Raw genomic sequence first — 57,671 nt, 5'->3', positions numbered from 1 at the left:
GGCAAACTCAGGACGTAATCGATAATGGGCTTGAACAGATGTTGCTCGTGGATCACCGCCACAATGGCAAAGAACACCACTAACAACGAAGTGAACGGCAGGGATTCCTGAAAGGCTTTACCGATTTTGTGTTCATCGATCACCCCGGTAAAGGAGGTAATCAGAATGATCACCAAGAGGCCGATCAGCCCCACTTCTGCAATGTGGAGCGCGAGCCCCAACACCAGAACCACAGCGGCGGCTGCCTGAACCCAAAGTGCGGCTTTATCGGAAGCCGTGCGGCTGGTGCGCTCATTTTCGGCAAACTCTTCCAGCACGCGACGTACCGGTTTCGGCAGCCGGCCGCCGTAGCCAAACCAACGCAGCTTTTCCAGCGCCCAGCAGGTGCACAAACCGGCAACCAGCACCGGCAAACTGACCGGAGCCATGTGTAAAAAGAAGCCTGCGAAGTCCCAGCCCACCACTTTAGCAATCAACAGGTTTTGAGGCTCACCCACCATGGTCGCCACGCCGCCAAGCGCGGTACCGATGGCACCGTGCATCAACAAGCTACGCAGAAAGGCACGGAAGTTTTCGAGGTCTTCCCGGTGCAGTTCGACCACTTCGGCATCGCTGTTGGCGTTGTGATCTTTCTGCTGATAGCCCTTACCGGATGCGACCTTGTGATACACCGAGTAGAAGCCTACCGCCACGCTGATGATCACCGCAGTGACGGTAAGCGCATCCAAAAACGCGGACAAAATCGCGGCGGCAACGCAGAAGAGCAATGAGAGTGCCGATTTTGAACGCACGCCCACCAGAATTTGGGTGAAGGTAACTAGCAACAGCTCCTTCATGAAGTAAATGCCCGCCACCATGAACATCAGTAGCAGAATAACCGGGAAGTTGGTGAGCACTTCGTTGTAGACCGCATCGGCGGTGGTTAGGCCAATCAACAAGGATTCCACCGCCAACAACCCGCCCGGCAGCAACGGGTAACACTTGAGCGCCATTGCCAGCGTGAAGATGAATTCACCAATCAACAACCAGCCCGCAACGCCTGGCCCGAATACGTACATCACAATTGGATTGGCGATCAAAAACAACAGGATGACTTGCTTGTACCAGGTAGGCGCGTTGCCGAGGAAGTTTCTTGTAAAGCCGGAGATCACGGTTGTGGGCATCGCGAGACTCTTCTCAGAAAAATGTGGCTGACAAGTCTAGCAAGTCTTGGACATAAAACCGTTATCTTCCTCGATATTTATGATGCGAAGGTATAGTTTGCCAATTGATCCATACCTCTAAGTTGTATGCCGGTAGCTAACCGCCGTTGGCGAACAACATTGCCATCGCCACACAGCGGAGCTACTAATTCCAATTCACACCTTTCACTGAGCAGTAAGCTCTGCACGCTCTTCTTTCCTCGCTACCCAGTAGCGATGCACTGCAAATATCAGAGACGCCACCGTAAGCATGATGAAGACCCAAGTAATCGGACCTCTGTAGAAGATCGACGGATCGCCTTTACTAATCAGGATAGTTCGCCGCAGATTATCCTCGAACATAGGCCCCAGAATAAACCCAATCAGAAAGGGCGCCGCGGCAATGCCGGTGCGATTGAACACGAAGCCCATGAGTCCGAACGCCAGCATCAGACCGATATCGAACGTATTGTTATTGACTGCGTACGCTCCGTAAATGCAAAACATCAAAACAATGGGTAACAGTATGGTTTTCGGTATGTCCGCAATCAGCGAGAAATAACGGATCGCGGCGTTCCCCACAAAAACCAGCACAAAAGAGCTAACCATGATGCCGCAAAACAAAGCGTAAACCAGAGTCAGGTTTTCCTGGAACAAGACTGGGCCCGGCGTCAGACCGTGGATCATGAAGGCTCCGAGGATAATCGCGGTGATCACGTCACCCGGAATCCCAAGTGACAACAGTGGAATCAGGGTGGCACCTGCTACACCGTTATTGCCCGCCTCGGCTGCCGCAACACCCTCCACTTCACCCTTTCCGAAATTGGCCTTGCGTGGTGATGTCCGCTTGGCTTCACTGTAAGAGATGAACGCCGCAGATGTGGCGCCCGTGCCCGGAATCGCACCGATAATGACACCGATAATGCTGCCCCGAACCACTGTTTTCAGAGAGCCCTTGAATTCTTTCCACGTCAAGGAGGCACCGGTCACAGCCGTGCGTATGTGCGGCGCCACCTTGGATGTATAAAAATCGATAACTTCAGGAATAGCGAACAGGCCGATCAGCAGTGGTATGAACGAGACCCGGTCCATCAGATTGTAGTTATCAAAGGTCAGCCGCTGAGTACCGTACACCGCATCGAGCCCAACGGTCGAAACAATGATACCGAGGCCGGCGGCGATAAGCCCTTTGACAACCGAGGTTCCGGACACCGACACGATGATGGTCAGCGAAAAACAGATCAGCCAGAAATACTCCGGAGGCCCGAAGTTGAGGGCAATCTTGGCCAGATACGCGGCGAAAAAGATCAACGCCACGTTCGAGATCATATCCGCGACCACGGATGAATACAGCGCAGTCTTCAACGCCTTTTTGGCCTGCCCCTGCTGTGCCATCGGATAACCGTCCAACAACGTGCAGGCTGCGGCCGGCGACCCCGGGGTACGGATCAGAATGGCAGTTATAGAGCCGCCGTACATTCCACCTTTATAGATGCCCACCAGCAGAAGAATGGCGGTTACCGGTTCCATCGAAAAAGTGAAGGGTAGAGCCAGCGCTACCGCCATTGTGGCGGTCAGGCCTGGAATAGCGCCTACCACGACCCCGATCAAAACGCCGGCCGCGATAGCAAGAAAGTTATCGACGCTCAGAAAGAGCGTTAAGACTTCTGAAATATTTTCCATTGTGTTTAATCCGAAACGTTCTGTCTGATACCAGACGGATGCCTTTGCTCTGCTTTGAGCCCCAGTTCATGTCGGCCGGGATACCTCAGATCTGGAAGAGCATTTCCCAAAGTGTTCCAACCGGAAGTGGAACATTCAGCACATAGATAAATAGCAGCGTCACGATCACCGGAAAGACCAAGGCCAAGGCATAAACCCCAAGCCCCCGCAGACCACTGGCGAGGAACAAAAAGGCGCTGGCCAGAATGCCGCTTCCCATGGCACCCAGTTCTTCAAAAAAAATCGCGTAAACCACCCCGGCTGCAAGCATCAAGGCTTGACGGGCCAGCGGCACACCCCGGCGGAGTTCATCGGTTTCGGTCCGCTTGGGCGGCTTCGTCATTCCGTCAATCATCAGAAGAAACGACAGGATAAAAACCAGCCATCCTGCCACCTGAGGTAGGAATCGTGGCGAGAGCAAAGGATGCTGCATGTAGGGGGGCATATTGATGTGGGTGGGAACCACATAGAACAGGAAGATTGCCGCCAAGATGCAGAAAGCCCCACCAAGCAGTGAATTAGGGTTCCACCGACCATGATGGTTGCCCATCGTCGCAACGGTATGAATCTCAGATTTTTCCATGAATGACCTCTGTATACTGATCAGCCTCAAAGAAAGAGGCGGGATGGCCCTAGGACTCAATCCCGCCTCTATAGCAGTTCCTATCAGCGTTTCAGGTTTGCCTGCTCGGAAACTTCAGACCATTTCGTCAACTCATGCTGAACAAACTGTTGGAAATCATCACCCACTTCTGTGCCAGCGACCGCACCAAACTGCGGCAGAAACTTTTGAAAACCTTCTCCTGACATCATCTTATCCAGCGCTTTCTGAAGCGTCGCCAATCCTTCTTCCGGGAACGACTTGTGAGCAATCAGACCAAACCAAGCCGACGTTTCGTAATTCTCCAGACCATAGCTTTTACCCGCCTGCTGCATCGCTGGGACACCCGGCAGGAATTCAGATTCGTTCGGTGTTGTGACCGCCAGCGCCTTGAGCTTGCCAGACTGAATATGAGGATAAACCGTCGGCATATTTTCGAAGGCAACATCCACGTCACCCGCCAGCAGGGCTGGCAAAGCTTCACCCGATCCACGGAAGGGCACGTGCACAAGGTTGGATTTGGTCAGGTTTTTAAACAGCTCACCGGACATATGAACGGAGCTACCGATACCAGGGGAGCTGAACGACAACTCCTGTTCACGGGCAGCTTCAACAAATTCGGCAACGGTGTTGTAGGGGCTGTTGCCCGGAACCACCATGACGTTCGGGATATTAATGACGTTGCGGATAAATACGAAGTCTGCGATGGGGTCGTATCTCAGGTTTGGATAAATCGCCGCGCCAATCGTGTGGCCCGGCGAGGCCATCAGCAACATGTGATCGGAATCGCGTCCACCGCGAGCTAGCTGGCCTGTGGCTACGGTAGAACCCGCTCCTGGGCGATTTTCCACCACAACCGTCGTCAATTCACGCTGCAGGAGATCCGCTACTTTACGGGAGAGTAGGTCGGTTGTGCCGCCAGCAGAGTAAGGGACCACTAGGCGAATGTTATCGTCAGGCCACTCATCTGCTTGGGCTGTGCTACCCAGAGCCACGCAAGCCGCACCCACAGCGCACAGAACTGAGCGCGTTAAACGAAGTTTCATTGCTTTGATCATTTTTATGATTGTCCTCATAAGACCCTAATATGTTCGAATATCGAACTTATGTTCGCTTATTGTTCGCGCAGGTAATTTCACACATTCAATAAAGAGGTGCAAGATATTTTTGCCACACCAGACAGCAGCATTTACGTTTCATGAAAACCGGAATTCGCCCACAGCTATATCGCGGCAACGCTTAAACGCGCCGCAATCGAAAGATTCAGACTATCTGGAGTTCGCCCTAAGCCGACGATCAGTGAGAACGGTTCGGTTTAGCTCTCTGCCCAAGGTCGAGCCAGAGAGCGGGAACTTGAAAACAAGAAAGGCCTGGGGTTGGTTACGGTAGGACTTCGGCGATTTTCCGGGCGGCATGTTGCATGATCGGGACATATTCTTCGACAATCCGATCCAGAGAAACGGTGCTGACATGACTACTCGAGTTCAGCGCAAACCGTGCCTGGCCGCGTCGATCAAGCACGGGCACAGCCAGCGCGCGCATGCCTAGCTCCAGCTCCTGATCCACGATGGCGTAGCCGTTGGTGCGGATTTTCTCCAGTTCCTGCCGGAGCTCGTCTGGGCCCTTGGTATAAGCTGTTAGTTTTTCAAAGTGGGTCTTTTGAAGTAAATCTTCCAACTCCTGATTCGCTAATGCCGACATCAGTACGCGTCCACCGGACGTTGCATACGCCGGCAACCTGGCGCCGATCTGCAGGTTAAGGGGGATCAAGCCACGCCGAGGGATTCGAGCGACGTAAACAATATCAAGGCCGTCCAGCACCAGTGCGGAGCAGGATTCACCCAACTGGTAGGTGACCTCCTCCATAAAGGGCGTGATGGTATCGGAAAAATCTAGCGACGCGAGATAGGAGTAGCCAAGTTCCAGCACCTTGGCGGTCAAACGAAACTTTTTGTCCTCCAGCGAAACATAACCTAGCTTTTGCAAGGTCAGCAAAAACCGTCGGGCCGCCGCTCGCGACAACTGGTTTTTTTCTGCAACCGCTGACAATGTCATGGAGGGCGTGTCAGTGCCAAAAGACCGAATTAGTTGAAGTCCTCGGGCAAATGTCGACATAAACTCTTTGTCGGCCTTGTTAACATCGATTTCTTTCTGACTCACCCGCAATCATCCCTCTCAACGATAACTGAAACGATCGTTCGACAAGCGATCAATTTCTGAAGATGCGGGATGATGACAGTGAAAAATCAGCTATGCAAGCTGCCCTGATCCACTGGGCTAAGGGGCGGGAGCCCGCCCCCGGGCGCGGCAACTAGGGCTTCAGTTCTTTGTTGTCGCCCAATCATCCAGGCTCTGACCATTCAGGACCAAAGTTTCAAGCAGTAATGCTGGTGCCCAGTGTGCTTCTCCGGTTTGCTTCTGGAGAGCAAGTAGGCGCTCATACACTTCTTTCAAGCCTCTACGAGCTGCGTAAAACATCGGCCCCCCCCGATATGACGGGAAGCCATAGCCACACAGATAAACCACATCGATATCACTCGGGCGCTGGGCAATGCCCTCCTCTAATATCCGGAAACCCTCGTTGACCAAAGCCAGCAAATGCCGGTCGAGAATTTCCTCATCGGTAAAGCTACGACGCACTACACCGTGCTTACGCGCCTGGGCCTCAATCACCGCCAGAACCTCCGGATCAGAAGAACGGGCTCGGGTTTCGGGGTCGTACTTATAATAGCCGGCCCCTGTTTTCTGACCGAGCCGCCCCATTTCCACGAGGGCATCGGCAATGCAGTAGCTGCGAGGGTCGCCTTTCTGGTCATCGGTGAGCGCCTGACGTGCCTTATAACCAATGTCCAAACCCGCCAGATCACCAACGGCCAGTGGCCCCATCGCCATGCCAAACCCCGTCAACGCACCGTCGATCTGCTCAGGCTCAGCACCCTCGATCATGCACAACTGTGCCTCGCGAGCGTATTGTCGAAGCATTCTGTTGCCAATAAATCCATAGCAAACGCCAGCCAGAACAGGCACCTTACTAATGCGCTTGCCCAATGCCATCGCGGTGGCGATTACATCAGCCGCCGTCTGGTCCGTTCGCACCACTTCCAACAAACGCATTACGTTTGCGGGACTAAAAAAGTGCAGGCCCACTACATCCTGTGGACGGGAGGTGAATGCAGCAATCTCGTTGATATCCAGATACGAGGTATTGCTAGCCAGGATCGCGCCCGGCTTACAGACCTCATCCAAACGGCTAAATACCTGCTTTTTGACGTCCATACTTTCGAAAACGGCTTCAATCGCCAGATCAACGGCGGCCAACGCTTGGTAGTCAGTACTGCCGTTAATCAGAGCCTGACGGGCCTCAGCCTCTTCTTGTGACAGCTTGCCCTTACTAACGGTAATGCCATAGTTTCTGGCAACCAGAGCCAGCCCCCGGTCCAGACCTTCTTGATTGAGCTCCAACAATGTCACGGGGATACCCGCGTTGGCGAACGCCATGGCAATACCGCCACCCATGGTGCCAGCGCCAATAATACCGACCCGCTTGATGGCACGAGGACTCACGGTTTTATCAAGGCCTGAAACCTTCGGAGCCTGGCGCTCAGCAAAGAAAACATGACGCAGCGCAGCGGATTGCTCAGATTGAGAGCGCTCAACAAAGCGAGAACGCTCGTAGGCTAATCCTTCGTCAAACGGCTTGGTCATTGCCGCTTCCACGCAATCCACGATACTCTGGGGAGCTTCTTGGCCTCGCTTTCGCTTTTTCAGCATATTGCGGTATGCCTCAAAGTCTTGGGAGCTGAAACTATCCGGCGGAATCTGGTCATCGCGGATACGCCGCAGGGGCGAACCATCCACGATGCAGTCTCTCGCGAAAGCAAATGCGGCCTCAGGGAGCGAACCGTCCAGAACCCGATCGATCAATCCCATAGCCAAAGCATTATCCGCACTGATTTTTTGCCCACTGGTCATCATATCCAGCGCAGGCTTAACACCGATGAGTCGGGGCACCCGCTGAGTACCACCGGCACCAGGAAGCAGACCCAATGTCACTTCTGGCAATCCAACAAAAGCTGAGGGCACGGCGCATCGATAATGACAGCTAAGGGTCAGTTCAAACCCGCCGCCCAGCGCGTTACCGTGAATTGCCGAGATCACCGGCTTGGCTGAGGACTCAATCGCCGCATTGACTTGGGGCAGTGAAGGCTCCTGTATCGGTTTTCCGAATTCGCTGATGTCGGCCCCTGCAACAAACGTCCGCCCCTCGCACAGAATGACCACGGCTTTGGAGTCGTCGTCTTGAGCTTGGGCCACGGCATCAAAAATGCCCTGGCGTACGCCATGAGACAGTGCATTAACCGGCGGGTTATTTATGGTGATTACACCCAGTTCGTCGATACGATGATAACTAACCAACATAGATATGGTTCTCCTGCGTTAAAAAAACCGTGGCCGACCTGTTAAACACGGCACGCCACGGTGGAGAAAAAAGTGCCTTCGAAGTTACAGAACGCCACCGGCGCGTAACGCCTGAAGATCATCCGCAGACTTGCCTAGTATGCGTTGAAGTACTCCATCGGTATCTTCACCCAACAAGGGAGGCGCTTTGGAATAATTCTGTTTCGTTTTAGAGAACTTGATGGGATTAGCAATCCCCGGCACCTTACCCAGCTCAGGATGTTCCAGCTCCAGCTTCATGTTCCGTGCTTTCACTTGCGGATCCTCGAAGACTTCCGCAATGTTCTGAATCGGACCACACGGGACATGAACCTTTGCCAGACGATTCATCCAATCAAGGCTGGTTCGGGTCCGGGTGTATTCGCACAATTTCCCGACCAGTTCCTGACGATGAATGACCCGCTGCGGGTTGGTAGAAAAACGCGAGTCTTCTGCGAGTTCCGGACAACCGGCAGCCTTGCACAACCGCTGAAACTGTCCGTCGTTGCCCACCGCAATAATCACCTGACCGTCCTGGGTCGGGAACGGCTGATACGGTGCTAGGTTCGGATGATATTCACCGGTACGCCCCGGCACATCGCCACTACAAAAATAGTTCAGCGCCTGATTAGCCAACCAGCTCACCTGCACATCCAGTAAGGCCATATCGATATGTTGGCCTTCGCCAGTTTTCGACCGATGGTGGATCGCAGATAGAATGGCGATTACCGCATTCATACCGGTGGTGAGATCCGCCACGGCCATACCCACGCGTTGCGGGCCGGCACCCGGCTGCCCATCCGCGGCACCGGTGATGCTCATCAGTCCAGACTGGGCCTGAATCAGGTAATCGTATCCGGCGTAGTTTGCCATCGGGCCGGTATGGCCAAAACCGGTGACAGAGCAATAGACCAACCCAGGGTTGATTGCTGATAGGTCGCTATAGCCCAGCCCTTTCTTATCCAGGCCGCCTGTTTTGAAGTTCTCCACCAGCACATCGCACTCAGCCGAGAGCTCTTTAATCAGTGCCTGCCCCTCAGGTTTACCGATGTCCACCGTTACCGAGTGCTTACCACGGTTGGCAGACAGATAGTACGCCGATTGCTTCGTCGGGTTACCCTGCTCGTCTTTCAGCCAGGGAGGCCCCCAGTGGCGGGTGTCATCGCCCAGACCAGGCCGTTCGATCTTGATGACCTCTGCTCCCAGATCAGCCAGGATCTGGGTACACCAGGGACCGGCCATTACACGTGACAAATCCAAGACACGAATACCGGATAACGGACCAGACATAACCGACTCCTCGCTCACGATGCACCATTAAGGTCGCGGATCATTTGCTTCGCAATGACCAGCTGTTGAATTTGAGAGGTGCCTTCGTAAAGGCGGAACAGGCGAACGTCGCGATAGAAACGCTCAACACAGTATTCACTGATGTAGCCTGCCCCTCCGTGAACCTGCACCGCTCGGTCAGCAACGCGACCCACCATTTCGGTGCAATAGAGTTTGCAGCTGGCCGCGTTCATCGACACCGGGGCACCCGAATCGTAAGAGCGGGCGGTTTCTTCAACCATGCATTTTCCTGCGTAGTACTCAGTCTGGCTGTCCGCCAGCATGGCCTGAACCAGCTGGAACTGAGCGATCTCCGTTCCGAACTGTTTACGCTGAGTGGCGTAAGCCAGGCTCTCATCGATCAGGCGCTTGGCAGTTCCAACACTCAGAGCACTAATGTGCAATCGGCCCCTGTCCAGAACCTTCATTGCCGTTTTAAAGCCCTGACCTTCCTTACCGCCTATCACCGCGTCTGCCGGAACCCGAACGTTGTCGAAAATGACATCACAGGTATGCGCGCCCTTCTGGCCCATTTTCTTGTCCGGCTTGCCGAGTGAAATCCCTGGCAAGTTCGCGTCTACCAAGAAAGCTGAAACGCCTCGGCCACCTTCCTCTTTAGTGCCTGTTCGGGCCATCACCGTAAAGACGCCTGCCCTCGGAGCGTTCGTTATGTAGCGCTTGCTGCCGTTTATAACGTAGCTGTCTCCGTCACGACGCGCCGTGGTCATCACAGACCCCGCATCGGAACCGGCATCGGCCTCGGTCAGCGCGAAAGAGCCGATCAGCTCACCACTGGCCAGCTTTGGCAGATATTCGGCTTTTTGTTCCTCCGTACCATCAATAATGATGCCCTGCGAGCCTATACCTACGTTGGTTCCAAACATGGAACGAAAAACTGGGGAGGTGTAGCCCATTTCCTGAATGATGGCGACTTCCTCTGACATGCTAAGGCCAAGGCCACCAAACTCTTCCGGAATAGACAGGCCAAAGAGTCCCATCTCCTTCATTTCGTCAATAACTTCTTCTGGGATTCTGTCTTCTTCAGCCACCTGCATTTCCAGCGGCACAAGGCGATCGCGTACATACCTACGAACGCTATCAACAAATTGGTTCAGGGTTTCTTGATCAAGTGCCATCAGGGCCTCCACAGTTCTTAAATGCTTACGAAGTCTGTCCCAGTATGGGAGCAGCAAGGATGAGGACCGCGCAAAGACCGCCACTCAACCCCAAAAAGAGAAATGAATACTTAAGGTTCCAGGCATAGGCAGCTCTACGCGCGCGATACCCTGTGAACCGTTCCAGGAGCAGGGCATTCGCCGAGAACGGGGTGCCCGCAATGGTGATACCCCATCCAGTTACCATGCCTAGACCCAGTGCAACCACACTGGCTTCCGGCCAGATCGGTCCCATCACGCCACCAATCACGGTGGCAGTTACAATCGGATTGACCGCCACCATACCCCCCAGGTAAAACACCCAAGGGATACAGAACGCCGCCAACGAATACGCCCAGTCTGAAAGCGCAAAGTCATCGCCCAGTGAATTCAACGCCGTGACGGCCAACGCTCCCCCTAGAAACGAAGCTCCTCCCATAATGGCGAGCTCATTGACCACATTCGACAGGGTGGGCAGGCGGGCAGAACCAGTGGAGAAGCGCCGGACCAGCAGACACAAGGCCGCTACGGTTAAACAGCTGATAGTCACAGCCTGTGAATATCTCAGGCCGGCCCAGGTATTAAGCGCAAACGCTTCCAATGACACCAACAACGCGAGGCCAATGAATCGGGCCCAGGATCCAAGAGCCTCAGCCGCTTCTTCTGAATCCGGCTCAATCATCTCGATACCGTCTTCGCCCGAAGTTTCCTTCTCACGGAACCAGACGCCAATCATCAGATAGGTCACCGCAAACGGTATACTCCAAGCCAACAACCTCCAGCTTGCCAATCCAGGCAACAATGTAACGGTCATAACCACCGCTACAGACAATGGCGATCCCATCGGCGAGGCCCCGAATCCACGAATCACGGCTCGCGCCGCGTTCCGGGAGGCCGCGTCGTCACCCGATAGCTGTACCCGGGCACCAATCATCGAGGCGACTAAGCCAACGGAACCGAAGTTCAGAGGGATAGCCAAAATACCGGTCCCAAAGCTCAGTCCCATATACCGACTGGAAGACTGACCTTTAAACAAACTGCGGGAAATAACGTCCAAATCTTTAGATGTGCCAAGAACGCCGGATAACACCATGACCGACAGAATAAGCCCGACGATCCCGGCCATACTCTGCATTGCACTGCCCAAGACCGTCGGATCAAAAACCAGCGCCAAAACGGTGACGATCAGAATTAACGCCGCGATGGTTCGGGCAACCGGGCGCAGCAAACCCCAGCCGAGAAAAATAGCGGTGCAGGCCAGAATCACGGTGATGGCTGTACTGCCAGGCAAGAAAACGGAGGCTCCGAAAAACAGAGCTAGGTAGGCAATCCCTGAACGAAACTGCGAAAGGGTGAACGTAGCCCCCATACGATTGTCCGGCTCTGAGTGCATATCTCAGTTAGCCGCCACGCCATCTTCGTGCTCGCCGCCCAGAATGTAACGGAACGAACCTTGGGCAGTGGCAACCAGAATTCCGTTACACGTCACTTGTGCCTCGGCGAAAAAAATCTTCCGGCCACGACTCATCTGACGGGCTTCAACAACCATGACGCCATCCTGAACCGAGTTCATGAACTGAGTATTCAGTGAAATCGTTCCGCAACGGCGAATGTTACCAGGCACCCGACAGTATGTGCCGGCCAACCCTGCAGCACTATCTAGAAGTGAGCTCAACGCCCCTCCATGGACTGATCCATTGCGATTAAGATGAATGTCAGTCACCGGAGCGGAAATAACCGCTCGACCCAACTCCCACTCCACCAATGAAAAACCGAGAGCCGCTCGAAAGCCGCTTAACCCTTCATTTTCTGCGTCTAGGTTCTGGTTATCCATCGTGTCATCTCGCCGATCTTTTTAGGAATGCCGGCACGATAACACTGCGAATAAAATGCCACTATTATATACTTTATATATCTCCCATTTAATTAATGTATATCTTGGTGACCCCTACCCTCCCCGAGCCGCAAGGAAACCGCCATGGCCTTCCAGCTAAAAATTGATCTCCGGCAACTGAATACTTTCCTGACCATTGCCAACACCGGCAGCTTCAGTAGAGCCTCCGAAAAACTGTTTACAGCGCAGCCCGCCTTAAGCCGACAAATCCGGCTGATGGAGGAAGCTCTGAATGTGGAAGTGTTTGTTCGGCACGGTCGGGGCGTCATTCTGACACCCGCGGGTGAGCTGCTCTACGATAAAGCGCTCACCATTTTCCAGGATCTGGAGCGGACTCAGGCATCCGTGTCAGCCATTGCCGGTGAAGTCACCGGACAAGTGGTTCTCGGCATTTTACCGACAGCCGCGCACACGTTTTCCGGAGGGATCATCGAAGAATTCCGTCGTAATTATCCACAGGTTAACCTCGCCGTAAAATCAGCGATGAGTGGCACCTTGCAGCAACTGGTGGCACAACATCGCGTTGACTTGGCAATTACATATAACGACGGCAAACAAAAACACCTGAACTACACCCCACTCATCGACGAGCGCTTTTACCTAATCGCTCCCCCCAAAAGCAAGGTAGCGCAACGTCAGGATATATCACTGAGTGAAGTCCTAGAGCTTCCTTTGGTAATGCCGGAAGAAAAGCACGGGCTTCGGGAGCTTATGGAACGGGAAGCCATGCGCCAGCAACAAAAACTTGAGCTGGCAATTGAGGTCAACGCTTGGCCACTGATGACCGATCTGGTACGACGCGGTCTCGGATACACGGTTCTTTCTTATGCCTCAGTTCACGAAATGGTCGGCCGCGCCGAGGTGGTGGCCATTCCAATTGTTACTCCGGAGTTGTACAGGTCGCTCGCTATTGTGACGCCGAAAGACCTGCCGCCCTCCCTTGCCACCCTGAAGCTGGCAGAAACCGTGCGACATCAAGCTACCCAACAGATCGAACAAGGCATCTGGAAAGGTCGAGCTCTGCTTGCCATAAACCAGCAGGATAATGTGGCTGTTCACAACAACGAGAATCCCAGCCGCTAACAAAGGCTCCATTTATATAATTAATATATACACATTATCTAAATTAGATAATGGTGCGAACTCTATAACACTGATAGCTTGCTGCCGGCTTTAACAACGGCGCCTGAGTCCCTAGGGTCCGGCGCTCTAAAAACAGAAAAAATAACACTTTGAAAGGCAGCAACGATGACAAAAAACAAACTATCTCTGTCAGTAAAACTTTTTTCAGGCGCATTGCTTCTTGGCACGGCGAACGTCGCCAGCGCCTTCGAAATCCAGACCGACGACGCCAATGTAAACATCTACGGCTACGCCCGTCTTAATGCCTCCTACGATATCAATGAAGACATCAGCAAAAGCACAGGTACTCGTTCAGGCGATTTCAGCCAAGTAAATACCGGATCGGCGGAAGACGGCGAGGCGAACGGCTATTTTGGCGCAGATGCAGTTCAGTCCCGCCTTGGTGTAACCACCACGTTGAACAACGGTGTGAAAATTAATGTGGAAGGCGATTTCCGAGGCGGCACCAGCGGTGGCCAGTTGCGTCTGAGACATGCGTATGGCCAATACAAAAACTGGATAGTAGGCCGCACTTGGTCAAACTATAACAGTTTTGTAGGCAACACCTCCGTACTAGAAATGGACGGCGTTGCGGGCAATGCTGGTCTCTATAACCGTACAGCTCAGGTTCGTTACACCACTGGAGGCTTGTCTCTGGCCGTAGAGGATCCGAAATCCAAGATTCAGGGCCAGCAATCCAAAACCGGCTTCCCAACACTGACAGCACGTTATGAGAGCAAGAGTGGCCGTCTGAGTTATTCCACCTCAGCGTTGTTGCAGGAAGTTGGTTACGACACCGGCAGCGAAGACGACTCCGCCATTGGTTTTGCAGTGTTTACAGCAGCCAAATTTCAGGTGACAGACACGGTCACGATCCAGGGTAATGTGAATTACACCGATGGAGCTAACGGCTATCTCTGGCGTTCAGGCACAAACTACTACGGCGAAGATGCCTACCTGAATGGTGATCGTGTTGAAACCATTGTTGGCTATAGCGCCAATCTGGGCACCACGATCAAGGTCGGGCCGGGAAGCCTTAGCGCTGTCTACGGCATGACTACGATGGATTGGGACGATGCAGTTGACGATGGCCTTGACGTCAACGACAAACACGAACGTAACAGCAATGCCTTCCTGACATATAAATGGAGTCCGGTAAAATCCGTCACGCTCGGTGTTGAATATGGCCGCTACGAAGTGAAGAAGGTCAGTGGCGAAGAAGGCGACGCAAACCGCTTGATGTTCGCCGCCCAATACAATTTCTAGCCCCCTCAGCCTCTTAAATCGAGGGCTTTGCCTGGACAGGCTATTTTACTCTGTCCAGGCTTTTTTCAAAGCACTGATCATAAGCGAGGCGCCATCGTCTCTTACGCTCAAAGACCTTTTGCCCCCGATCCCGGAACTCCGGCTAGGCATTACCGTGTGGCCAGCTGAACAGATTGTGCTGCTTCCTGTAACCGTGGCAGATAAACGGTCATCAATGTCTCCATATCTACCCGAGCGGCATTGGTGCTGATATTGATCGCGCCAAGAAGCTCCCCGCTACCCGCAAATACCGGCACTGCAACGGAACGGAGACCTGAATCCAGTTCCTCGTCGACGATAGCATAGCCTTGCTCACCCGCTTTATCGATGGCGGTACCCAGCGCCGCTTTGTCAATAATAGATGACTCCGTGAAACGCTCTAGCTGGACCCGGTCTAGAAAAGCAAGCCGTTCCGATTCCGGCAACTGCGCCAACAAAACCCGCCCCATTGACGTGTAGGCGGCTGGCAGTCGCGTACCCACCGACAGGGTAATCGCCATCAAACGGTGCCGCGCTGCAGATCGCACCACGTAGACCACGTCGTTTCCGTCAAGCACGGCCAGAGAAGAGGATTCTCCAAGCTCTGCTGTGATGTCCTCTAAGTACTGCTGGATAACCGTCCGGTACTGATTCGATGCCTGATAGGCATAACCCAACTGTAAAACCCGAGGGGTGAGTTCGAACTGACGACCATTGCGCTTTACAAACCCAAGCGCATGCAGGGTTAATAAAAATCGTCGCGCCTTTGCCCTGTCCATGTTTGTTCGTGCGGCCACCTCTGTCAGGGTCATACGTGGGTACTCCGAGTCGAAAGCCTGAAGTACCTCCAGCCCTGAAGCCAGTGCTCCTACGAAATCCCTATCCCCGGGCTTAAGAATCTGCTCGTCCATTGCCGCTCCTTAAATGGCTTTCGGTGTAAATATCGACTCATGATACCAGATAGTTCGCAATGCGAACATCTGTTGATATTTTCCGATTCGCTGCATTTTACCCTTGACGATGAAAACCAAATCGCGACATTATGTTCGTAATAAAAACTTATGTTCGCAATACGAATGACCACTATAATGCACTGGAGACACTGCAATGGCTGAATTTCTTTCCCTCCGGGAAGCCGTGAGTCGTTATATTCACGACGGCGACGCGGTCTGCCTGGAAGGGTTCACGCACCTGATTCCGTTCGCGGCCGGCCACGAGATCATCCGTCAGGAAAAACGTGAGCTGACCCTCATCCGCATGACCCCAGACCTGATTTATGATCAGATGATCGGTGCAGGCTGTGCAAAAAAACTGATTTTCTCGTGGGGCGGCAATCCCGGTGTAGGCTCGCTGCATCGTATGCGGGATGCCGTGGAAAGAAACTGGCCCAATAAGTTAGAAATTTTTGAACACAGCCACGCTGCCATGGCGTGCGCCTACGAAGCAGGTGCCGCTGGCCTGCCATTCGCAGTTTTACGTGGTTACGTCGGCAGCGACCTGCCAAAAGTAAATGCCCAGATAAAATTCATCGATTGTCCGTTCACTGATGAACGCCTAGCCGCTGTGCCATCTGTTCGCCCAGACGTTGCCGTCATTCACGCCCAGCGCGCTGACCGAAACGGTAACGTGTTGATAGAGGGCATTGTTGGTATTCAAAAAGAAGTCGTTCTGGCAGCCAAGCGCAGCATCGTAACAGTCGAGGAAATCGTCGATGACCTTGGTGCGTCCGTTAACGCATGTGTACTGCCTGCCTGGGCAATAACCGCCATCGCTGAGGCGCCTAAAGGCGCAAGCCCGTCCTATGCATTGGGTTACTACGACAGAGACAACGCCTTCTACAAAAGTTGGGATGGCATCGCCCGTGATCGTGAAACCTTCCTGACCTGGCTTCAACACAATGTCTTCGAGAAAGGAACTGCATTATGAACCTTGAGTTTACCTCCTCGGAAATGATGAGCGTCACTGCAGCCCGAGCATTGACCAATGATATGACGTGCTTCGTCGGTATTGGTCTTCCTAGCGAAGCGGCCAACCTAGCCCGCCTGACCCATGCGCCCGATATCACTCTGATCTATGAATCCGGAACACTGCAAACGAAGCCCGACGTGCTCCCCCTATCCATTGGTGACGGCGAGTTGTGCGAATCGGCTCTGACCACGGTCGCTGTTCCCGAAATGTTTCGTTATTGGCTACAGGGTGGGCACATCAGCGTCGGCTTCTTGGGTACCGCCCAGATCGACCGCTACGCCAACCTAAATACCACCTTGATCGGCGACTATCGAGAACCAAAAATACGTCTCCCCGGTGGCGGAGGCGCTCCAGAAATTGCAACCAACGCGAAAGAAGTCTTCATTACGATGAAACACTCCAAACGCTCGTTCGTAAAAGACGTTGATTTTGTCACTACATTGGGTTTCGGACGAGACGGTAAAGCCCGGGAAAATGTGCCCAATATCGGGCGTGGCCCCACGATCGTCATCACCGACTTGTGCATTCTTAAGCCGGATCCAGAAACCAAAGAGTTGGTGGTCACGTCCCTGCATCCAAACGTGACTCGGGAACAGGTGATCGAGGCCACGGGCTGGGAGATCCAATTTGCGGATCAGCTAGAAACCACCCCCGAACCGACAACCAAAGAACTAAGCGTCCTGCGTGATCTAAAGGCACGTACGAACGCCCACCATGCCAGCCAATTGTGAGGTTTACTATGACTGACGTCTTTCTCTGCCATCCGCGCCGTTCGGCCATCGGCCGCTTTGGCGGCACCCTCGCCAGTGTTCGCCCAGACGACCTTGCGGCCCATATCTTTAAGGCCGTGTTGCAGGAGGCCCCCGAGCTGAACCCAGGCGCTATTGACGAAGTGATGATGGGCTGCGCCAACCAAGCCGGTGAAGATAATCGTAACGTGGCGCGCATGTCAGCTCTGCTAGCGGGCATGCCCAGCTCCGTGCCGGGCACCACCCTCAATCGATTATGCGGCTCCGGCATGGACGCCGTAGGCACAGCTTTCCGTGCCATTCGTGCAGGGGAAATGGAATTGGTTTTGGCTGGTGGCGTGGAATCCATGTCTCGCGCCCCTTATGTGATGGGCAAAGCGAGTTCTGCCTTTTCCCGCGGCCAGATGATCGAAGACACCACTATAGGCTGGCGCTTCGTGAACCCACTGATGAAAAAGCAGTACGGCACCGACTCCATGCCGGAGACCGCAGAGAATGTTGCCGAAAAATTTGGAATATCGCGGGAAGATCAAGACCAGTTCGCTTTCCGGTCTCAGCAGAAAACAGCTCGAGCACAAAGCTTAGGGGTGTTCGCAGAAGAAATTGTGCCAATATCCATTCCGCGCCGTAAACAAGACCCGCTCATATTCAACACCGATGAGCATCCGCGCGAAAGTTCATTGGAAAAACTCGCCGCCCTGCCAACGCCCTTTCGTGAAAACGGTAGCGTCACCGCGGGCAACGCTTCAGGCGTTAACGACGGCGCCGCTGCCATGTTAGTGGCTAGCCAAGAAGCCGTGAATAAACATGGTCTCAAGCCCATGGCTAAGATCTTGGGTATGGCCACCGCGGGTGTAGAACCAAGCATTATGGGTATCGGGCCTGTGCCCGCCGTTAGAAAACTGTTGGAGAAACAGGGGATCAGCATCGATGAAATCGACGTAATCGAACTGAACGAAGCGTTCGCCGCTCAGGGTCTGGCCGTTCTACGTGAGTTGGGCGTCGCCGACGATGACCCAAGGGTTAACCCCAACGGCGGCGCGATAGCACTTGGGCACCCACTGGGCATGTCCGGCGCTCGTTTGCTGATGACCGCAGCCCACCAACTGCAGCGCACCAGTGGCCGCTACGCACTTTGCACGATGTGTGTGGGCGTGGGCCAGGGTATTGCCACACTGATCGAAAGGGTCTAACCAAAAATCCTCTCCGTCATTTCGAGCAGTCGGTCGCATATACTGCGACCGACTGCTCGTCAAAGGCGGCTACCCGGCCAAGTTGAGCATGGGCAACCATCTGAAGTTTATTTCCATAGCTCTGGTCGATTGGGTTAAGAAATAAAGCAAGCAGCGCGAAGCTGATAATCCAAATCATCGGGTTTCAGCGTGTGGCTGATAATTTCAAGCCGTGATTCGTCAGCGGGTTCTGTTTCCAATAGCGTTAATGTGCCTTGCACGGCATTCAACATCCACCATCCATCGGTTGTGTGCACCACCCCTTTAAAGCGCTCAAATTCCTCAGTATTGGCCAGACTTTCCAGCGCGATCGGATCAAACACGGTGTCTTTATGGATGCGCCAGCCCATACTGGAATAGCCATCGCCCATATTGAAATACGACTGCCATGGCTCATCAGTTAGTGACGGCTTTTCGGCCTTTGGTTTGCCATGGTGATGGTGGTGACTTTCAGGATACTGTGGGGGAAGTCGATCAGAATCCCCCGATAACCATGCTAGGGGGAGCTGCCCTCCACTGATCTGTCCAATGCGCCGCTTTGCTGGCTGCCAATCACTCGCCCAAGCGTCGAACCGGGCTAACTGTTCGGGTGTGCATAGATCAGCCTTGCTCGCGACTAACAGCTCCGCTACAGCCACTTGGTCATGGAACTGCCGGCTGGTAAGCACACGCTCGTCTTCCAGCCGGCGCGGATCCACTAGGCAAACGGATGTCGAAAGGTGCAAAACATCGGTGTAAAACTCGCCGGTCAGGGTCTCGATCACCTGTGCCGGATGGCCCAATCCTGTTGGTTCGATAAACAACCGGTCTGGGCGTGAAAAACTGATCAGGCTGTTGAGTCCGATCTGCATGGGCAACCCTGAGACGCAGCACATGCAGCCGCCAGGCACCTCTTTCACTGCCACACCTCGATGAGACAGAAATGCACCATCGATACCCACCTCTCCGAACTCGTTGACCAACACCGCCCAGTTCTCTCCTTCCGGCTTCTGCTTCAACAGGTTGAGGATTGCCGTGGTCTTGCCAGCGCCGAGAAATCCAAGCACTAAGTGAGTGGGAATACGTGTCGGGGCGTCTGTCATGGGTTCGTCGTTCCCTGTTTGAAATCAATGTATGTGGATGAATACAGGGCAACTACTTTCAACACGCCACCCAATACTATGACGTTATAACATAACAATTATGTCATACGAAAATACAAGCTTATATCTTTTACCATTTACCTAGAGCGTTACGGCCGTTAGCCGGCCGTAACTGAAAGGCCTATCAGCGTAGACGGTCAGTTATTCGACCGTCACACTCTTAGCGAGGTTACGAGGCTGGTCTACGTCTGTGCCTTTCAGTACCGCCACATGATACGACAGCAGCTGCAGAGGCACGGTGTAGACAATCGGTGCGGTGATTTCGTGGACCGAAGGTAGCTGCATCACGTGAATACCCGGCTCGGCTTTCACGCCTGCGGCTTTATCGGCAAACACAAACAACTCGCCGCCCCGGGCGCGTACTTCTTCTAGGTTAGATTTGAGCTTCTCAACCAAGTCGTTGTTGGGGGCGACAGTGACAACCGGCATCTCGCTGTCCACCAGTGCCAACGGCCCGTGCTTAAGCTCGCCTGCGGGATAGGCTTCCGCGTGGATGTAGGAGATTTCCTTCAGTTTCAGAGCACCTTCCATCGCCACCGGATACTGGGAACCGCGGCCCAGGAACAAGCTGTGGTTCTTGTCCATGAAGGCTTTGGACAGGTTCTCGATTTCACCGTCCAGCGCCAGTACGTCACTGACTTGGCCGGGCACCAAGTGCAAGGCTTTAACGATCTCGGTTTCTTTCTCTTCGCTCAGGCCGTTATGACGGGCCAAAGCCACAGAGAACAATAGCAGCGCAACCAGCTGAGTGGTGAAGGCCTTGGTGGAGGCCACACCAATTTCCGGGCCGGCCTGGGTCATGATCACCAAGTCGGATTCACGCACCAAGGAGCTACCCGGTACGTTGCAAATCGCCAGCGCCGCACGGAAGCCGGCTTTCTTGGCCTGACGCAAGGCGGCAAGGGTGTCGGCCGTTTCACCGGACTGAGAAATGCACAGGAACAGAGTGTCCTGCTGAATCACGTGCTTGCGGTAACGGAACTCCGACGCGACTTCCACAGAACAAGGTACACCGGCCAGTTCTTCAATCCAGTAACGCGCGACCATACCGGCGTGGTAGGAAGTACCGCAGGCAATGATCTGAACGTGACGGACGTTCTCCAATAGCTTGGCGGCATCGGTGCCCAAGGCCTGTTCCAGAACGCGGCTGTCGGTGATGCGGCCGGTCATGGTGGCTTTGACCACCTTCGGCTGCTCGTAGATTTCTTTCAGCATGTAGTGGCGGTATTCGCCTTTATCAGCGGAGTCTGATGCATGCTCGAAGCGGGTGATGCTGCGTTCAACCACGTTACCGTCGCGGTCTTCGATGGCGATCTTGTCCTTGCGGATGTCGGCGATATCGCCTTCTTCCAGGAACATGAAACGGTCGGTAACCGGCAGTAGGGCCAACTGGTCAGAGGCGATGAAGTTCTCGCCAATACCCACACCCACCACCAGTGGGCTGCCTTCACGAGACACCACCATGTGATCCGGCTCGTCGGCGTGGACAACGGCCAGCGCGTAGGCACCGCGCAGGCGGGTCATCGCCGTTTTCACCGCCTTATACAGGTTGTTGTCGGCCTGATAGTGCTTGTTGATCAGGTGAGCAACCACTTCGGTATCGGTCTGGGAGGTGAACTCGTAGCCTTCGGCTTTCAGCTCATCACGCAGTTCCTGATAGTTTTCGATAATACCGTTGTGAACGATGGCCAAGCGGTCACCGGACATATGCGGGTGTGCGTTCAGCTGAGAAGGTTCGCCGTGAGTAGCCCAACGGGTATGGGCAATCCCCATGTGGCCCGCAACGGGATTGGCTTCGATCGCATCTGCCAATGCAGCAACCTTACCCACTTCCCGGGCGCGCTGTACCTGAGACTCGGAACCCACAACGGCCATGCCCGCAGAGTCGTAACCCCGATACTCGAGTCGGCGCAGACCCTCCAGCAGAATCCCCTGGACATCCCGTTCAGATACCGCTCCTACAATCCCACACATGCTGCTATCACCTGTTCGTTAATCGGTCTTTACGCTTTTTTGGGCCGTTCCCAGCCTGAAATATTTCGCTGCTTACCACGCGCCACCGCTAGGTCGTTCTCGGCGACATCGCGGGTAATCGTGGAGCCCGCGCCAATGGTGGCCCCTTCATCGACTTTCACGGGTGCCACCAAAGACGTGTTGGAGCCAACAAACACACCATCACCCAGTACGGTGCGGAACTTATTGACGCCATCATAGTTGCAGGTGATCGTGCCTGCACCCACATTCACATTACGGCCAAGAGAGGCATCGCCTACGTAACTGAGGTGATTGATCTTACTGCCCTCACCCACGATGGCTTTCTTAGTTTCTACGAAATTACCAACCTTGGTATTGGCCGACAACTCGGTGCCGGGGCGCAATCGTGCAAAGGGGCCTATTTGAGCATTGGCTCCGACCACCGCACCCTCAATCACGCTGTGGGCTTTAATTTCGGCGCCGTCGGCAATGGTCGCATCTTTAATGACACAACCCGGGCCAATGCTGACATTGCTGCCAAGGCTGACTTTGCCTTCAAACACCACGTTAACATCAATCCACAGGTCGTTGCCGATGCTGAGCTCACCGCGTACATCAATACGGGCAGGATCAGCCAGGGTGGCGCCTTCAGTCATCAATCGCTCTGCTTGCTGCAGTTGATACCAACGCTCCAGCTCAGCCAGTTGCAGGCGGTTATTCACGCCCTGTACTTCAAACGCCGTCCGGGGCTGGGAAACCTCTACGCTCAGGCCGTGCTCGACGGACATGGCAATGATGTCAGTCAGGTAGTATTCGCCCTGAGCATTGCTGTTAGACAGCGTTGGTAACCAGCTCTTCAGGTGCTTGGCCGACACGGCCAGAATGCCCGTGTTTACTTCTTTAATCGCCTGCTGTTCTGCAGTGGCGTCTTTCTGCTCAACGATAGCCTGCACCTGACCTTCCGCACTGCGCACAATCCGACCGTAACCCTGCGGGTTGTCCAGATCGACCGTGAGCAATGCCAAACGCTCTTCGTTGAGCTCTTCTACCATGCCTTGCAAAGTATCTTTGCTGGTCAGCGGTACGTCGCCGTACAACACCAGTACCCGGGCGTTATCCGGTAAGTCCGGCAACGCTTGGGCGACCGCATGACCTGTCCCTAGCTGCTCAGTTTGAAGCACCCAGTTGACGCTGTCATCCTCCAGCGAGGCGCGCACTTGATCTGCACCATGACCAATCACCGTGTGTATTTTTTCTGCGCCCAGCTGCTTCGCGGTTTCAACAACGTGATGCAGCATGGCTTTGCCGGCTACCGGGTGTAATACCTTCGGCAGTGCGGATTTCATCCTTGAACCCTGACCGGCGGCCAGAATAACAACGTGTAACGGATTCATGGGGCGATCAACTCCAAATTCGTTGGTCATCTCATAGTAAAAAACCGCACCCCGATGAAGGGCTTATGGCTTCCTTTCGAAAAACCAAAGCCCGCCACCTGCGGATGCGGTTCACTGTCAGGCCTGTCCGGGCACTGACGCAAGCACTGCTTATCGCAGGTTCTTGCGCAGTTTCTGGATGGTGCGCAGCTGAGCAGCGGCTTCTGCCAACTCTGCTGCCGCCCGGGAGTATTCAAACTCACCTGATTTGTTTGCCAGTGCCTTCTCGGCTTCCTTCTGGGCTTCCAGAGCTGCAGCTTCGTCTACATCTTTTGCACGAACTGCAGAGTCGGCCATCAGGGTTACGAGGTTAGGCTGCACTTCGATGTATCCACCGGATACGTACAGAATTTCCTCGGCGCCACCCTGTTTGATGATCCGCACTGCGCCCGGCTTGAGCGCAGACAATAGCGGAGCATGGCCAAACTGAATACCAAGCTCACCCTCGGTGCCGGTGGCGATTAACATCTCCACCAGACCGGAGTAAATTTTCTCTTCGGCACTTACGACGTCACAATGTACGGTCATAGCCATTTCTTACGCCTCTTGCGTCTGAAAGTGAAGAAAGGTGTTACTTACCTTCCTTCGCCTTCATTGCCTTAGCTTTCTCAATTGCTTCTTCGATGCCGCCGCACATGTAGAACGCCTGCTCCGGCATGTCATCGTAGTCGCCGTTAAGAATTCCTTCGAAGCTGGCAATGGTCTCTTTCAGAGACACGTACTTACCGGGGGAACCGGTGAATACTTCAGCAACGTGGAAAGGCTGAGACAGGAAACGCTCAATCTTACGCGCGCGGGATACGATCAGCTTGTCGTCTTCTGACAGCTCGTCCATACCCAGAATGGCGATGATGTCTTTCAGTTCTTTGTAACGCTGAAGAACGTTCTGAACACCACGAGCAACGTTGTAGTGCTGCTCACCAATCACCAGCGGATCCAGCTGACGGGAAGTGGAGTCGAGCGGGTCGATCGCAGGGTAGATACCCTTGGAAGCGATGTCACGGCTCAGTACCACAGTCGCGTCAAGGTGCGAGAAGGTGGTGGCTGGGGATGGGTCAGTCAAGTCATCCGCAGGTACGTATACCGCTTGGATAGAAGTGATGGAGCCATCTTTAGTGGAGGTAATACGCTCCTGAAGCTCACCCATTTCCTGAGCCAGAGTCGGCTGGTAACCTACCGCTGAAGGCATACGGCCCAGCAGTGCAGATACCTCAGTACCGGCCAAGGTGTAACGGTAGATGTTGTCTACGAACAACAGTACGTCACGACCTTCGTCACGGAACTTCTCAGCCATGGTCAGGCCGGTCAGTGCTACACGCAGACGGTTTCCTGGGGGCTCGTTCATCTGGCCGTAGACCATCGCTACTTTATCAAGAACGTTAGAGTCCTTCATTTCGTAGTAGAAGTCGTTACCTTCACGAGTCCGCTCACCAACACCTGCGAATACGGAGAGACCGGAGTGCTCTTTCGCGATGTTGTTGATCAGTTCCATCATGTTAACGGTCTTACCAACACCGGCACCACCGAACAGACCAACTTTACCACCCTTGGCGAACGGGCAGATCAGGTCGATAACCTTGATGCCAGTTTCCAGCAGGTCGGCAGAAGCTGACTGGTCAGCATAACCTGGTGCTTTACGGTGAATGCCCCAACGCTCTTCTTCACCGATCGGTCCCTGTTCGTCGATAGGACGACCCAGAACATCCATAATCCGGCCCAGAGTTTTTGTACCAACAGGTACAGAAATCGGCTTGCCGGTGTTTTCTGCTTTCAGGCCACGTTTCAGGCCTTCGGTGCTGCCCATTGCGATGGTACGTACAATGCCGTCACCCAGCTGCTGCTGGACTTCCAGTGTTGTTTCGCCACCTTCAAGCAGCAGTGCGTCGTAAACGCGTGGCACGGAGTCACGTGGAAATTCCACGTCGATAACCGCGCCAATGATCTGAACGATGTGTCCGCTACTCATGCTCGGTTCCTCGTTATCTAGTAGTCAATAAAACCAGTAGGTTAGTGAGCGCGATCAAACAGATGCTGCGCCGCTCACGATCTCCGAAATCTCTTGTGTGATCGCTGCCTGACGGGCCTTGTTATAGGCCAGCTGGAGTTCATCAATGATGCCACCAGCGTTGTCAGTTGCGCTCTTCATAGCGATCATCCGGGCGGCTTGTTCACAAGCCAGATTCTCTACCACACCCTGATACACCTGGGATTCGATATAACGTGGCATCAACCCGTCAAGAATCGGACGTGAGTCCGGCTCGTAGATGTAATCCCACTGGCGACCGATGTCATCACTGGAACCTTCAGGCAGAGGCAACAATTGCTCCGACTTCGGGCTCTGCGTCATGGTGTTCACGAATTCGTTGCTGATCAGGAACAGGCGGTCAATCTTGCCTTCCTCGAACGCATTCAACATCACCTTAACGCTGCCAATCAGCTGTTCCGCACTAGGGCTGTCGCCTATGTGGGTCAGGGCTGCCACCACATTTCCGCCGTAGCTGCGGAAAAAGGAGGCGGCTTTCTGGCCGATGGCACAGATATCGGTCTCAATACCTTTTTCTTTCCATTCACGCATTTCGCGCACGAGCAGTTTGAACGCGTTCGTGTTCAAGCCACCACACAGGCCACGGTCTGAGGAAACTACAATGTAGCCTACCCGCTTGACCTCACGCTCCTGCATGAACGGATGACGGTAATCTTTATTGGACTTGGCAATATGTCCGATTACCTGACGCATCTTTTCCGCATACGGGCGAGTTGCCTGCATACGGTCTTGAGCTTTGCGCATCTTACTCGCCGCCACCATTTCCATGGCGGAAGTGATCTTCTGCGTGCTCTTGATGCTTCCGATCTGGTTACGTATTTCTTTTCCGACGGCCATAAGTCACTGCCTTTTCAAGTTAGACACTCAAAGGGACCAGCAGGCCCGCTCATCGGCGGGCCCAGTGGATTTACCAGCTCTGAGTGGTCTTGAATTTCTCCAGAGCAGCTTTCAGGCCGGCAGCGATGTCGTCGTTGAACTTACCATCAGGACCGATCTGGTCGAGCAGTTCTTTCTGCTCAGAACGCATCCAGTCCAGAAGCTGTGCTTCAAAGTTCACAACCTTGTCTACGTCAACATCGTCAAGGAAGCCTTCGTTCGCTGCGAACAGTACAGTACCCATTTCAGCCACGGTCATCGGGCTGTACTGGTTCTGCTTCATCAGCTCGGTTACGCGCTGACCATGCTCAAGCTGCTTACGGGTCGCTTCGTCAAGATCAGAAGCAAACTGGGCGAATGCTGCCAGTTCACGGTACTGAGCCAAAGCCAGACGGATGCTACCGCCAAGCTTCTTCATGATCTTGGTCTGAGCTGCACCACCTACCCGCGATACCGAGATACCTGCGTTCATGGCAGGACGGATACCGGAGTTAAACAGGTTGGTTTCCAGGAAGATCTGACCGTCGGTGATGGAGATCACGTTGGTCGGAACGAACGCAGAAACGTCACCAGCCTGGGTTTCGATGATTGGCAGAGCGGTCAAGGAACCGGTCTTACCTTTCACTTCGCCGTTGGTCAGCTTTTCAACTTCTTCAGCGTTGATGCGAGAAGCACGCTCCAGCAGACGGGAGTGCAGGTAGAAAACGTCACCTGGGTATGCTTCACGTCCTGGTGGACGACGCAGCAACAGGGAAATCTGACGGTAAGCAACAGCTTGCTTGGACAGATCATCGTATACGATCAGAGCGTCTTCACCGCGGTCGCGGAAGAATTCACCCATAGAGGTGCCGGAGTATGGAGCCAGGAACTGCATAGCTGCAGGATCGGCGGCGCCAGCGGCAACGATGATGGTGTGGTCCATAGCGCCGTGCTCTTCAAGCTTACGCACAACCGCAGCGATGGATGACTGCTTCTGACCAACCGCAACGTAGATACACTTGATACCAGTGTTCTTCTGGTTGATGATCGCGTCGATCGCAACAGCGGTCTTACCGATCTGACGGTCACCGATGATCAGCTCACGCTGGCCACGGCCGATTGGAACCATGGTGTCGATCGCTTTCAGACCAGTCTGAACCGGCTCATCAACGGACTGACGAGCGATAACGCCCGGTGCAACCTTCTCAACAGGAGACGTCTGAGTGTTGCCCAGCTCGCCCTTACCATCGATTGGGTTACCAAGACCGTCTACTACACGGCCCAGCAGTTCGTTACCAACCGGTACTTCCAGGATACGACCAGTACAACGAACTTTCTGACCTTCGGCCAGATCTTCGTAGTCGCCCAGAACAACCGCACCAACAGAATCACGCTCAAGGTTCAGCGCCATGCCGTATGTGCCGTTGGCAAATTCAATCATCTCGCCGTACATAACGTCGGCCAGACCGTGAATCAGTACGATACCGTCAGAAACGGAAAGGATCGTACCTTCGTTCTTTGCTTCGGAAGAGATATCGAGCTTCTCGATTCTCTTCTTGATGATGTCACTGATCTCGGATGGATTCAGTTGCTGCATGCCTTTGTCCTCAAACCTTGTGCTGAAATCAGGAGCCCAGAGCCTTGGCCATTCTGGCCAGCTTGCCACGGACTGAAGCGTCGATAACCAGGTCGCCTGTGCGTACTACCACGCCGCCGATCAGAGACTGATCCACTGCGGTTTCAAGCTCAACCTTGCGCTCCAGCTTTCTGGACAATGCGTCAATCAGTTTCTGTTGCTCGTCGCCCGACAGTTCGAATGCGGTATCGATTGTCAGCTTAACGGATCGCTCAAGATCTGCACGATACAGGGCGAATAACGCAGAAACTTCTGGCAACAGGGCCAGACGCTTGTTTTCAGCAAGAATCAACAGGAAGTTTCTGAGTGCTTCAGGCAGCGGCTCTTCAAAACAATCTGCGAAGAGTTCCGCCTTGCGTTGCTCAGACAGGCCAGGATTGGCCAGGATTTTCACTACCTCTTGGTCAGCCGCAACCTGAGCTGCGAAAGCCAGAGCCTGATCCCAATGATCAACGGCGTTCTGGTCCTGCGCGGCTTTAAATACGGCTTTCGCGTAGGGTCGGGCTAACGTAGTTAGTTCTGCCATGATGACCCTCTATTAGAGTTCTGCGGCCAGCTTTTCCAGCATCTCGCTGTGAGCTTTGCCGTCGACAGAGGTTTCCAGAATCTTCTCGGCACCGGCAACAGCCAAAGCTGCTACTTCGTTTCTCAGTGCGTCGCGAGCCTGAACACGCTCCTGTTGAATTTCTGCCCTGGCCTGTTCAATAAGCTTTTCGCCTTCTTTACGAGCGTCGTCCTTAGAGGCTTCGACGATCTGGGCGGCACGCTTGTTGGCCTGGTCAATCAGGGCTGCAGCTTCTTCTTTCGCTGTGCGCAGTTCGTTGGCAGCTTTCTCTTGAGCAAGCTCAAGGTCTAGCGATGCACGGTCTGCGGCGGAAAGGCCGTCTGCAATTTTCTTCTGGCGCGCTTCCATGGCTGCCGTGATCGGCGGCCATACATACTTGACGCAGAACCAGACGAAAATAGCGAAGGCAATTGATTGCCCTATCAACGTAAGGTTTATATTCACGGCAATATACCTCTTGCTATTCGTTGCGTCCTGGTTTCCGGAAAAAGGGCGTGGTGATGTGCACCAACGCCCTCAATTCGCGGTCTTATTAACCAGCAACAACGAAGATCAGGTACATCGCGATACCAACACCGATCATGGGAACGGCGTCAAGCAGACCAGCCATGATGAATGCTTTAGTTTGCAGCTGGTTGGCCATTTCTGGCTGACGAGCAGTAGACTCGAGCAGCTTGCCACCCAGCAAACCGAAACCGATACCGGCGCCCAAAGCACCCAGACCGATGATCAACGCAGCTGCGATAAATACCATTTCCATTGAGAACTCCTCAGTTTTTTCAGATAGTTAAGGGTTTGTGTATTTAAGGGTAAATCAGTGATCTTCGTGCGCTGCACTGAGATAAACCACAGTGAGCACGGTAAAAATAAAGGCCTGAAGCGGGATAACCAGAATGTGGAAAATAGCCCAAGGTACGTTCAGCGTCCACTGGACCCACAACGGCAACAAGGCAATCAGGATAAACACAACTTCACCGGCGTACATGTTACCGAACAAACGCAGTGCCAGACTGATTGGCTTGATGATCAGAGCCAAGATCTCGAGCATCAGGTTAACCGGAATCATGGACCAATGGTTGAACGGGTTAAAAGCCAGTTCCTTGCTGAACCCACTTACACCTTTCACCTTGAAGCTGTAGTACAAGATAAGCAGGAACACGCCAAACGACATACCGAAGGTAGCGTTTGGATCGGTGGTCGGAACAATCTTGAAGTATTCCAAGCCCATGGCATGAGCCAGAGACGGGATAAAGTCCACAGGAATGAGCTTCAGGACGTTCATCAGGAAGATCCAGACGAAAATCGTCAGCGCCAGCGGCGCAATCAGAGGGTTTTTGCCGTGGAATACGTCACGAACAAGACCCTGGATAAACTCGAAGCACACCTCTACCAGGTTTTGCAGACCACTCGGCACACCTTCGGTTACCCGAGAAGCGGCAAAGCGGAACAAGCCCAAGAATAGAAGGCCCATTGCGATGGACCAACCCATGGTATCCACGTGGATCGCCATGAAACCCATGTCTGCTGCTTCCTGGGCGGTGGTTGCAAATGACCAACTGGCCTCTTGCACGACACTGCCATCAGCCCGCTCATAGCCGGCCGGAAGCTTGCCATAGGTAAGGTTGGTTAGGTGGTGTTTTATATACTCTACTGGGGTATCAGCTGCCATACTGCTCTCGTCCAGTCATCGCTGTGGTTGCGGCCGGATGAGCCAGCGTAATGCCGTACCCAACACAACCATCACAGCAAAAGTGAATAACAGAGCCGGTACATGTACTGGCTCCATTAAAGTGAAAACGGCCGCAAAAAAAATCGCGGTAAGGGCGAGCTTGATGCTCTCTGCCCTGAACATATTTCCTACCGCCACATGAATTTGGCGGGCGCCCTGATACCTGAATGTTCGATGGGCAAAATACGCGTTTGGTATGACAAAAATAAGACCGCCGATAAACGCGGAATAACCAGCCAAACGACTTTCAGTTAACCATAACAAACTGAGAATGATCAGTGTGGCCATCTCTATAGTCAGCCACTTTGCTAGCGGCACGTACGTGATGGCTTTCCTATAACGGGTCATATCACCTACTGTCATTCCAAGCGCGCGGAATTATATGTGTTAACCGGTAGCTGTTCAACTGAGTCGCCGGGAAAATTCGGGTATTTTTTGATCAACGCGAAGTCTTCAACGCTTCAACTTCACACAAGTTGTGCTCTGCAACCTATCGCACAACCACATCTGGTGTTTCATGACGAAACCAGGCCTTTCGGATGATTTTGCTAAATTTATCGGCGTTAGCGAATATGGCCTAAGATCCCATCGAGCTCATCCAACGATGTGTACTCAATTACCAGCTTTCCCTTGCCGCGCTTGCCATGAGCGATAGACACCCGAGCACCCAATCGCTCGGAAAGGTCGTCTTGCAGGGCGCGAATGTTCGGGTCGAGCACTTTCTTCGCTTCACCCTTCTCTTCGGGGGTTTCCTGCTGAAAACGGCGAACCAGCGCTTCGGTCTGACGCACCGAAAGGGATTTGGCGACGACTTGCCGCGCCACTTGCATCTGTTGTTCTGGCGGCAGCGTCAGCATGGCCCGGCCATGACCCATTTCAAGATCACCGTGCTCCAGCATGGTACGCACGTCTTCGGTCAGCCCGATCAAACGCAGAAGGTTGGTAATGGTGGTACGGGACTTACCCACAGCCTCGGCAACTTGTGCCTGGGTCAGACCAAACTCGTCTTGCAACCGCTGCAGGGCAAAGGCTTCTTCTATCGGGTTCAGGTTTTCGCGCTGAATGTTTTCAATCAGCGCCATAGCAATGGCGGCTTCATCCGGTACTTCGCGGATGATGGCGGGGATGCTGTCCAACTCGGCCAACTGAGTAGCGCGCCAACGGCGCTCGCCAGCAATCAGCTCATAGCGACCATCGGCAATGGGGCGAACAACAACCGGCTGCATCACACCCTGTTGGCGAATGGAATCCGCCAACTCCTGCAGCGCGGCGGGATCCATATCACGCCGAGGCTGGTAACGCCCACGCTGAATGAGATCGACAGGAATATCCTGCATCTCGCCGTCGCGTTTTGCGCTTTCGCTGCTCTGATTGAGGTTCACTTTGGAACCCTGTAACAGAGCTCCTAAACCACGTTCGCCCAAGCCTCGCTTCTTCGCCGCCATGGTAGTTGTCATTCTTCCTAGTGAAATAATGGATGCATGGTTGCCTGACGGCAAACTATGTTACACCGCAACGGCGCTGGATGTCTTTTTGGTTCCGTGCCGACGAACCATCTCACCGGCCATCGCCAGATAAGCAATGGCACCCTTGGATGCCTTGTCATAATTCAGAGCTGGCATGCCATAACTGGGTGCTTCGGCTAGACGCACGTTGCGGGGGATCACGGCCCGATACACCTTGTCGCCGAAATACTCGCGTAGCTGGCCGGATACATCGAGCGTCAGGCTGTTGCGCGGATCGTACATGGTACGAAGGATGCCTTCCATTTCCAGCTGAGGATTCACGGTTTCCTTGATTTGTTCCACGGTATTCATCAAGGCCGCCAACCCTTCCAGTGCATAGTATTCACACTGCATGGGAATCAATACCGAATCGGCCGCAGACAGTGAATTCACGGTTAACAAGTTTAATGAAGGTGGGCAATCGATCAGGATGTAATCGTAATTGTCGCGAACACCGCTCAACGCCAAACGTAACCGGTGCTCACGGCCAATTTCGTTCATTAGCTCGACCTCGGCCGCTGTCAGGTCACCGTTACCCGGCAGCAAATCAAAACCGGCCGGGTCGGTTTTGACCATGACTTCTTCAGCCGTTGCTCGTTTAGTCAGCAAATCGTAGCCAGACAGTTCAAGGGCGTTTTTATCCACACCACTGCCCATGGTGGCGTTGCCCTGTGGATCCATGTCGACCAGCAACACCCGACGTTTGATGGCAACCAACGACGCAGCAAGATTGACGCAAGTGGTGGTTTTACCCACACCGCCTTTTTGATTGGTCACTGCAATCACGCGCGTCATGCTTTGCCTCCTGCTGTTGCGGGTTACCGGGATGATGGGTGCCGGGTGACGATTAACAAGTGTCGTTCACCATCAGCACCGGGGACCGTCAGAGAATGGTTGGATTCTACCTGCCAACGGCTTGGAAGGGCAGCTACTTCATCATCCGGATACTGACCTTTCATAGCAAGGAACTCACCGTCATCCGCCAAAAGTTGTCCACACCAGGTCACCAGGTTCTCTAAAGCGGTAAACGCCCGGCTGCTGATCTGACGGAATGGCTGTTCAGGCTGGCAATCTTCAGCACGACCGTGGATAACGTCTACGTTCTTTAAGCCCAGCTCTAACACGCACTGATTCAGAAACCGGGTTTTCTTGCCGTTACTGTCCAGAAGCGTGAAGCGTTTTTCCGGAAACACAATCGCCAGAGGGATGCCGGGCATACCACCACCGGCGCCGACGTCGAGCAAGTGATCGGTCGTTACCCAAGGCATGATGCTCAGGCTGTCCAGTAACTGGCGCGACACCATGACCCGTTCATCGCGGACCGCGGTCAGGTTATAGGCTTTGTTCCATTTGTTCAGCAGAGCGAGAAAAGCCAGCAACTGTTGTTGCTGGCCATCACTCAAGGAAAGCTGCATCTCAGCCAGCCCGTCTTGGAGCTGGCTTTGCCACTGTGGATAAGTCATAGATTTTGGATCAGGCGCTTTGCTTGCGGAGAAGGTCCCGCTTTTTCAGGTGAACGAGGATCTGGCTGATCGCAGCCGGGGTCACCCCTTGGATACGAGAAGCCTGGGCGACCGTTTCAGGGCGCACTTCCTGCAGCTTTTGTTTAATCTCGTTGGACAAACCGCCGATCACCTCGTAATCCAGGTCCACCGGCAGCCGAGTATTCTCGTTTCTACGCAAGCGCTCAATTTCATCTGCCTGACGGGAAATGTAGCCTTCGTACTTGACTTCGATTTCCACCTGCTCAGCCACCACCGGGTCTTCCGCACAATCACCACCAATGTCGGCAATGTGCTGGTACACGATTTCCGGGCGACGCAGCAGTTCTGCCAGAGACTGGTCTCGGGTCATCGGTTGCTTGAGGAAACCGTTGGCGCGCTCACCGGCTTCGGTGTTCGGGTGGATTCGGGTTTCTTCCAGTCGGCGGCGCTCATTGACGATGGCTTCGCTCTTTTCACAGAATTTCTGCCAGCGCTCATCATCAACCAAACCCAGCTTGCGGCCGGTTTCCGTCAAACGCAGGTCGGCGTTGTCTTCACGCAGGATCAGGCGGTATTCGGCACGGCTGGTGAACATGCGGTAGGGCTCACTGGTGCCCATGGTGATCAGGTCATCAACCAATACACCCAGATACGCTTCGTCCCGGCGCGGATACCATTCATCTTTGTCCTGAGCGCGCAATGAGGCGTTGATACCTGCCAACAGCCCCTGCGCACCAGCTTCTTCATAACCGGTGGTGCCGTTGATCTGGCCGGCAAAATACAGCCCCTGGATAAACTTGGTTTCCAGCGTGTGGCGCAGATCCTGCGGGTTCAGGTAATCGTACTCGATGGCATAACCCGGGCGCAGAATGTGGGCGTTTTCGAAACCGGGAATGGATTGCACAGCTTTGAGCTGAATATCGAACGGCAAACTGGTGGAAATACCGTTGGGGTAAAGCTCGTTGGTGGTCAAACCTTCCGGCTCAACAAAGATCTGGTGCGAATCCTTGTCGGCGAAGCGATTGACCTTGTCTTCAATCGACGGACAATAGCGCGGGCCCACGCCCTCGATGTTGCCGGCGAACATCGGCGAGCGGTCGAAGCCACTGCGGATGATGTCGTGGGTTTCTTCGGTGGTCCGGGTTACATAGCAACAGATCTGCTCCGGATGCTCATCGCGGCTACCAATGAATGACATCACCGGAGTCGGGTCATCGCCCCACTGCTCCTGCATGACCGAGAAATCAACGGTACGGGCATCAATACGCGGTGGCGTGCCGGTTTTCAGTCGGCCTACGTTAAAAGGCAGTTCCCGCAGTCGCTTAGCCAAGGCATTGGCTGGCGCATCGCCCGCGCGGCCACCGGCATGGTTCTGCATGCCGATGTGGATAACTCCACCCAGGAAGGTTCCGGTGGTGAGTACCACAGTTTTGGCGTTAAAACGGATACCCGTCTGAGTCACCACGCCTACGACCTGATCGTTTTCCACAATCAAATCATCGGCGGCTTGCTGAAACAGCGTGAGGTTGGGCTGATTTTCCAGCGTGTGGCGAATCGCTGCTTTGTAGAGAATCCGGTCCGCTTGAGCGCGCGTAGCGCGAACCGCTGGACCCTTTCGGGCATTCAATACCCGAAATTGGATACCGGACTGGTCGGTAGCTTTGGCCATGGCGCCGCCCAAGGCGTCGATTTCCTTCACCAGATGGCTTTTACCAATACCACCAATGGCCGGGTTACAGGACATCTGCCCCAAGGTTTCAATGTTGTGGGTCAGCAGCAGGGTTGCCGAGCCCATGCGCGCGGCCGCCAAAGCGGCTTCAGTACCGGCATGGCCACCACCAATGACAATGACATCGAAACGGGTTGGAAAATCCACACTACACCTCGGGAATCGGGGGATAAAATCAGGGCGGCGAGTATACCGCTTCGTCGCAGAAATTGCAGTCAGAATGTGCAATTTTTAACCAGATTACGTGTAATCCCAAACCACCCGAGCATCGTTAATCCAAAACACAACATAAAGTCAGGTTTCTGATCCCTGGAAGAAAACTGAAACCTACGGTTTTTCAGAGGCTTGTGGACAGCTCCTTAAAACTTCTTAAAGTTTTTATCCACAGAAAAAACGCCCGAACACACCCGTTAACAAATAGCTTAACTTACTAATAAATATGCTTTTTTATATTTATATCCAAAGCTATTCCCAAACTTATCAAACAAGTTATCCACAAATTCAGGTGGGCGACAGCGCCTTCACCTTAATCAATACACTCAAATTTGATCTGGGCCATCAACAGAGCCGCCAGCCAGGCGTTCCAACTCTTTTTCCACAGCGTTGGAGGACTTCGCAAATCGGGCCAACAAGTTATACAACACCGGAATGATGAACAACGTCAGTGTAGTCGCAAAGATCAGGCCCCCAAGTATGACCACACCGATCGCTGTGCGACTCTCAGCCCCGGCACCGGTAGCAATTACCAGTGGCACCGCACCAAACACTGTGGATATCGTGGTCATCAATACCGGCCTGAAACGAAGAATTGCGCCTTCAAGAATGGCATCCCGAACTTCGTACCCTTGATCTCGAAGCTGGTTGGCGAACTCAACGATGAGTATCCCGTTTTTGGCCATCAACCCCAGCAGCATGATGATGCCGATCTGACTGTAGATATTCAGACTAATGCCGGACCAAGCCAGCGCAAGCAGCGCTCCGGTGACCGCCAAAGGTACAGACAGCATGATAATCAACGGATGAATCCAGCTTTCGAACTGAGCCGCCAGCACCAGAAAAACAATCACGAACGCCAAGGCAAAGGTGATCAAGATGGCTGATGAGGATTCCTCAAATTCCCGGGAAAGCCCTCTGAACGAAACACGGGCTTCCGGAGGCAAGTTATCCACAGCCAGATTGTTCAAATAATTGAGCGCGGTACCCAAATCATAACCATCGGCCAATGAGGCACTGATGACGACGGCCGGTAACCGGTCAATACGCTTAAGATCCGGGTTAGCGCCAATTTCATCCACAGACACCAGTGCTTTCAAGGGAATCAGCTGCCCCCCTGCCCTGGGTCGCATAAATATCTGTTCCAGATCGTCCGGAGTCGCTCGATGGGCATCTTCGGCCTGAACAATGACATCGTATTCCTGCCCGCGATCCATATAGGTGGTCACTTGGCGCGACGCCAGCATGGTTTGCAGGGTCAGGCCGACGTCTTCAACCGTGATATCGAGATCGGCGGCCCGATCGCGGTCGATATTGACCCGCAATTCGGGGCGAGTCAGCTCAAAATCACTATCCACATTCAACAGATTCGGGTTTTCCTTAGCCCGCTCGACAATTTCATCACTCCATGCCTGTACCAACGCATAGTCCGGGCCCGCCACCACAAACTCCACTGGCTGACTGAAACCACGCTGACCAAGCCCGGGCGGGTTAATCACGTTGATACGAACGCCGGAGATATCCGCAATTTTTGCCCGTATTTCAGAGGTCACCGCTTGTTGCTTGACGGTTCGCTGGTCCCAAGGCGCCAGCCCCATGATCATGAACGCACTGTCCTCTTCGTTACTGAAGCCGACAATCGACAAGAATCGCTCTGCCGTCCCGTCATCCAGGTAGCCAAGCAACTCCTGCTCGGCCTGTTGAACAAAGTGATCGGTGAACTCCACGGTGGAACCCCGCGGCGCACCAACCGGCATGATGATCACACCGCGGTCTTCGGTAGGCGCTAGTTCCTGCGGTAGATTGGGATAGATCACTCCGGCAATCACCACCCCGGCCACCCCCAATCCCAACAGCAAGCCAGATTGATTCAAGGAAAACCGAAGCGCTTTCTCATAACCGTTGGTCAGGCCGTTCAAGACCTTTTCGCTGAACGCCCACAGCCGATGCCCTTCTTCCGTTTCAGGGCTGTGTCTGAGCCATTTCGAACACAACATCGGCGCCAACGTCAGAGCCACCAAGCTGGAAACGATCACCGCCGCGGCCAGCGTAAAGCCGAACTCCGCAAACAGCCGCCCGATGTTGCCGCCCATAAACGAAATCGGCACAAATACAGCAACCAAGGTCAATGTGGTGGCAATGACCGCGAAGGCGACCTGCTTGGCACCGTGGTAGGCCGCCAGCAACGGCGGTTCCCCCTCATCAATACGCCGCTGAATGTTCTCCAGCATCACAATGGCATCGTCCACCACCAGACCGATTGCCAGAATCACCGCCAGCAGTGTCAGTACGTTGATGGAAAAGCCCAGAAAACCTAAACCGATAAAGGCCCCAATGACCGCAACCGGTATGGTCACCGCGGGTATCAAGGTGGCGCGCCAGGAGCGCAGAAACAGAAAAATCACCAGAATCACCAACGATACGGAGATCGCCAGCGTAATCAGCACTTCTTTGATGGAGGCCCGGATAAAGATGGATTCGTCATAACTTTCTGAGATCGACACCTCGGGTGGCAAGGTTTCGCGAATCACGTCCAATTCCGCTTTTACCGCGTCGGAGACCGCCACGGTATTCGCTTTCGACTGGCGAATAATGCCCATACCGATGGCCGTTCGCCCGCTGGCCCGGAGCCGCCCGACATCGGATTCCACGCCCATTTGTACGTTGGCAACCTCGCCCAGGCGCAATAAATCGTTGCCATCCCGGCGTACCACGAGATTACGGAACTCGTCCACTGTGGATAAACGGCCTTCAGCTCGTACCGTGAAGTTGCGGGTAGCTGAATCTACCGAACCTGCCGGCAGTTCCACGTTATTAGCGCGGAGGGCCTGCTCGACTTCAGCCACAGTAATATTTCGCGCCGCCAGTTTTTCTCGATCCAGCCAAACCCGGATGGCGTAGCGACGTTCGCCCCCGATACGGACATCGGCCACACCGTCCAGCACCGAAAAGCGATCACTCAATACCCGGTCGGCAAAATCACTGAGCTCGGCAGCGTCCCAAACGTCACTGGTCAGCGTCACCCACATCATGGGCCGAGCATCGGAGTCAGCCTTTCGGACTACGGGCGGATCGGCTTCATCCGGTAGCCGATTCAGTATCCTCGACACCGCATCACGTACATCGTTAGCGGCAACATCAATATCCCGGGACGTATTGAATTCAATGTTGGTGCGGGATTCGCCCTGCTCGGTGGAGGATTCAATAGACCGAATACCTTCAATTCCGCTGATACTTCCTTCAATCACTTGCGTGATCTGACTATCCACCACCTCTGCCGCCGCACCGGTGTATTCGGTGGAAACAGACACCACGGGCGGGTCAATATCCGGGTATTCCCGCACCGGCAAGCCGAACAGCGCCGACAGGCCAAACACGACAATCAACAGGCTGAGCACGGTGGCAAACACCGGGCGCTTGATCGAAATATCAGAAAGCACCATGGATCAGGACTCCCGGACAGGTTCGAACCGGTTTTCGGGAATCGAGCGGTCAGACTCAACCACGCGGATGCGATTTCCGGAGCTCAGTCGGTCTTGCCCCGTGACCACGACCCTATCGTCGATGCTCAAACCTTTCGTCACTTCCACCCACCCCGGCATACGATTTCCAATCTGAACCGATACCCGGCGGGCTATACCATCTTCTGCCACAAACACATATTTTTCATCACCACGCACCATCACCGCCTGTTCGGGCAACACCAGACCTTTCCGTTCCTGTAACGTCAGTGATGCTGACATAAACTGCCCCGGCCGCAGCATGCCATCGGCGTTGTCGATCAATGCGCGTACCGCCAACGTCCGGCTCAGCTCGCTAATGCGGGTAGCGAGCTCCACCAATTGGCCTTCAAACACCTGATCGGGAAACGCCGGCGACACCGCTGAGACCGGCTGTCCAACCTTTACCTGACCGACAAACCTTTCTGGTACTGAAAAGTTCAACTCCAGCTGGCCGCTGGAATCCAACGTGGTAATACTGGTTCCGGCTTGCAAAAAAGCGCCCGGGCTAATGGCAGAGAGCCCAATCACTCCAGCAAACGGCGCTTCAATGCGATGGTTTTCCAGCCGCACTTTGGCGGCCTCCAACTCAGCCACCGCAACCGCCACAGACGTTTGCAGCTCATCAACCTGAGATTGGGAGACACTGTTGTTGGCGCGTAGACTGCTCGCCCTTTCATACTGCCGTCGGGCATCGGAAAGCCGGGCTTTCAACACCGCCAAGTTGGCACGCGCCTGTCGGTCGTCCAAACGAAGCAGCACATCCCCTTGTTGAACCGGTTTGCCAGGCTCCAGATTGATCGCCACCACCCGGCCACTGACTTCCGTCATCAACTCGACGGAGTCAACCGCCCGCAAGTTGGCTACCGAAGAGATCCGATCTCTGATCTGGCGCCATTCCGGTGTGGCGATGTTGACCGTTGTCGCCTTAGCCTGCCGAATCTGTCTATCGGCGACCGGTTGCTGGTTCAGGTAAACACCCGCTCCCACCAGCACCATGACGATGACCACCAGCCCAACCAACCACTGCTTCCACATGAGCTTTAACAACCTGTTAGTAATAAACGTTACGGGCTTATCCACACCCGGGATTCTGACTGACCCGCACAGGCCGATTCAGTTCCACTTACCTTATAAGACTCTTTTACACCACGCCATGCACCAGACTCCCAACCAAGCACTTTTGCATGATTTTTACACACTTACCCCCATTTCCAACTCCGTCATTTCGGCCAATTGTCCAAATTGACAGTGCCCACGGAGGTTTTCGTCAATGGCAGCCTCCTCTGAATACCGTACAACTAAAAGCATCAGGGTCATCGAGCCCTCTAATGCACACGGGAAGGATTGGTTATGCCTCAATACAAAGCACCCTTGCGGGATATGAAATTTTTGATGAACGACGTGTTCGATTATCCACGTCATTACGCTGGCCTGAGCTCTGGTGAGAATGCCACTCCGGACATCGTTGAAGCGATCCTGAACGAGTGTGGCCGATTCTGTGAAGAAGAGCTGAGCCCGTTGTACCAGGTAGGCGACGAAGAAGGCTGTAAGCTGGAAAACGGCGAAGTAACAACGCCAAAAGGTTTCAAAGAAGCGTACAACCAGTATGTGATGGGCGGCTGGCAGGGTCTGTCTGCCCCGGAAGAATTCGGTGGTCAGGGCTTGCCTGCCTCCATGGGTTTGTTCAAACAGGAAATGATGGGTACTGCTAACTGGTCGTTCGCCATGTACCCGGGCTTGTCGCTGGGCGCGATGAACACCATCTACCTGCATGGCAGTGACGAGCAGAAGCAAACCTACCTAGTTCCGCTGACTGAAGGCCGCTGGGGCGGCACCATGTGTTTGACCGAGCCTCAGTGCGGTACCGACCTTGGCCAAGTAAAAACCAAAGCCGAGCCACAGGCCGACGGTACTTATAAACTTACCGGTACCAAAATTTTCATTTCCTCCGGTGAACACGACCTCACTGAAAACATTGTCCACATTGTGCTGGCGCGTCTGCCTGGCGCTCCTAAAGGCACCCGCGGCATCAGCCTGTTTATCGTTCCCAAGTTCCTGCCATCAGCAGACGGCGGCGTTGGTGAGCGTAACGGCGTTACCTGTGGCAGCCTTGAGAAGAAAATGGGCATCAAAGCTTCCGCAACCTGCGTCATGAACTTTGATGATGCAACTGGCTACATGATCGGCCCTGAAAACGAAGGCCTGGAATGCATGTTCACCTTTATGAACACGGCTCGTATCGGTACTGCCATTCAGGGCGTTGGCCCTGCAGAGCTGTCATATCAGTGGGCTCTGGAATACGCCAAAGACCGTCGTTCCATGCGCGCTCTGTCTGGTAAAAAAGAGCCAGACCAAATCGCTGACAGCCTGATTCACCATGCTGACGTTCGCCGCATGCTGCTGACTCAAAAAGCCATCGCTGAAGGCGGTCGCGCCATGCTGTACTACGCGGCTAAAACGGCTGACCATATGGTTGAAGCGCACACCGCCAACGACGAAAAAGCCGCCAAGAAGCACGATGACAAGCTGGGCTTCCTGACCCCGATCCTGAAAGGCTTCCTGACCGAGCTGGGCAACGAAGCGGCAAACCTGGGTATGCAGGTGTTTGGTGGCCACGGCTACATTCGTGAGCACGGTATGGAGCAGATCGCTCGGGATACCCGAATTGCCACACTGTATGAAGGCACCACCGGCATTCAGGCGCTGGACCTGCTGGGCCGTAAAGTGTTGCTGATGACCCAAGGTGGCGCGGTACGGGAGTTCACTCTGAAAGTTGCGAACTTCGCTCGTAAGTACCTAACCAACAGCACCCTGCGTCCGATGGCCGTTGAGCTGCTGAAACTGACCGCTCAGTGGAACCTGCTGACGGTACGCGTGATGCTTTCTGCTCGCAAAGACCGCGATGTGGTCAGCGCAGCGGCTTACGACTTCCTGATGTACAGCGGATACGTGTCCATGGCGTATATGTGGCTGCGTCAGGCCGCGGTAGCGACTGACAAGCTGGAGAAAGGTGGTGATGAATCGGAAGCCTTCTACCAGACCAAGATCAGCACCGCAGAGTTCTACTACGAGCGCCTGTTACCCCGTGCCCAGAGCCATGCCACCAGCATGCTGAGCCCGACCCGTAACCTGATGCAGATCGACGCTGAAGATTTGGCCTTTACCGGGTAAATTCCTCGGTAACTTCTATCCCGGGTAGATGTTTCTACCCGGGATTTTTTTTGCGCTAAGTTTTATAGACCGTATTTGGTCTCTATGGCCTGATACATGCCGTTGTCTTTGATTTTTTTGAGGCCGTCTTGCAGCTTCTGAATGATGTCATCAGAAGTACCCGGATTCATCGCAAGATACAGCTCAGTCTTGTTGAACGAATAAACCGGCTCCAGCCCTTCAACATCCTGCTGAGACGCAAAGTAGGGCCCAGCCAGACGATCGGCTATCCACAGATCCACCTGACCCAGCTCAAGACGCTTCGGGTTAATGTCATCACTTTCCATCGCCGAGACTTTATAACCGCGATCGAGCAGATAGTTGGTCATCACATCGTTACGGTAGCCCGCGTACAACATGCCTTTGGTATCTTCCAACTTGTCAATTTTCAGGTTGGTTCCAGCAGCGGCAAAAATTGTCCACAGGTTTTGCGTCAACGGTCCTACCCATTTGAAATTCGGAGCCCGCTCTTCGGTGTAGGTTGTGCAAAAAATACCGTGGTTTCGCTTATTCAGGGCGCGATTGTAGCCATAGTCCCAGTTACGCAATTTGATGACATAGTCCAAACCTGACGTTTTCAGGATCGCTTTGACCATTTCAGAACAAATGCCGTCAATTTCATTACCGTTATGCTCAAAAGCACGACCGGTAGCGCTCATGTTGTAAGGAGGGAAGTTCTCGGTATAGATGTAAAGCTTGTCGGAGGCAGAAACGGTAGCGGTCCCTACGCTCAATGCCAGAACGCCCGCCAACGCTATAAATCGACCCAATTTACGCACGAATACTCTCCTTTATCATTGATACCGACTACCGATCTGAAACAAACTGAACGAATATAGAACGTTAGATTAACAAAGAGTATCGAATTGAGACCAAACTGCTAGTAATAAACTGTTAGTTTTCGTAAGGAAAATATTTTAAACCAAGGTAGGACCGGTACAGAGACCGGTCCTACCTTAAAACGACAGCCCCATTAAAAAACTGCCGTTAAAACGTTAAATTTGCAGATATCCACAGGCGCCGCCCTGCTTCGGAGTTCGCGTAACGGTTTCCGTAACTGGCACCATTGTCGTAAGCCTGATAATCAATGAAATTTTCATCCAGCACGTTGTAGATAGCGGCACTCAACCCAAGGTTCTCTGTTGCCTGAAATTTCCCGCCCATGTGCACCAGAGTGACCGCCTTGAAGTCCCCCAAATCCGCGTAGGAAGGGGCGCCACGAACCCGTTCTCTCGCACGATAGCGCTCACTCTCGTACTGAGCCTTCAGGTATGCAGACCAGCGCATTGTTGGTGCCCAGCGCAACTCAACATTTGCCATATGCTCCGGAGTATCGGTAAGCGGCTCGCCTTTATGCTCTCCGGATTTCTGTTCGCTGTCGGTATAGGTGTAGTTCGCTGCCAAGCGCCAATCCTGTGCGAAAGGCACCGAACCGTGCAATTCCACCCCCTGAGTGATGGCTTCATCAATATTCTTATCCCGACCAAACACGTCGGCCAAAGGCCAGTTACCTTTATCCACACACCCGGGGCGATTCGGGTCCTGTGCATAACTGCAGTTCAACAGATCCGGACCTTCGGCAATCTTGTCTGTAAATTCGTTGTAAAAAACCGTAGCGCCCACGCGGTACCCGGCTGGCTTTTCATACACCACCGCGAGCTCGGTTGAGGTTGATGTTTCGGGTTGCAGATCCGGGCTACCAAACATTGGAATGGTGCCCTGGCCGGTAAACCCGACAACACCGGGTTCCAGCTGTTCAAGACCGGGCGTTTTATAGCCGCGACTCACACCACCCTTCACGGTTAATTCCGGCGTAGAACTCCAAACCAAGTAAGCTCGTGGGCTAAATTGGCCGCCAAAAGAGTCGTGATGGTCGTACCGCCCTCCCAAGGTCAGCGCCAGATCATTGGCCAAGAACCACTCATCTTCAACGAACAGCGCTTTGGTTCTTTGTTTGAATTCCTGTTCGGCCACGCCATCAGTCATACGAGCATCAAACCATTGACCACCCACCGTCAGGACATGGTTATCAATGGGCATAACCATCTTGCTGTCGATGACCCGATTCTCAGCCTTTAATTCCCGATGTGATCCGGGCGCTTTTCCCGGCACCCCGCTAGGAATGACCCGACCATCAGTTTCAGTCACGTTTCTCATAATGCTGGTTTCCAGCGTTCCGACAGCAAACCGTCCGGTATGACCAACAGCAACCTGATCACGATCGAACTCCAGTTCCGGGCCATAGCCACGAGGCCCTAACGTGCCCAACTGACCTTCAGAGTTGTCGTAGTCTTGCGTGCTGGTTTCGATATCCAACCATAAATCGTGGGCGTCACTTGGCGCTACGATGAGCCGTCCGCCCACGGTATATTGCTCAGACTCTACCGGGCTTGGGCCACGGGTGCTGACTTCAATCGGGTCACCATTGAGATCCAGAAACTCCAATTCCGATTCATCCCGCTCGAACCAACGGCCACGAAGTTGCAGGCCAATCAAGTTATCCACAAGAGGGCCGGTGGTGTACGCACTGTAGGCTCTGCTATCGCCAAAATCGCGGTCTTGGTTCAGTGTGGTTTCCGCAGTCAGAGAGGTGCTCCACTCCGGGCTGACTTTGCGGGTGATGATATTAATCACGCCACCCATGGCATCCGAACCATAGAGAGTGGACATAGGGCCTCGAACGACCTCAATACGTTCAATGGATGCTGGAGGGGGTAGAAAACTGGTGGCTGTTTGCCCGAAGCCATTCGGCGTTACATTGCCTGCGGTGTTCTGCCGACGACCATCAATCAGGATCAGCGTGTATTCGGCAGGCATGCCTCGCATACGAATATCAAAACCACCTGTTTTGCCCGCAGAACCGCTAACATCCACACCTTCTACATCGGCAAGAATATCGGTGAGGCTAAAGGCCTGTTTATTCTGAATCTCTTCATGGCCAATCACCGTAATGCTGGCCGGAGCCGCTGACTGGCTCTGCTCAAAACCCGAGGCTGATACCACGATTTCATCCAGCTCGACTGGCTGCGCCGAAGCCTGTAGCGCAAAACCGGAAGACACTACAGCAACCGCAGTCGAGAGAATGGAAGTCCTGAACTGCATGAGCCACTCCTTTAAGTTGACAACAAATAACGAGTGCAAATGATAATCCTTTGCATTTGATACTTGCAATAACTTAATGAATGAAAACAAGCTTTAAAAAAGAGGGGGGCTATGAAAAAGCCCCGCAAGTAGTCACCTGCGGGGCGAAAAGATCTTACTGATTGAGGTGCTTCGCATGGAAGCGAAGGTGCTCTTCGATGAAGCTGGCGATGAAGTAATAGCTGTGGTCGTAGCCTTCATGCCGGTTCAATTCCAGCGGGTAGCCACTTTGCTTCGCGGCGGCTTCCAACATTTCCGGCTTCAATTGCTCAGTCAGGAAGTTATCCGCTTCGCCTTGATCGACCAATGCGGGTACAAACTTGCTGGCGTTTCGCATCAGCAGGCTGGCGTCATACTCAGCCCAGCTGGCGGTGTCTTTGCCCAGATAGGCACCAAAGGCCTTTTTACCCCAAGGGCAATTAACAGGATTACTGATCGGGCTGAACGCTGAGACCGACTGGAACCGCTCCGGGTTACGCAGTGCCAACACCAATGCACCGTGACCACCCATGGAATGACCAGAGATGGAACGCTGGTCACTGACTGGGAACATGTCTTCAATCAGCGCGGGCAGTTCGTTCAACACGTAATCGTACATGCGGTAATGCTTGCTCCAGGGTTCCTGGGTCGCGTTCACGTAGAACCCGGCGCCCTTGCCTAGGTCGTAGCCTTCATCATCGGCGACATCGTCACCGCGGGGGCTGGTGTCCGGCGCAATGATGGCCACGCCTAATTCGGCGGCCATGCGATGAGCACCGGCTTTCTGCATGAAGTTTTCATCCGTGCAGGTCAAGCCTGACAACCAATACAAGGCCGGAACTTTTTTGCCATTTGACGCTTGCGGCGGCAAATAGATCGCAAAACGCATCGAGCAGTTCAGCGTCTCAGAGTAATGGTTGTACTGCTTGTGCCAGCCGCCAAAACTTTTATTACTGCTCAGGTTTTCAATAGACATTGCAACCTCTCAACAAAACGGTCGCCTGCACGATAGTCAGGCGACCTGTTTCATTACTTGTCGAAGTGGATAACGGTACGGATGCTCTTACCTTCGTGCATCAGATCGAACGCTTCGTTAATACCTTCCAGGCCCATGGTATGGGTGATGAAATCGTTCAGTTTGAATTCACCCTGCATGTAGCGTTCAACAATACCCGGCAGCTCGGAACGACCCTTCACGCCACCAAACGCAGAACCTTTCCAGACCCGGCCGGTAACTAACTGGAACGGACGGGTGGAGATTTCCTGGCCAGCACCGGCCACGCCGATGATGACCGACTCGCCCCAACCTTTGTGACAGCATTCCAGAGCCGAACGCATCACATCCACGTTGCCAATACACTCGAAGGAGTAATCAACACCGCCGTCGGTCAGTTCAACGATCACTTCCTGAATCGGCTTGTCGTAGTCTTTCGGGTTGATGCAATCGGTCGCGCCCAGCTGACGGGCCAGTTCAAACTTGCTCTCGTTGATATCAATAGCAATGATGCGGCTGGCTTTTGCCATGGTGGCACCAATCACCGCCGACAGGCCGATGCCGCCCATACCGAAGATGGCCACGGTGGCGCCCTCTTCTACCTTGGCTGTGTTCATCACCGCACCCATGCCGGTGGTCACGCCGCAACCGAGCAAGCAGACTTCTTCCAGAGGCGCTTCTTTGTTGACCTTCGCCAACGCAATTTCTGGCAGTACAGTGTACTCAGAGAAGGTTGAGCAACCCATGTAGTGGTAAATAGGCTCTCCGTTCAGGGAGAAACGAGTGGTGCCGTCTGGCATCAGGCCTTTCCCCTGGGTTTCACGGATCTTCTGGCACAGGTTGGTTTTACCGGAGGTGCAGAATTTGCACTCGCCACACTCCGGGGTGTACAGCGGGATAACGTGGTCACCCACCTCGACACTGGTCACGCCTTCACCGATGGACTCAACAATACCGCCACCTTCGTGACCTAGAATGGTCGGGAAGATGCCTTCGGGGTCTTCACCCGACAGGGTAAACGCGTCGGTATGGCAAACACCGGTGGCAATCACACGGATACGAACTTCGCCAGCCTGCGGCGGCATCACATCCACTTCTTCAATGGACAGAGGTTGTTTCGGGCCCCAGGCAATGGCTGCTTTGGATTTGATGGTTTGAGTCATGTGGCTCTCCAGTTTTTGTAAGGCTTGGGCAGAGGCTTCTGCCATGTTGATGGGGTCATTGTATTATTATTCTTATGGTAGATAATCTACCATTCAGGCAAATCACCTTTACTGTACAGTAACAATAATCGAGTGCTCTGCGCGCTGTATCTTGTATCTAAGCTTACCCAACTCGTAACGCAAGGAACTGAAGATGTTTATCTGGGAAGGGGTCAGTGAATTTGTCGCGGTCGCTGAAGCCGAAAGCTTTACCGCTGCCGCGAAACGATTGGGCATTTCAACCGCGCAAGTTAGCCGGCAAGTCAGTGCGCTGGAGTCCAGGCTTTCTACCAAGCTGCTTTATCGCACCACTCGTAAGGTCTCGGTGACTGAAGCCGGCCAAACCTATTATGAATATTGTCGGCAGGTACTCGATGGTTTGGAAGAAGCCGAACGTGCCATGACCAACCTGCAACTTATCCCCAAGGGCAAATTACGGCTCACCGCGCCAGTGACCTACGGCGAGAAAGTCATTGCGCCCTTGGTGAACGACTTTGTATTGCGTTACCCGGAACTGGAGGTGCAACTGAACCTGACGAACCAGAAACTGGATCTGGTGGGTGGGGGCTACGATCTGGCCATTCGGCTCGGAAAGCTGGAAGATTCGACAATGATGGCCAAGCGTTTGTCGTCGCGAACCTTGTACGTGTGCGCTTCGCCTAACTATCTCTCAACCTATGGCGTGCCCCATTCGTTATCCGAACTGGAACAACACAATTGCCTACTGGGCAATCTGGACTACTGGCGTTTTCAGGAACGAGGCAAATCTCACAACGTTCGGGTTAAAGGTAATATGAAATGCGACAGCGGTTGGGCACTGCTGGATGCCGCTTTGAAAGGCATTGGCATCGTTCAGCTACCGGACTACTACGTTCAGCCTTCGCTGGACTGTGGAAAACTCGTGAACCTGCTGGAACATTATCAGGAAGCCGATGACGGAATCTGGGCCGTTTATCCACATAATCGGCACTTATCCCCAAAAGTACGGATGCTGCTGGATTTCTTCGACGAGTCGTTAAGTAAAAACAAGTGAGGCTGTGTTGCCTCACTTGCCGATACAGAACGAGCTGAAGATCTTGCCCAGCAGATCATCCGGAGTCAGATGTCCGGTAATTTCACCAAGAGCATCCTGAGCAGCTTTCAGATCTTCGGCCAACAACTCCCCTGCTCCGTAACCTTGCAATTGCGCCTGGCCCTGAATCAGTGAGTCCCGAGCGCGCTCCAGTGCATCCAAGTGTCGGCGGCGTGCCAAAAAACCACCTTCGGTGGTACTGGCAAAACCAATACAGGCTTTCAGGTGATCACGGAGAATATCTAGGCCTTCGGCTTCTTTGGCTGCAAGTCGAACGACGGGCGCGGCTTGCTTGGATTCGTCGCTTATTCCAACCTGCTCTCCGGACAAGTCCACTTTGTTACGGATCACGGTGACCGGCGCATTCTTTGGTAGCTGGTCAATAAAATCCGGCCAGATTTCATGGGGCTCGGTTTTATCCGTGGTGGTGGCATCGACCATTAACAAAATTCGGTCGGCCTGTCGGATTTCATCCCAGGCGCGGGCAATACCGATCTGCTCGACTTCATCGGGGCTGTCGCGGAGTCCTGCGGTGTCGATGATGTGCAGTGGCATACCATCAATGTGGATATGTTCCCTGAGAACATCCCGTGTGGTCCCTTCGATTGCCGTCACAATAGCGGCTTCTCTACCGGCTAACGCATTGAGCAAACTGGATTTTCCGGCGTTCGGCCTACCGGCAATCACCACTTTCATGCCGTCCCGGAGAATGGTGCCTTGCTGGGCTTCCGATAAAATCTTTTCCACACGTTGCAACAGACCATCGAGGTCAGTGGCGACTTTGCCGTCGGCAAGGAAATCGATCTCTTCTTCCGGAAAATCGATGGCAGCTTCCACGTAGATGCGCAGATGAGTAACCGCATCAACCAGGTCATCAATCTGCCGGGAGAACACTCCCTGCATGGAACGCACGGCGCAACGCGCTGCTTGTTCGGAGCTGCTTTCAATCAGGTCGGCAATGGCTTCGGCCTGAGCCAAGTCGAGCTTGTCGTTCAGGAACGCTCGTTCCGAGAATTCACCGGGGCGGGCCAATCGGGCGCCCAAATTACAGACTTCGCGCAACAACAGGTCAAGAATCACCGTGCCGCCGTGACCTTGTAGCTCAAACACATCCTCACCGGTAAACGAGTGCGGGTTCGGAAAGTACAGGCCAATCCCCTCATCAATCAGCTCACCCTGCGCATCCAGAAAAGGGCCAAAGTGCGCATACCGTGGCTTGGGCTCGAAGCCCAACATGGCTCGGGCAATGTCCGACGCTTCCGGGCCGGAAACACGGACAATACCTACCCCGGCCTGTCCCGGTGCGGTGGCAATGGCGGCGATGGTGTCGGTAGCTGGCTGCATAGTTTCTTTCCTGACTAGAACTGACAAAGGCTCCACATGGGAGCCTTTGTCGGGTCAGAAATACTAACGGATCAGTATTTCTTGCCTGCGGTTTCCGCTTCAATCTTGCGGGTAATGTACCACTGCTGCGAGATTGAAAGAATGTTGTTCACCAGCCAGTACAGTACCAGACCGGCCGGGAACCAGAGGAAGAACACGGTGAAGATCAGAGGCATCAGCTTCATGATCTTCGCCTGCATGGGATCAGGCGGTGTCGGGTTGAGGCTCATCTGGATGAACATGCTAGCGCCCATCAAGATTGGCAAGATGAAATACGGATCCATCTGGGACAAATCCTGAATCCACAACATGAACGGCGCGTGACGCAACTGAACACTTTCGAACAGTACCCAATACAGCGAAATGAAGACTGGCATCTGCACCAGAATAGGCAAGCAGCCACCCAGAGGATTGATCTTTTCCCGCTTGTAGAGCGCCATCATTTCCTGGGACATGCGCTGGCGGTCGTCACCGTAGAGCTCTTTCAATCGAGTGAGTTGCGGTGCTACGGCGCGCATTTTCGCCATCGAGCGATAGCTGGTGGCGGACAAGTGGAAGAATACCGCTTTCACCAAAACCGTCAGCAGGATAATCGCCACACCCCAGTTACCCACAAGGCCATAGAACCATTCCAGAATGATGAACAGTGGCAGTGAGATAAAGAACAACCAGCCGAAATCAACGGTTCGGTCCAGGTTAGGCGCCAGAGCTTCCAGTCGATCGATGATCTTCGGGCCAACGTATGCGGTCGCGCCCACTTCAGTTGTTTCGCCTGCAGCGACCGTTGTTGCCGGGTAGACAAAGCCCATTACGTGCAAGGGACCACGCCGTGTTGTCTGGAATTGGGCCGGAGTTTCGGAATCCGGTACCCAAGCGGTGATGAAATAGTGTTGCAGGAACGCAAGCCAACCGTTGGTTACTGATTCGTTGATGCGCGCTTCTTTGAGATCATCGAAGTCGTATTTTTCATACGGATCTTCCGGTGTGCTCATCACCATGCCTAAGTAGGCCTTGATACCCATGCTGGCTTGGGAGGTCGGGTCAGGCGCCTGATCCCGAACAATCTTGCCGGTGAAGTTGCCTTGCCAGGCACTGTCCGACTGGTTGTCGATCAGGTAACGAACGCCGATTTCGTAGCTATCGCGCTTGAACTGGTAGCGTTTGGTGATTTTAACGCCGGTATCTGTGGTGAATTCCAGATCCAGATTGAGCTCATCGCTTCCTTCTGCGAGTACAAATTCGTTAGCAGAAGCCTCGAATACCGGAGGTTTTGCAGCGCCGCGACCATCGGGCCCGTCGCGACCAATCAATCCACTTTCCAGGAAATAAGTACGATTATTGGTATTGGAAAGCAGCTTTAGGGGCTGTTCACTGTTCAACGATTCATCGAAATTGAGCAAAGAGCTTTCGACGATGTTACCGCCGATGCGATCAACTTTCAGGTTATAAACATCTGTCTGCACAGAAATATAACGATTACCTACGTTCTCATCGATTGCCGTGTTAACCGACGCAACGCCACCCGTTTCTGGTGTGGAAAACTCTTCAGTACCGTTACTGGAAGAACCGCTCTCAGGTAACACCATACTGTCCGCAGGCTGGGTACCATTGGAAAGAGTTTCTGCTTGGACCACCTGTGCGGTTTGTGGCTGGTGATAATCTTCGTTCCACGCTAGCACCATCAGATAACTGACAATCGCGAGGCCGGCAAACAAAACGATGCGTTGAATATCCATAAACTTAGTGTCTGGTCTGAGTAGTGGATTGGAGCGGTTCGATTGGGCTAGCTGTCACTTCCCGATGTGTATCCCTGTTGGATTCAGTGCCTGGCACTGGATCATAACCGGCATCTCCCCATGGATGACACCTCAACAAACGTGCACCAGCCAAGTAACTGCCTTTGAGTGCTCCGTGATGTTGAATAGCCTCGACGGCGTATTGTGAACAGGTAGGAGTGTGTCGGCAATGGCTAGCCATCATGGGACTGATAGCGTACTGGTAGAAACGTATGGGTAACAGCAGAAGTTGACGCATTACTCGTTGCCTTGAGCGTTCGCATCCGACTGGGTCATGGCAACCTGGCGATACTTTTTCTTCACCCTGCGCCAAATGTCGTTCAGTGATGAACGTACATCGGGGTTTTCAAGCTTATTCAGCCCTTGCCTGCCTAAAACAATAATATCGAGGCTAGGTAAATCCTGTTGCAGTCTGAATGTTTCCCTGACTTGGCGTTTTATCCGGTTTCTTTGAACGGCATGACGCAAGTTTTTCTTTGAGAAAATCAGACCGACCCTGGCGTGACCGAGGTTATTCGGGGCAGCCAGGATCAGAAAATTCCTGTGCGGAACCTTCAGCTGCACGTCATCAAAGACTTTGCCGTAATCTGCAGGCTTCAGAAGCCGAACGGATTTTGGAAACGTCAAAGCCTTCATGAGGCAGAAGTCAGCTTACGCAGACAGACGTGCGCGGCCTTTGGCACGACGACGGGAGATCACCTTACGGCCGTTAGCAGTCGCCATACGGGCACGGAAGCCGTGAACACGCTTGCGCTTCAGGACGCTCGGTTGGAATGTTCTTTTCATGATGATGTTCTCACAAATCGTAAATTGAAATTTGTAACTGGCTGCAAAATAGACAGCTGAAACAGGAGCGGCATTCTAGTCAAATCTGGGGGGAAGATCAATCGAAGTCTGAAGTGTAGACGAAGTTTTCTAGATGGGTAGATACCGCAACGACGAATAATAAATGTATTAGGTTCTTTTAAATTTCTTTTAAAGATTAATTATTACTGTTATTACGCACCCTGTTTTCTGTGGATAAGCAAAAAAAAACCAATAATAACAGTAGGATGGATTAATGATAAGGCTTGTGACATGTGTGGCTAAGCCCTGTGGGTAAGACCAAGACGGATTGTGAACAAGTGGCGTTTTGGATCTCGGGTCGAGTTATGCATGGATCGGTGCAGAGCTTTCACACAGGGCTCTACCCCGGATGTGCACAAGGTTCTGTGCATAACTATTTTTGAATCAATTTCTGTACACAAGCTTGTAGATATGTCTGTAACAGATTGAAAGGGCAGTTTAATTGTTTCCACAGGGTGTTCATTACCTAGATGAACGCCCTTTTCCTAGAGGGCTGGGCGGGGTAGAATTCGGGGTCATCTTGAATAACGGGGCAAGTTTTCCCCGTTGAGAGCATAGTCAGGTAGTTGGGAGCAGGCGGTCTTGCCGAATAGTATGTGGCATCAATGTCTTGAAGTACTTCGGGATGAATTTCCCGCACAACAGTTTAATACCTGGTTACGACCCCTTCAGTCCGATCATCGTGAAGGGCTGTTGATGCTGTTTGCTCCAAACCGCTTTGTTATGGATTGGGTCAACGAAAAATATCTCAGGCGTATAGAAGAAGTATTGAAAGATCTGAATGGAGGCCAGGCGCCCCGGGTTCAGATGAAAGTGGGCTCGGCACCTAAGCCTGATGACCCTGTGGTCAGATCCGTCCCTGAAGTGGATGAGACGGGGCATGCCGTTACCGAAGAAGAAAAGAGCGTTGCGGCTACCGCCGTGCAGCGGAGCGCGTCACCCAGCCAACCTGCGAGTCAGCCAGCACCGACAACGCCTTCAGTGGGTGGCGGCCAGCGCCGATCGGTACAGGTAGAAGGTGACATCAAGCACCAAAGCTTCCTTAATGAAACCTTTACGTTCGATACCTTCGTCGAGGGTAAATCGAACCAATTAGCCCGTGCAGCGTCGATGCAGGTTGCCGAGAATCCGGGCGGCGCCTACAACCCACTGTTTCTATATGGTGGCGTTGGTTTGGGTAAAACCCACCTGATGCATGCCATTGGCAATGAAATTGTTCGCCGTAATCCGAAAGCGAAAGTCGCTTACTTGCGTTCGGAACGTTTTGTCGCGGACATGGTCAAGGCGCTGCAATTGAACGCCATCAACGAATTCAAGCGTTACTACCGTTCGGTGGATGCGTTGTTGATCGACGACATCCAGTTTTTTGCCCGCAAAGAGCGTTCTCAGGAAGAGTTTTTCCACACCTTTAACGCACTGTTGGAAGGTGGTCAGCAAGTGATCGTAACCTGTGACCGCTTCCCGAAAGAAATTGTGGATATGGAAGAACGCCTCAAATCCCGATTCGGTTGGGGTTTGACGGTGATGGTTGAGCCGCCGGAACTGGAAACCCGGGTGGCGATTTTGATGAAAAAGGCCGATCAGGCGAAGGTGAAACTGAGCAGCGAAGCTGCGTTCTTTATCGCTCAGAAAATTCGTTCAAACGTGCGAGAGTTAGAAGGAGCGCTACGTTTGGTGATAGCGAATGCTCACTTCACTGGCTCTGAAATTACTCCCCCCTTTATTAGGGAGAGCTTGAAAGATCTGCTTGCTCTGCACGAAAAGCAGGTCAGTATGGATAACATCCAAAGAACGGTCGCTGAATATTATAAAATCAAAGTGTCTGATCTGTTGTCCAAGCGGCGCACCCGCACGGTGACTCGCCCCCGGCAAGTGGCCATGCTGTTATCTAAGGAATTGACCAACCACAGCTTGCCTGAAATTGGTGATGCTTTTGGCGGGCGCGACCATACCACCGTGCTGCACGCCTGCAAGAAAGTCCGAGAACTCCAAGAGACCGACCCGGGCATCCGGGAGGACTACCAAAACTTTATGAGATTACTGACCACCTGATGCGAAGGGTGGCAAGTTAATAACATTCACTTCCGATAACTGAAGCCGAGTGCCATGAAACTGACAATCAGCCGTGAATCCCTGCTTACTCCGCTGCAAAGCATTGCTGGCGTTGTGGAAAAGAAACAAACCATGCCGGTTCTGTCGAACGTGTTGTTGGAAGCTGAAGACAACACCTTGACGCTCACCGGTACCAACATGGAAGTCGAGCTGGTTGGCCGGGTAACGCCGGTGCACGTGGACCAGCCAGGTAGGATTACGGTTCCTGCGCGTAAGCTGTCCGACATCTGCCGTGCCTTGGGTGACGAAGCACCGATTGAACTGGCACAGGAAGGCGACCGGTTGCACGTTCGTGCCGGTAACTCCCATTTCACTTTGTCGACCTTGCCGGCTGAGCATTTTCCGAACGTGGAAGACGAGCCAGAAAGTTTTCGTTTGGAGCTTCCGCAGAAAGAACTGGGCCGCATGTTGGATGCCACGGCTTTCGCGATGGCACAGCAAGACGTTCGTTACTATCTCAATGGCCTGTTGCTGGAAGTGGATGCCGGTCACGTACGTACCGTCGCTACGGACGGTCACCGACTGGCGTTGGCGCACTTTGATATGGACACCGGTTGTCCGGAACCGCGTCAGGTGATTGTGCCGCGTAAAGGTATTCTGGAATTGGCTCGTTTGTTGGATGACGATGAGTCTCCGGTGACCTTGGTGATTGGCGACAATCATCTGCGGGCAACCGTGGGCTCTTATACCTTCACCTCCAAATTGATTGAAGGGAAATTCCCGGACTATAACCGCGTTATCCCACGCGGCGGCGATAAAGTTGTTATGGCTGACCGCGCCACGCTGAAAAATACCTTACAGCGTGCGGGTATTCTGTCGCATGAAAACATTCGTGGCGTGCGTTTGAATCTCAAGCCCGGCGAGCTCGAAGTCTTCGCCAACAACCCTGATCAGGAACAGGCCGAAGATGCACTGCCTGTGGACTATCAGGGCGAATCCCTTCAGATCGGTTTTAATGTAGGCTACCTGATCGATGTGATGAATGCGCTCAGCGATGCTCAGGTGAAGGTGACCTTATCCAACCCGAACAGCAGTGCATTGATCGAAGCCGAAAACGATAACGGTTGTATGTACGTTGTCATGCCGATGCGTTTGTAATTGTTGCGGGAGAAGTTGATGGGACCTGTAGTGAATGGAATCAAAGGTGCGTTCAGAATTGGCCAAACCCTGAGTGTGCTTGGCCGCACTGGCCTGAATTGGGTGCGGGGGGATCGCCCCCCTGCCCCGAAGCTGTTACGCCAGACCTTCGAGAATCTAGGTTCGACCTATATCAAGCTCGGGCAGTTCATTGCCAGTTCGCCGACTTTCTTCCCGAAAGAATACGTTGAGGAGTTTCAGTTCTGCCTCGACAGCACGCCGAACTTGCCCTTCAGTGTCATCAAAAAGATCATCCGGGATGAGCTGGGTCGCCCGATTAACGAGGTTTACTCGGAAATCGATCCGGTGGCTCTGGCCTCTGCGTCCATTGCACAAGTGCATGCGGCCAAACTGGTAACCGGTGAAGACGTGGTGATCAAGGTTCAGAAACCGGGTGTGGAAAACATTCTGCTGACGGATCTGAATTTCCTTTACCTCTCCGCACGTCTTCTGGAAACTTTGGCACCCAAGTTATCTTGGACTTCCCTGTCCGGTATTGTCGATGAAATCCAGAAAACCATGATGGAAGAATGTGACTTCATCAAGGAAGCCAATAACTTGAAGGTGTTCCGGGATTTCCTTGAAAGCACCGACAATGAAGAGGCGACCGTACCTCAGGTGTACGAACACTGCAGCAGCCGTCGTATTTTAACGATGGAACGCTTTTACGGTGTTCCGTTAACGGATCTCGAAAGCATTCGTGGTTATGCCAAAGATCCGGAACGCACCTTGATCACCGCCATGAATACCTGGTTCTCGAGTTTGACCCAGTGTGAATTTTTCCATGCGGATGTACACGCGGGGAATCTAATGGTGTTGAAAGATGGCCGGGTCGGTTTTATCGACTTCGGTATCGTTGGTCGAATTAAACCCGACACCTGGCAAGCGGTAAGCGATTTCATTTCTGCGATTATGGTGGGGAACTTCGAAGGCATGGCCGATGCCATGATTCGAATAGGCATCACCCATCGTGAAGTCCAAGTTCAGGATTTGGCGGCCGACCTCCAACGTTTGTATAAACAGATGGACCGAATGGTGCCGGACGAAAGTGCTTACCAGATGGAGCAGGCCGAAGACGACGTTAACCACATATTGATGGACATGGTGAAAGTCGGTGAAAGTCATGGACTGCACTTCCCGCGTGAATTCGCCCTATTGCTCAAACAGTTCCTCTATTTCGATCGCTATGTTCACATCATGGCGCCGGAAATGGATGTGTTCATGGATGATCGGCTAACCATGCTGCATTAACGAGCGAAGAGGCATAGCTTCTTGTACACTAAGGCAATGCTGGTATCAGCATTGCCTTTTGTTTTTTAAGGGTTCAAGTTCTCCATCTGATATTGAGATTCCCTTCTCTATGGCGCTAGTGAAACTCCAGACTCAGTGGTTTCGAAACCTGGAGCGTGAACCCGTTCGGTTCTCCCCTTCTTTTAACCTTCTATACGGTGCCAACGGTAGCGGCAAGTCCAGTGTGCTCGAAGCCATTGGTTATTTGGGCCTTGGCCGTTCGTTCCGGATCTCTCGTCATCAAGCTGTGGTTTCACACGGTCAGAGTAAACTAACCGTTTTCGGGGTCTTGGATGCCGGGCTGGATGAGCATGGGCAGGGTGACGGTAGTATTGAATCGGTGGAACATCGTGTGGGTATCTCGCGCGACATTGCATCGAAAGAAACCTTGTTGCGGGTAAATGGTGAGGCGGTTCGCAGCTTATCTTCCTTGGCGAAGCGGTTACCCGTTTCCGTCATCGATCCGGGCGTGTTTGATATCGTTGCGGGTGGCCCGGGCAAGCGTCGGCAGTTTCTGGATTGGTTAGTGTTCCACGTGGAACCTTCGTTTTCATCTTTGTGGCAACAATGTCAGAGGGTGACATCACAGCGGAATCAAACGCTCAGAAATGGTAGAATCGATGAGTCGTTGATGAGGGTATGGGATAATCAGTTTGCAGTGCTTGCTGAATCTCTCAGCGACACTAGAACCGCGGTTTTCCACAAGTTCAAAAGTGCCTTCGATGATGTGCTCAAAGAACTGGACGCCGGATGGACGGATGGCCTGAAGCTCGAGTTTTATCCGGGCTGGGATCGTAGCCATTCTCTGGTTGATGTACTGAAGAATCACAGAGAACAAGAACGCCGGATGGGGCATACGCTTTATGGTCCAAACCGTGCTGATATACGCCTAAAATTGGGCGGTCGTCCAGTGGCAGAGACATTCTCGCGTGGACAGCAAAAGACCTTGGTCATTCTTATGAAGATTGCCCAAGGCAAGGTTTTAAGTGATCTGGGGAAACAGGTCACTTTTTTGCTGGATGAT

General features: G+C 53.4%; 49 protein-coding genes (2 of these 49 running past the window's edge). 11 read left to right on the top strand and 38 right to left on the bottom strand.

What is annotated here, in order from left to right:
• From nhaB to ACNQ6O_RS13915, 10 genes are all read right to left on the bottom strand, one after another.
• A protein-coding gene (nhaB, locus tag ACNQ6O_RS13960) for a sodium/proton antiporter NhaB (RefSeq protein ID WP_418053833.1) crosses the window boundary here: on the bottom strand, positions 1-1,163 show its 5' portion. 343 nt of this gene lie to the left of the window's left edge; only the first 1,163 of its 1,506 coding nucleotides appear in the window; it begins with the start codon at positions 1,161-1,163; its stop codon lies beyond the left edge, outside the window.
• Between the two features lie 204 nt (positions 1,164-1,367).
• Entirely contained in the window at positions 1,368-2,864 is a 1,497-nt protein-coding gene (locus ACNQ6O_RS13955) for a tripartite tricarboxylate transporter permease (protein WP_418053832.1), read from the bottom strand.
• 85 nt (positions 2,865-2,949) lie between these two features.
• The gene (locus tag ACNQ6O_RS13950) at positions 2,950-3,486 is read right to left on the bottom strand and encodes a tripartite tricarboxylate transporter TctB family protein (protein ID WP_418053831.1); all 537 of its coding nucleotides are present in this window, start codon (positions 3,484-3,486) and stop codon (positions 2,950-2,952) included.
• 83 nt (positions 3,487-3,569) lie between these two features.
• Positions 3,570-4,562 carry a Bug family tripartite tricarboxylate transporter substrate binding protein gene (locus ACNQ6O_RS13945; RefSeq protein ID WP_418053830.1) on the bottom strand — a complete coding sequence of 331 codons (993 nt, stop codon included), beginning with the start codon at positions 4,560-4,562 and terminating at the stop codon, positions 3,570-3,572.
• Positions 4,563-4,884: 322 nt separating this feature from the next.
• Positions 4,885-5,664, bottom strand: a complete 780-nt coding sequence (locus ACNQ6O_RS13940) for an IclR family transcriptional regulator domain-containing protein (RefSeq protein ID WP_418053829.1) — start codon at positions 5,662-5,664, stop codon at positions 4,885-4,887.
• 159 nt (positions 5,665-5,823) lie between these two features.
• On the bottom strand, positions 5,824-7,929 hold the full coding sequence (locus tag ACNQ6O_RS13935; RefSeq protein ID WP_418053850.1) for a 3-hydroxyacyl-CoA dehydrogenase NAD-binding domain-containing protein: 2,106 nt from the start codon (positions 7,927-7,929) through the stop codon (positions 5,824-5,826).
• A gap of 78 nt (positions 7,930-8,007) precedes the next feature.
• Positions 8,008-9,231: a CaiB/BaiF CoA transferase family protein gene (locus ACNQ6O_RS13930; RefSeq protein ID WP_418053828.1), complete on the bottom strand. Its 1,224-nt coding sequence runs from the start codon at positions 9,229-9,231 to the stop codon at positions 8,008-8,010.
• Positions 9,232-9,245: 14 nt separating this feature from the next.
• Positions 9,246-10,406: an acyl-CoA dehydrogenase family protein gene (locus ACNQ6O_RS13925; RefSeq protein ID WP_418053827.1), complete on the bottom strand. Its 1,161-nt coding sequence runs from the start codon at positions 10,404-10,406 to the stop codon at positions 9,246-9,248.
• A 25-nt stretch (positions 10,407-10,431) separates the two neighbouring features.
• Complete coding sequence (locus ACNQ6O_RS13920) at positions 10,432-11,715, bottom strand: hypothetical protein (RefSeq protein WP_418053826.1); 1,284 nt, start codon at positions 11,713-11,715, stop codon at positions 10,432-10,434.
• A gap of 105 nt (positions 11,716-11,820) precedes the next feature.
• On the bottom strand, positions 11,821-12,258 hold the full coding sequence (locus ACNQ6O_RS13915) for a PaaI family thioesterase (protein WP_418053825.1): 438 nt from the start codon (positions 12,256-12,258) through the stop codon (positions 11,821-11,823).
• 144 nt (positions 12,259-12,402) lie between these two features.
• Between ACNQ6O_RS13915 and ACNQ6O_RS13910 the strand changes: the two genes are divergently transcribed.
• Positions 12,403-13,401 carry a LysR family transcriptional regulator gene (locus tag ACNQ6O_RS13910; RefSeq protein ID WP_418053824.1) on the top strand — a complete coding sequence of 333 codons (999 nt, stop codon included), beginning with the start codon at positions 12,403-12,405 and terminating at the stop codon, positions 13,399-13,401.
• A gap of 165 nt (positions 13,402-13,566) precedes the next feature.
• The gene (locus ACNQ6O_RS13905; protein WP_418053823.1) at positions 13,567-14,706 is read left to right on the top strand and encodes a DcaP family trimeric outer membrane transporter; all 1,140 of its coding nucleotides are present in this window, start codon (positions 13,567-13,569) and stop codon (positions 14,704-14,706) included.
• A 149-nt stretch (positions 14,707-14,855) separates the two neighbouring features.
• Here ACNQ6O_RS13905 and ACNQ6O_RS13900 read toward each other — a convergent pair whose 3' ends face one another.
• Positions 14,856-15,635, bottom strand: a complete 780-nt coding sequence (locus tag ACNQ6O_RS13900) for an IclR family transcriptional regulator domain-containing protein (protein WP_418053822.1) — start codon at positions 15,633-15,635, stop codon at positions 14,856-14,858.
• A 196-nt stretch (positions 15,636-15,831) separates the two neighbouring features.
• Between ACNQ6O_RS13900 and ACNQ6O_RS13895 the strand changes: the two genes are divergently transcribed.
• From ACNQ6O_RS13895 to pcaF, 3 genes are read left to right on the top strand one after another with little or no spacing between them, the layout of a single operon-like run.
• Positions 15,832-16,650, top strand: a complete 819-nt coding sequence (locus ACNQ6O_RS13895) for a CoA transferase subunit A (protein WP_418053821.1) — start codon at positions 15,832-15,834, stop codon at positions 16,648-16,650.
• Positions 16,647-17,423 (top strand): CoA-transferase subunit beta, encoded by a 777-nt coding sequence (locus ACNQ6O_RS13890; RefSeq protein WP_418053820.1) that lies wholly within the window; start codon positions 16,647-16,649, stop codon positions 17,421-17,423. The genes ACNQ6O_RS13895 and ACNQ6O_RS13890 overlap by 4 nt, the downstream gene beginning before the upstream one ends.
• An 8-nt stretch (positions 17,424-17,431) precedes the next feature.
• The gene (gene pcaF / locus ACNQ6O_RS13885; RefSeq protein ID WP_418053819.1) at positions 17,432-18,634 is read left to right on the top strand and encodes a 3-oxoadipyl-CoA thiolase; all 1,203 of its coding nucleotides are present in this window, start codon (positions 17,432-17,434) and stop codon (positions 18,632-18,634) included.
• A gap of 134 nt (positions 18,635-18,768) precedes the next feature.
• Here the strand turns inward: pcaF and ACNQ6O_RS13880 are convergent, their stop codons facing one another.
• From ACNQ6O_RS13880 to ACNQ6O_RS13795, 18 genes are all read right to left on the bottom strand, one after another.
• Positions 18,769-19,755: a CobW family GTP-binding protein gene (locus ACNQ6O_RS13880; RefSeq protein ID WP_418053818.1), complete on the bottom strand. Its 987-nt coding sequence runs from the start codon at positions 19,753-19,755 to the stop codon at positions 18,769-18,771.
• Between the two features lie 201 nt (positions 19,756-19,956).
• Positions 19,957-21,789: a glutamine--fructose-6-phosphate transaminase (isomerizing) gene (glmS, locus tag ACNQ6O_RS13875; protein WP_418053817.1), complete on the bottom strand. Its 1,833-nt coding sequence runs from the start codon at positions 21,787-21,789 to the stop codon at positions 19,957-19,959.
• A 29-nt stretch (positions 21,790-21,818) separates the two neighbouring features.
• Complete coding sequence (glmU, locus tag ACNQ6O_RS13870) at positions 21,819-23,183, bottom strand: bifunctional UDP-N-acetylglucosamine diphosphorylase/glucosamine-1-phosphate N-acetyltransferase GlmU (protein ID WP_418053816.1); 1,365 nt, start codon at positions 23,181-23,183, stop codon at positions 21,819-21,821.
• Positions 23,184-23,333: 150 nt separating this feature from the next.
• Positions 23,334-23,756, bottom strand: coding sequence for a F0F1 ATP synthase subunit epsilon (locus ACNQ6O_RS13865; protein ID WP_114335143.1), 423 nt, complete (start codon positions 23,754-23,756; stop codon positions 23,334-23,336).
• A 37-nt stretch (positions 23,757-23,793) separates the two neighbouring features.
• Positions 23,794-25,188, bottom strand: a complete 1,395-nt coding sequence (atpD, locus tag ACNQ6O_RS13860; protein WP_114335141.1) for a F0F1 ATP synthase subunit beta — start codon at positions 25,186-25,188, stop codon at positions 23,794-23,796.
• Between the two features lie 54 nt (positions 25,189-25,242).
• A complete protein-coding gene (atpG, locus tag ACNQ6O_RS13855) occupies positions 25,243-26,103 on the bottom strand; it encodes a F0F1 ATP synthase subunit gamma (RefSeq protein WP_418053815.1) in 861 nt (286 codons plus the stop codon).
• Between the two features lie 70 nt (positions 26,104-26,173).
• Entirely contained in the window at positions 26,174-27,718 is a 1,545-nt protein-coding gene (atpA, locus tag ACNQ6O_RS13850) for a F0F1 ATP synthase subunit alpha (protein ID WP_418053814.1), read from the bottom strand.
• A gap of 28 nt (positions 27,719-27,746) precedes the next feature.
• Positions 27,747-28,283, bottom strand: coding sequence for a F0F1 ATP synthase subunit delta (locus ACNQ6O_RS13845; protein WP_418053813.1), 537 nt, complete (start codon positions 28,281-28,283; stop codon positions 27,747-27,749).
• Between the two features lie 12 nt (positions 28,284-28,295).
• Positions 28,296-28,766 (bottom strand): F0F1 ATP synthase subunit B, encoded by a 471-nt coding sequence (locus tag ACNQ6O_RS13840; RefSeq protein ID WP_418053812.1) that lies wholly within the window; start codon positions 28,764-28,766, stop codon positions 28,296-28,298.
• An 88-nt stretch (positions 28,767-28,854) separates the two neighbouring features.
• Positions 28,855-29,082, bottom strand: a complete 228-nt coding sequence (gene atpE, locus ACNQ6O_RS13835; RefSeq protein ID WP_014423137.1) for a F0F1 ATP synthase subunit C — start codon at positions 29,080-29,082, stop codon at positions 28,855-28,857.
• Positions 29,083-29,136: 54 nt separating this feature from the next.
• The gene (gene atpB / locus ACNQ6O_RS13830; protein ID WP_418053811.1) at positions 29,137-29,991 is read right to left on the bottom strand and encodes a F0F1 ATP synthase subunit A; all 855 of its coding nucleotides are present in this window, start codon (positions 29,989-29,991) and stop codon (positions 29,137-29,139) included.
• Between the two features lie 15 nt (positions 29,992-30,006).
• Positions 30,007-30,414, bottom strand: coding sequence for an ATP synthase subunit I (locus ACNQ6O_RS13825; protein WP_114335131.1), 408 nt, complete (start codon positions 30,412-30,414; stop codon positions 30,007-30,009).
• Positions 30,415-30,614: 200 nt separating this feature from the next.
• A complete protein-coding gene (locus ACNQ6O_RS13820; RefSeq protein WP_418053810.1) occupies positions 30,615-31,496 on the bottom strand; it encodes a ParB/RepB/Spo0J family partition protein in 882 nt (293 codons plus the stop codon).
• A 60-nt stretch (positions 31,497-31,556) separates the two neighbouring features.
• Positions 31,557-32,351 carry a ParA family protein gene (locus ACNQ6O_RS13815; protein ID WP_418053809.1) on the bottom strand — a complete coding sequence of 265 codons (795 nt, stop codon included), beginning with the start codon at positions 32,349-32,351 and terminating at the stop codon, positions 31,557-31,559.
• A gap of 23 nt (positions 32,352-32,374) precedes the next feature.
• Complete coding sequence (gene rsmG / locus ACNQ6O_RS13810; RefSeq protein WP_418053808.1) at positions 32,375-33,019, bottom strand: 16S rRNA (guanine(527)-N(7))-methyltransferase RsmG; 645 nt, start codon at positions 33,017-33,019, stop codon at positions 32,375-32,377.
• A 10-nt stretch (positions 33,020-33,029) separates the two neighbouring features.
• Positions 33,030-34,916, bottom strand: coding sequence for a tRNA uridine-5-carboxymethylaminomethyl(34) synthesis enzyme MnmG (gene mnmG / locus ACNQ6O_RS13805; RefSeq protein WP_418053807.1), 1,887 nt, complete (start codon positions 34,914-34,916; stop codon positions 33,030-33,032).
• A 392-nt stretch (positions 34,917-35,308) separates the two neighbouring features.
• Positions 35,309-38,425, bottom strand: coding sequence for an efflux RND transporter permease subunit (locus ACNQ6O_RS13800; protein ID WP_418053806.1), 3,117 nt, complete (start codon positions 38,423-38,425; stop codon positions 35,309-35,311).
• Positions 38,426-38,428: 3 nt separating this feature from the next.
• Positions 38,429-39,520, bottom strand: coding sequence for an efflux RND transporter periplasmic adaptor subunit (locus ACNQ6O_RS13795; protein WP_418053805.1), 1,092 nt, complete (start codon positions 39,518-39,520; stop codon positions 38,429-38,431).
• A 315-nt stretch (positions 39,521-39,835) separates the two neighbouring features.
• Between ACNQ6O_RS13795 and ACNQ6O_RS13790 the strand changes: the two genes are divergently transcribed.
• Complete coding sequence (locus ACNQ6O_RS13790) at positions 39,836-41,656, top strand: acyl-CoA dehydrogenase C-terminal domain-containing protein (RefSeq protein ID WP_418053804.1); 1,821 nt, start codon at positions 39,836-39,838, stop codon at positions 41,654-41,656.
• 62 nt (positions 41,657-41,718) lie between these two features.
• On the opposite strand, the gene ACNQ6O_RS13785 is transcribed toward ACNQ6O_RS13790, so the two are convergent.
• From ACNQ6O_RS13785 to ACNQ6O_RS13770, 4 genes are all read right to left on the bottom strand, one after another.
• Complete coding sequence (locus ACNQ6O_RS13785; RefSeq protein WP_418053803.1) at positions 41,719-42,474, bottom strand: substrate-binding periplasmic protein; 756 nt, start codon at positions 42,472-42,474, stop codon at positions 41,719-41,721.
• Positions 42,475-42,682: 208 nt separating this feature from the next.
• The gene (locus ACNQ6O_RS13780) at positions 42,683-44,797 is read right to left on the bottom strand and encodes a TonB-dependent receptor domain-containing protein (protein WP_418053802.1); all 2,115 of its coding nucleotides are present in this window, start codon (positions 44,795-44,797) and stop codon (positions 42,683-42,685) included.
• A 154-nt stretch (positions 44,798-44,951) separates the two neighbouring features.
• Positions 44,952-45,791 carry an S-formylglutathione hydrolase gene (fghA, locus tag ACNQ6O_RS13775; protein ID WP_418053801.1) on the bottom strand — a complete coding sequence of 280 codons (840 nt, stop codon included), beginning with the start codon at positions 45,789-45,791 and terminating at the stop codon, positions 44,952-44,954.
• Positions 45,792-45,844: 53 nt separating this feature from the next.
• Positions 45,845-46,972: an S-(hydroxymethyl)glutathione dehydrogenase/class III alcohol dehydrogenase gene (locus tag ACNQ6O_RS13770; RefSeq protein ID WP_418053800.1), complete on the bottom strand. Its 1,128-nt coding sequence runs from the start codon at positions 46,970-46,972 to the stop codon at positions 45,845-45,847.
• A 193-nt stretch (positions 46,973-47,165) separates the two neighbouring features.
• On the opposite strand from ACNQ6O_RS13770, the gene ACNQ6O_RS13765 reads away from it, so the two are divergent.
• Positions 47,166-48,044 (top strand): LysR substrate-binding domain-containing protein, encoded by an 879-nt coding sequence (locus tag ACNQ6O_RS13765; RefSeq protein WP_418053799.1) that lies wholly within the window; start codon positions 47,166-47,168, stop codon positions 48,042-48,044.
• 12 nt (positions 48,045-48,056) lie between these two features.
• On the opposite strand, the gene mnmE is transcribed toward ACNQ6O_RS13765, so the two are convergent.
• The 5 genes from mnmE to rpmH all read right to left on the bottom strand — a co-directional run bounded on the left by mnmE (position 48,057) and on the right by rpmH (position 52,048).
• On the bottom strand, positions 48,057-49,427 hold the full coding sequence (mnmE, locus tag ACNQ6O_RS13760) for a tRNA uridine-5-carboxymethylaminomethyl(34) synthesis GTPase MnmE (protein WP_418053798.1): 1,371 nt from the start codon (positions 49,425-49,427) through the stop codon (positions 48,057-48,059).
• Positions 49,428-49,498: 71 nt separating this feature from the next.
• Positions 49,499-51,202: a membrane protein insertase YidC gene (gene yidC / locus ACNQ6O_RS13755; RefSeq protein WP_418053797.1), complete on the bottom strand. Its 1,704-nt coding sequence runs from the start codon at positions 51,200-51,202 to the stop codon at positions 49,499-49,501.
• A 4-nt stretch (positions 51,203-51,206) separates the two neighbouring features.
• Positions 51,207-51,500, bottom strand: coding sequence for a membrane protein insertion efficiency factor YidD (yidD, locus tag ACNQ6O_RS13750; RefSeq protein ID WP_418053796.1), 294 nt, complete (start codon positions 51,498-51,500; stop codon positions 51,207-51,209).
• Positions 51,500-51,898: a ribonuclease P protein component gene (rnpA, locus tag ACNQ6O_RS13745; protein WP_418053795.1), complete on the bottom strand. Its 399-nt coding sequence runs from the start codon at positions 51,896-51,898 to the stop codon at positions 51,500-51,502. Before rnpA ends, yidD begins: the two co-directional genes overlap by 1 nt.
• Before the next feature lie 15 nt (positions 51,899-51,913).
• Positions 51,914-52,048, bottom strand: coding sequence for a 50S ribosomal protein L34 (rpmH, locus tag ACNQ6O_RS13740; protein WP_008172542.1), 135 nt, complete (start codon positions 52,046-52,048; stop codon positions 51,914-51,916).
• A 642-nt stretch (positions 52,049-52,690) separates the two neighbouring features.
• On the opposite strand from rpmH, the gene dnaA reads away from it, so the two are divergent.
• The 4 genes from dnaA to recF all read left to right on the top strand — a co-directional run.
• On the top strand, positions 52,691-54,160 hold the full coding sequence (gene dnaA, locus ACNQ6O_RS13735; RefSeq protein ID WP_418053794.1) for a chromosomal replication initiator protein DnaA: 1,470 nt from the start codon (positions 52,691-52,693) through the stop codon (positions 54,158-54,160).
• A gap of 54 nt (positions 54,161-54,214) precedes the next feature.
• A complete protein-coding gene (gene dnaN / locus ACNQ6O_RS13730; protein WP_418053793.1) occupies positions 54,215-55,318 on the top strand; it encodes a DNA polymerase III subunit beta in 1,104 nt (367 codons plus the stop codon).
• 18 nt (positions 55,319-55,336) lie between these two features.
• Entirely contained in the window at positions 55,337-56,608 is a 1,272-nt protein-coding gene (locus tag ACNQ6O_RS13725; RefSeq protein WP_418053792.1) for an ABC1 kinase family protein, read from the top strand.
• A gap of 109 nt (positions 56,609-56,717) precedes the next feature.
• A protein-coding gene (gene recF, locus ACNQ6O_RS13720; RefSeq protein ID WP_418053791.1) for a DNA replication/repair protein RecF crosses the window boundary here: on the top strand, positions 56,718-57,671 show its 5' portion. The gene runs 180 nt beyond the window's last position; only the first 954 of its 1,134 coding nucleotides appear in the window; the start codon lies at positions 56,718-56,720; its stop codon lies beyond the right edge, outside the window.

The sequence above is a fragment of the Marinobacter sp. SBS5 genome, assembly GCF_048285575.1.
Lineage (GTDB): Bacteria > Pseudomonadota > Gammaproteobacteria > Pseudomonadales > Oleiphilaceae > Marinobacter.
Note: the sequence above shows the minus strand (reverse complement) of the source record. Positions and strands in the feature narration are given on the sequence as shown.

Coding starts and splice junctions, on each gene's coding strand:
- ACNQ6O_RS13955 (WP_418053832.1), bottom strand. CDS start 2,864: ATGGAAAATATTTCAGAAGTCTTAACGCTCTTTCTGAGCGTCGATAAC.
- ACNQ6O_RS13950 (WP_418053831.1), bottom strand. CDS start 3,486: ATGGAAAAATCTGAGATTCATACCGTTGCGACGATGGGCAACCATCAT.
- ACNQ6O_RS13945 (WP_418053830.1), bottom strand. CDS start 4,562: ATGATCAAAGCAATGAAACTTCGTTTAACGCGCTCAGTTCTGTGCGCT.
- ACNQ6O_RS13930 (WP_418053828.1), bottom strand. CDS start 9,231: ATGTCTGGTCCGTTATCCGGTATTCGTGTCTTGGATTTGTCACGTGTA.
- ACNQ6O_RS13925 (WP_418053827.1), bottom strand. CDS start 10,406: ATGGCACTTGATCAAGAAACCCTGAACCAATTTGTTGATAGCGTTCGT.
- ACNQ6O_RS13915 (WP_418053825.1), bottom strand. CDS start 12,258: ATGGATAACCAGAACCTAGACGCAGAAAATGAAGGGTTAAGCGGCTTT.
- ACNQ6O_RS13910 (WP_418053824.1), top strand. CDS start 12,403: ATGGCCTTCCAGCTAAAAATTGATCTCCGGCAACTGAATACTTTCCTG.
- ACNQ6O_RS13905 (WP_418053823.1), top strand. CDS start 13,567: ATGACAAAAAACAAACTATCTCTGTCAGTAAAACTTTTTTCAGGCGCA.
- ACNQ6O_RS13900 (WP_418053822.1), bottom strand. CDS start 15,635: ATGGACGAGCAGATTCTTAAGCCCGGGGATAGGGATTTCGTAGGAGCA.
- ACNQ6O_RS13895 (WP_418053821.1), top strand. CDS start 15,832: ATGGCTGAATTTCTTTCCCTCCGGGAAGCCGTGAGTCGTTATATTCAC.
- ACNQ6O_RS13890 (WP_418053820.1), top strand. CDS start 16,647: ATGAACCTTGAGTTTACCTCCTCGGAAATGATGAGCGTCACTGCAGCC.
- pcaF (WP_418053819.1), top strand. CDS start 17,432: ATGACTGACGTCTTTCTCTGCCATCCGCGCCGTTCGGCCATCGGCCGC.
- ACNQ6O_RS13880 (WP_418053818.1), bottom strand. CDS start 19,755: ATGACAGACGCCCCGACACGTATTCCCACTCACTTAGTGCTTGGATTT.
- glmS (WP_418053817.1), bottom strand. CDS start 21,789: ATGTGTGGGATTGTAGGAGCGGTATCTGAACGGGATGTCCAGGGGATT.
- glmU (WP_418053816.1), bottom strand. CDS start 23,183: ATGAATCCGTTACACGTTGTTATTCTGGCCGCCGGTCAGGGTTCAAGG.
- ACNQ6O_RS13865 (WP_114335143.1), bottom strand. CDS start 23,756: ATGGCTATGACCGTACATTGTGACGTCGTAAGTGCCGAAGAGAAAATT.
- atpD (WP_114335141.1), bottom strand. CDS start 25,188: ATGAGTAGCGGACACATCGTTCAGATCATTGGCGCGGTTATCGACGTG.
- atpG (WP_418053815.1), bottom strand. CDS start 26,103: ATGGCCGTCGGAAAAGAAATACGTAACCAGATCGGAAGCATCAAGAGC.
- atpA (WP_418053814.1), bottom strand. CDS start 27,718: ATGCAGCAACTGAATCCATCCGAGATCAGTGACATCATCAAGAAGAGA.
- ACNQ6O_RS13845 (WP_418053813.1), bottom strand. CDS start 28,283: ATGGCAGAACTAACTACGTTAGCCCGACCCTACGCGAAAGCCGTATTT.
- atpE (WP_014423137.1), bottom strand. CDS start 29,082: ATGGAAATGGTATTTATCGCAGCTGCGTTGATCATCGGTCTGGGTGCT.
- atpB (WP_418053811.1), bottom strand. CDS start 29,991: ATGGCAGCTGATACCCCAGTAGAGTATATAAAACACCACCTAACCAAC.
- ACNQ6O_RS13825 (WP_114335131.1), bottom strand. CDS start 30,414: ATGACAGTAGGTGATATGACCCGTTATAGGAAAGCCATCACGTACGTG.
- ACNQ6O_RS13820 (WP_418053810.1), bottom strand. CDS start 31,496: ATGGCGGCGAAGAAGCGAGGCTTGGGCGAACGTGGTTTAGGAGCTCTG.
- ACNQ6O_RS13815 (WP_418053809.1), bottom strand. CDS start 32,351: ATGACGCGCGTGATTGCAGTGACCAATCAAAAAGGCGGTGTGGGTAAA.
- rsmG (WP_418053808.1), bottom strand. CDS start 33,019: ATGACTTATCCACAGTGGCAAAGCCAGCTCCAAGACGGGCTGGCTGAG.
- ACNQ6O_RS13800 (WP_418053806.1), bottom strand. CDS start 38,425: ATGGTGCTTTCTGATATTTCGATCAAGCGCCCGGTGTTTGCCACCGTG.
- ACNQ6O_RS13795 (WP_418053805.1), bottom strand. CDS start 39,520: ATGTGGAAGCAGTGGTTGGTTGGGCTGGTGGTCATCGTCATGGTGCTG.
- ACNQ6O_RS13790 (WP_418053804.1), top strand. CDS start 39,836: ATGCCTCAATACAAAGCACCCTTGCGGGATATGAAATTTTTGATGAAC.
- ACNQ6O_RS13780 (WP_418053802.1), bottom strand. CDS start 44,797: ATGCAGTTCAGGACTTCCATTCTCTCGACTGCGGTTGCTGTAGTGTCT.
- fghA (WP_418053801.1), bottom strand. CDS start 45,791: ATGTCTATTGAAAACCTGAGCAGTAATAAAAGTTTTGGCGGCTGGCAC.
- ACNQ6O_RS13770 (WP_418053800.1), bottom strand. CDS start 46,972: ATGACTCAAACCATCAAATCCAAAGCAGCCATTGCCTGGGGCCCGAAA.
- ACNQ6O_RS13765 (WP_418053799.1), top strand. CDS start 47,166: ATGTTTATCTGGGAAGGGGTCAGTGAATTTGTCGCGGTCGCTGAAGCC.
- mnmE (WP_418053798.1), bottom strand. CDS start 49,427: ATGCAGCCAGCTACCGACACCATCGCCGCCATTGCCACCGCACCGGGA.
- yidC (WP_418053797.1), bottom strand. CDS start 51,202: ATGGATATTCAACGCATCGTTTTGTTTGCCGGCCTCGCGATTGTCAGT.
- yidD (WP_418053796.1), bottom strand. CDS start 51,500: ATGCGTCAACTTCTGCTGTTACCCATACGTTTCTACCAGTACGCTATC.
- rnpA (WP_418053795.1), bottom strand. CDS start 51,898: ATGAAGGCTTTGACGTTTCCAAAATCCGTTCGGCTTCTGAAGCCTGCA.
- rpmH (WP_008172542.1), bottom strand. CDS start 52,048: ATGAAAAGAACATTCCAACCGAGCGTCCTGAAGCGCAAGCGTGTTCAC.
- dnaN (WP_418053793.1), top strand. CDS start 54,215: ATGAAACTGACAATCAGCCGTGAATCCCTGCTTACTCCGCTGCAAAGC.
- ACNQ6O_RS13725 (WP_418053792.1), top strand. CDS start 55,337: ATGGGACCTGTAGTGAATGGAATCAAAGGTGCGTTCAGAATTGGCCAA.